This window comes from Desulfovibrio oxyclinae DSM 11498 (assembly GCF_000375485.1).
GTDB lineage: Bacteria > Desulfobacterota > Desulfovibrionia > Desulfovibrionales > Desulfovibrionaceae > Pseudodesulfovibrio > Pseudodesulfovibrio oxyclinae.
In genome coordinates, this window is record NZ_AQXE01000012.1 from 57,672 (window position 1) to 104,109 (window position 46,438).

44 protein-coding genes (1 of these 44 running past the window's edge) are annotated in these 46,438 nt (G+C 58.9%); 18 read left to right on the forward strand and 26 right to left on the reverse strand.

Annotation, left to right across the window (positions count from 1 at the left end):
- The 18 genes from B149_RS0113220 to B149_RS0113305 form a co-directional block, all read right to left on the reverse strand.
- Positions 1–644 carry the start of a chemotaxis protein CheA gene (locus B149_RS0113220; RefSeq protein WP_018125645.1) on the reverse strand. Its footprint begins 1,615 nt before the window's first position, so the window shows 644 of its 2,259 coding nt (coding positions 1–644); it begins with the start codon at positions 642–644; its stop codon lies off the left edge, out of view.
- Between the two features lie 84 nt (positions 645–728).
- A complete protein-coding gene (locus B149_RS0113225) occupies positions 729–2,831 on the reverse strand; it encodes a methyl-accepting chemotaxis protein (protein WP_018125646.1) in 2,103 nt (700 codons plus the stop codon).
- A 205-nt stretch (positions 2,832–3,036) separates the two neighbouring features.
- The gene (locus B149_RS0113230) at positions 3,037–3,558 is read right to left on the reverse strand and encodes a DUF2062 domain-containing protein (protein ID WP_018125647.1); all 522 of its coding nucleotides are present in this window, start codon (positions 3,556–3,558) and stop codon (positions 3,037–3,039) included.
- Positions 3,559–3,565: 7 nt separating this feature from the next.
- Complete coding sequence (gene fusA / locus B149_RS0113235; protein ID WP_018125648.1) at positions 3,566–5,614, reverse strand: elongation factor G; 2,049 nt, start codon at positions 5,612–5,614, stop codon at positions 3,566–3,568.
- Entirely contained in the window at positions 5,611–6,405 is a 795-nt protein-coding gene (locus tag B149_RS18055) for a hypothetical protein (protein WP_018125649.1), read from the reverse strand. Before B149_RS18055 ends, fusA begins: the two co-directional genes overlap by 4 nt.
- A 30-nt stretch (positions 6,406–6,435) precedes the next feature.
- On the reverse strand, positions 6,436–7,170 hold the full coding sequence (locus B149_RS0113245) for an outer membrane protein assembly factor BamD (RefSeq protein WP_018125650.1): 735 nt from the start codon (positions 7,168–7,170) through the stop codon (positions 6,436–6,438).
- Positions 7,171–7,173: 3 nt separating this feature from the next.
- Positions 7,174–8,094, reverse strand: a complete 921-nt coding sequence (gene trxB, locus B149_RS0113250) for a thioredoxin-disulfide reductase (RefSeq protein WP_018125651.1) — start codon at positions 8,092–8,094, stop codon at positions 7,174–7,176.
- 4 nt (positions 8,095–8,098) lie between these two features.
- Positions 8,099–8,419, reverse strand: coding sequence for a thioredoxin (gene trxA / locus B149_RS0113255; protein WP_018125652.1), 321 nt, complete (start codon positions 8,417–8,419; stop codon positions 8,099–8,101).
- A gap of 143 nt (positions 8,420–8,562) precedes the next feature.
- The gene (gene tsaD / locus B149_RS0113260; RefSeq protein ID WP_018125653.1) at positions 8,563–9,630 is read right to left on the reverse strand and encodes a tRNA (adenosine(37)-N6)-threonylcarbamoyltransferase complex transferase subunit TsaD; all 1,068 of its coding nucleotides are present in this window, start codon (positions 9,628–9,630) and stop codon (positions 8,563–8,565) included.
- A 3-nt stretch (positions 9,631–9,633) separates the two neighbouring features.
- Positions 9,634–10,656, reverse strand: coding sequence for a class 1 fructose-bisphosphatase (gene fbp / locus B149_RS0113265; protein ID WP_018125654.1), 1,023 nt, complete (start codon positions 10,654–10,656; stop codon positions 9,634–9,636).
- 19 nt (positions 10,657–10,675) lie between these two features.
- Positions 10,676–11,470, reverse strand: a complete 795-nt coding sequence (locus B149_RS0113270; protein ID WP_245533219.1) for a hypothetical protein — start codon at positions 11,468–11,470, stop codon at positions 10,676–10,678.
- A 2-nt stretch (positions 11,471–11,472) separates the two neighbouring features.
- Complete coding sequence (locus B149_RS0113275) at positions 11,473–12,288, reverse strand: tetratricopeptide repeat protein (protein WP_018125656.1); 816 nt, start codon at positions 12,286–12,288, stop codon at positions 11,473–11,475.
- Positions 12,272–12,601: an FtsB family cell division protein gene (locus B149_RS0113280; protein ID WP_018125657.1), complete on the reverse strand. Its 330-nt coding sequence runs from the start codon at positions 12,599–12,601 to the stop codon at positions 12,272–12,274. The genes B149_RS0113275 and B149_RS0113280 overlap by 17 nt, the downstream gene beginning before the upstream one ends.
- Entirely contained in the window at positions 12,598–12,870 is a 273-nt protein-coding gene (locus B149_RS0113285; protein ID WP_018125658.1) for a hypothetical protein, read from the reverse strand. Before B149_RS0113285 ends, B149_RS0113280 begins: the two co-directional genes overlap by 4 nt.
- 17 nt (positions 12,871–12,887) lie before the next feature.
- Complete coding sequence (gene pgsA, locus B149_RS0113290) at positions 12,888–13,472, reverse strand: CDP-diacylglycerol--glycerol-3-phosphate 3-phosphatidyltransferase (protein ID WP_018125659.1); 585 nt, start codon at positions 13,470–13,472, stop codon at positions 12,888–12,890.
- Positions 13,473–13,481: 9 nt separating this feature from the next.
- The gene (locus B149_RS0113295) at positions 13,482–14,357 is read right to left on the reverse strand and encodes an Mrp/NBP35 family ATP-binding protein (RefSeq protein WP_018125660.1); all 876 of its coding nucleotides are present in this window, start codon (positions 14,355–14,357) and stop codon (positions 13,482–13,484) included.
- Positions 14,358–14,386: 29 nt separating this feature from the next.
- The gene (locus B149_RS0113300) at positions 14,387–15,376 is read right to left on the reverse strand and encodes a DUF368 domain-containing protein (RefSeq protein ID WP_018125661.1); all 990 of its coding nucleotides are present in this window, start codon (positions 15,374–15,376) and stop codon (positions 14,387–14,389) included.
- Between the two features lie 22 nt (positions 15,377–15,398).
- The gene (locus B149_RS0113305) at positions 15,399–16,040 is read right to left on the reverse strand and encodes a protein-L-isoaspartate(D-aspartate) O-methyltransferase (protein ID WP_018125662.1); all 642 of its coding nucleotides are present in this window, start codon (positions 16,038–16,040) and stop codon (positions 15,399–15,401) included.
- Between the two features lie 158 nt (positions 16,041–16,198).
- On the opposite strand from B149_RS0113305, the gene B149_RS0113310 reads away from it, so the two are divergent.
- Together B149_RS0113310 and B149_RS0113315 are read left to right on the forward strand one after the other, a co-directional pair.
- A complete protein-coding gene (locus tag B149_RS0113310; protein WP_018125663.1) occupies positions 16,199–16,624 on the forward strand; it encodes a CBS domain-containing protein in 426 nt (141 codons plus the stop codon).
- 122 nt (positions 16,625–16,746) lie between these two features.
- Positions 16,747–18,078 carry a M23 family metallopeptidase gene (locus B149_RS0113315; RefSeq protein ID WP_018125664.1) on the forward strand — a complete coding sequence of 444 codons (1,332 nt, stop codon included), beginning with the start codon at positions 16,747–16,749 and terminating at the stop codon, positions 18,076–18,078.
- Positions 18,079–18,159: 81 nt separating this feature from the next.
- Here B149_RS0113315 and queF read toward each other — a convergent pair whose 3' ends face one another.
- The gene (queF, locus tag B149_RS0113320; protein ID WP_018125665.1) at positions 18,160–18,660 is read right to left on the reverse strand and encodes a preQ(1) synthase; all 501 of its coding nucleotides are present in this window, start codon (positions 18,658–18,660) and stop codon (positions 18,160–18,162) included.
- A gap of 165 nt (positions 18,661–18,825) precedes the next feature.
- On the opposite strand from queF, the gene B149_RS17255 reads away from it, so the two are divergent.
- From B149_RS17255 to B149_RS0113390, 14 genes are all read left to right on the forward strand, one after another.
- Positions 18,826–19,467: a queuosine precursor transporter gene (locus tag B149_RS17255; RefSeq protein WP_018125666.1), complete on the forward strand. Its 642-nt coding sequence runs from the start codon at positions 18,826–18,828 to the stop codon at positions 19,465–19,467.
- Positions 19,468–19,705: 238 nt separating this feature from the next.
- Entirely contained in the window at positions 19,706–20,293 is a 588-nt protein-coding gene (locus B149_RS0113330; protein ID WP_018125667.1) for a TetR/AcrR family transcriptional regulator, read from the forward strand.
- Between the two features lie 484 nt (positions 20,294–20,777).
- Positions 20,778–21,083, forward strand: a complete 306-nt coding sequence (locus B149_RS0113335) for a phage regulatory CII family protein (protein WP_018125668.1) — start codon at positions 20,778–20,780, stop codon at positions 21,081–21,083.
- 48 nt (positions 21,084–21,131) lie between these two features.
- Positions 21,132–22,178 carry a PDC sensor domain-containing protein gene (locus B149_RS0113340; protein WP_018125669.1) on the forward strand — a complete coding sequence of 349 codons (1,047 nt, stop codon included), beginning with the start codon at positions 21,132–21,134 and terminating at the stop codon, positions 22,176–22,178.
- Positions 22,175–24,238 (forward strand): hybrid sensor histidine kinase/response regulator, encoded by a 2,064-nt coding sequence (locus B149_RS18060; protein WP_051069577.1) that lies wholly within the window; start codon positions 22,175–22,177, stop codon positions 24,236–24,238. The genes B149_RS0113340 and B149_RS18060 overlap by 4 nt, the downstream gene beginning before the upstream one ends.
- 102 nt (positions 24,239–24,340) lie before the next feature.
- On the forward strand, positions 24,341–24,649 hold the full coding sequence (locus B149_RS0113350; protein WP_018125670.1) for an Hpt domain-containing protein: 309 nt from the start codon (positions 24,341–24,343) through the stop codon (positions 24,647–24,649).
- Between the two features lie 19 nt (positions 24,650–24,668).
- Complete coding sequence (locus B149_RS18065) at positions 24,669–27,080, forward strand: hybrid sensor histidine kinase/response regulator (protein ID WP_018125671.1); 2,412 nt, start codon at positions 24,669–24,671, stop codon at positions 27,078–27,080.
- Positions 27,077–28,294, forward strand: coding sequence for a response regulator (locus B149_RS0113360; protein ID WP_018125672.1), 1,218 nt, complete (start codon positions 27,077–27,079; stop codon positions 28,292–28,294). Before B149_RS18065 ends, B149_RS0113360 begins: the two co-directional genes overlap by 4 nt.
- Positions 28,284–29,438 (forward strand): HD domain-containing phosphohydrolase, encoded by a 1,155-nt coding sequence (locus B149_RS17270; protein ID WP_018125673.1) that lies wholly within the window; start codon positions 28,284–28,286, stop codon positions 29,436–29,438. The genes B149_RS0113360 and B149_RS17270 overlap by 11 nt, the downstream gene beginning before the upstream one ends.
- Positions 29,439–29,529: 91 nt before the next feature.
- Positions 29,530–31,863, forward strand: coding sequence for an ATP-binding protein (locus tag B149_RS17275; RefSeq protein ID WP_018125674.1), 2,334 nt, complete (start codon positions 29,530–29,532; stop codon positions 31,861–31,863).
- Positions 31,860–32,369, forward strand: coding sequence for an alpha/beta hydrolase (locus B149_RS0113375; RefSeq protein WP_018125675.1), 510 nt, complete (start codon positions 31,860–31,862; stop codon positions 32,367–32,369). Before B149_RS17275 ends, B149_RS0113375 begins: the two co-directional genes overlap by 4 nt.
- Before the next feature lie 75 nt (positions 32,370–32,444).
- On the forward strand, positions 32,445–35,195 hold the full coding sequence (locus B149_RS18070; RefSeq protein WP_018125676.1) for a hybrid sensor histidine kinase/response regulator: 2,751 nt from the start codon (positions 32,445–32,447) through the stop codon (positions 35,193–35,195).
- 148 nt (positions 35,196–35,343) lie between these two features.
- Complete coding sequence (locus B149_RS0113385; RefSeq protein WP_018125677.1) at positions 35,344–35,640, forward strand: phage regulatory CII family protein; 297 nt, start codon at positions 35,344–35,346, stop codon at positions 35,638–35,640.
- A gap of 120 nt (positions 35,641–35,760) precedes the next feature.
- A complete protein-coding gene (locus B149_RS0113390) occupies positions 35,761–37,026 on the forward strand; it encodes a class II fructose-bisphosphate aldolase (RefSeq protein ID WP_018125678.1) in 1,266 nt (421 codons plus the stop codon).
- Positions 37,027–37,106: 80 nt separating this feature from the next.
- On the opposite strand, the gene B149_RS0113395 is transcribed toward B149_RS0113390, so the two are convergent.
- From B149_RS0113395 to B149_RS0113410, 4 genes are all read right to left on the reverse strand, one after another.
- Complete coding sequence (locus tag B149_RS0113395) at positions 37,107–38,066, reverse strand: ABC transporter substrate-binding protein (RefSeq protein ID WP_018125679.1); 960 nt, start codon at positions 38,064–38,066, stop codon at positions 37,107–37,109.
- Between the two features lie 104 nt (positions 38,067–38,170).
- On the reverse strand, positions 38,171–39,646 hold the full coding sequence (gene betB / locus B149_RS0113400) for a betaine-aldehyde dehydrogenase (protein WP_018125680.1): 1,476 nt from the start codon (positions 39,644–39,646) through the stop codon (positions 38,171–38,173).
- A gap of 18 nt (positions 39,647–39,664) precedes the next feature.
- A complete protein-coding gene (betA, locus tag B149_RS0113405) occupies positions 39,665–41,305 on the reverse strand; it encodes a choline dehydrogenase (RefSeq protein WP_018125681.1) in 1,641 nt (546 codons plus the stop codon).
- A gap of 19 nt (positions 41,306–41,324) precedes the next feature.
- Positions 41,325–42,107, reverse strand: coding sequence for a FadR/GntR family transcriptional regulator (locus B149_RS0113410; protein ID WP_018125682.1), 783 nt, complete (start codon positions 42,105–42,107; stop codon positions 41,325–41,327).
- Between the two features lie 364 nt (positions 42,108–42,471).
- Here B149_RS0113410 and B149_RS0113415 point away from each other — a divergent pair, with 364 nt between their 5' ends.
- Positions 42,472–44,388, forward strand: a complete 1,917-nt coding sequence (locus B149_RS0113415; protein WP_018125683.1) for a methyl-accepting chemotaxis protein — start codon at positions 42,472–42,474, stop codon at positions 44,386–44,388.
- Positions 44,389–44,463: 75 nt separating this feature from the next.
- On the opposite strand, the gene B149_RS0113420 is transcribed toward B149_RS0113415, so the two are convergent.
- The 3 genes from B149_RS0113420 to B149_RS0113430 all read right to left on the reverse strand — a co-directional run bounded on the left by B149_RS0113420 (position 44,464) and on the right by B149_RS0113430 (position 46,097).
- Positions 44,464–45,288, reverse strand: coding sequence for a nidogen-like domain-containing protein (locus B149_RS0113420; protein ID WP_245533220.1), 825 nt, complete (start codon positions 45,286–45,288; stop codon positions 44,464–44,466).
- Between the two features lie 12 nt (positions 45,289–45,300).
- On the reverse strand, positions 45,301–45,627 hold the full coding sequence (locus B149_RS0113425) for a hypothetical protein (protein ID WP_018125685.1): 327 nt from the start codon (positions 45,625–45,627) through the stop codon (positions 45,301–45,303).
- Between the two features lie 215 nt (positions 45,628–45,842).
- Positions 45,843–46,097, reverse strand: a complete 255-nt coding sequence (locus B149_RS0113430) for a hypothetical protein (protein WP_018125686.1) — start codon at positions 46,095–46,097, stop codon at positions 45,843–45,845.
- A 133-nt stretch (positions 46,098–46,230) separates the two neighbouring features.
- Here B149_RS0113430 and B149_RS18375 point away from each other — a divergent pair.
- Positions 46,231–46,438 (forward strand): hypothetical protein (locus B149_RS18375; protein ID WP_018125687.1); only part of this gene is annotated, 208 nt, incomplete at its 3' end.

A 46,438-nucleotide genomic window follows, 5' to 3' on the forward strand; every position in this document is an offset into this window, starting at 1 on the left:
GGCGTATCCAGCCGGATTTCCCACCCCTGAACGCCGGGGACGTCACCGGGACCGGTGCGGACGGACAGTTCACCGAGCCGTTCCAATTCCGAGAGAACCGGCTCCAAGGTCTCCCTGTCCGCAGCGCCTTCCGAACGCGGGGCGATCCGCAGGATGAAATAATTGGGCGCACTCTGCGCTTCGGGTTCCGGGATTTCTTCGCCAGCCTGCTCTTCGGGAGCAGCTTCTGCAGGCGCTTCGGGGGCGGCATCCTCAACCGGCTCGTTGGCGACCAGTCGTTTCAGACCAGCGAGGATGGACTCCATTTCCTCCGGGGCGATCTCCACGTCCGAGCCGGCATTGTCGAGCATCTTCTGGATCTGGTCCCGCGCACGGAACACGAGGCTGATCAGGTCTGTACTGACGTTCAGTTCTTCGGAACGCACGAGATCCAGCACCGTTTCCACTTCGTGGGTAAATTCGGCGATGTCGTCGAATCCGAACATGGAGCCGGAGCCCTTGATGGTATGCAACGTTCTGAAGACCCGGTTGACGAGGTCCATATCCTCCGGGCTTTCCTCAAGTTCCAGCAGCGCGCCCTCCAGTTCCCCCAGAAGGTCATAGGCTTCCTCTTTGAATATCTGCCGGTTCAGATCGTCGGACATCGGGACAGGCTCCTTGAAACGAAACGTGGGACTTTTGATTCTGACAAACTACCGTAGCGCATGAATCTGGCCGGTGCCAGTGCGTTATTTTTTACCAAGGAAGCGGATTTCCGCACGTGCGGTCTCACTGTCGAACGGCGTGACCTTCACGGAAATCTTTTCGCCCTTGAAGTCTGCGGCTCCCTGCAGGATGCCCTCGAAGTAATCGAAAAGGCCGCGACCGGAGCGGTAGTTCATGAACAGCGAGTCGCCCTTGTCCTCGTAGGTGAACTTGGGCGGCTTGATGCCGGGCACATCCTTGGTGAGCTGGGCGTGCAGCTCGTTCATGCGCAGGAAGAATTCCTTGAGTGACTCGTCCTTGAAGTGACGCTTGTACATCTTGTAGAACTGGCCGACGGTGAAACGGCCCAGCTGGAGGAAAAATTCTCTGGGCGTACCGCCGACCTTCGCGGCTACGGTTTCCGCCATCTGATTCAAGACCGTGTCAGGATAGCTGCCCGTGGGCAGGAAAACGGGGTTGCCCAGCTCCTGCTGCATATGGTCGTACACGGCCTGACCGAACTTTTCCTTGACGAAATTCTGCGTGATCTTGGGCAGGATCCCCTTCATGACGCCGTCGGACTGTCGCAGCTTGGACTGGTCGCTGTCGCCGCTGAAGTCCATGGACACCGTGAGCAGTTCCTGCGCAAGCTCCGCCAGATCTCTTGTGGCACTCGCCGCCTGTCCGGCTCCTTCGTCTGCCTCCCGCGCGACAAGCGCAATGTCTTCAATGCTCTGGCCGATCTCTTCGGCTGCCGCGGACTGTTCCTCGGCAGCGGTGGCGATCTGGGAAACACGGCTCACCATGTCCTCGATGCGGCCCATGATCTGCTGCAGGGATTCCCCTGCGCGGTTCGAAAGGTCGGTGCTTTCCTGCACTTCCTTTTCGGTCTGGGTCATGCTCGTCATGGCGTGATTGGACCGCTCCTGAATGGTGTGGATGGCTTCTTCAACTTCCTTGGTGGCGGTCATCGTCTTCTCGGCCAGCTTGCGCACTTCGTCGGCGACCACCGCAAAGCCGCGCCCGGCCTCGCCCGCCCGGGCCGCTTCGATGGCGGCGTTCAGGGCCAGCAGGTTGGTCTGGTCCGCGATGTCGTTGATGACGCCGATGATACGGCCGATTTCCTCGGCCTGTGAATCGAGCTGCCCCACCACTTGAGAAAGCTTCCCGGACGATTCCGAGACCTTATTGATGGACGTCACCGCCTGAGTGACCATGGAGACCCCTTCCTCGGCGGAAACGCGCGCTTCGTCGGCAGCCTTGGAAGTGGCCGAGGCGTTCTGCGCGACCTCCAGCACCGTGGCGGTCATTTCTTCCATGGCGGTTGCGACGGTGTCCGTCTGCCCGCTCTGCTTCTGGGCTCCGCGGGCCTGCTCGTCGGCAGAGGCCGAAAGCTCTTCGGAGGCCGACGCCACCCGCTCGGCAAGGTTGCTGATGTCTCTGCCCACGGCAAGAATGCGTTCCTGCTGTTCTTCAAGGCGCTTCTGCCCTTCCATGACGTCATGCAGATCAACGAACGAAGTAACCGCTCCTCTGATCGCCCCGTGATCATCATAGATGGGAGCCACAAAAACCTTGAGCCGATGCACGTTGCCGTTCCAGAAAGTGATGTCGGAAACGGTCTCTATCTCCTTGCCCGCCTCCAGAGCCTTGTCGGTCACGGCCTGACCTTCCCTGTTGTAGAAGGCCTTGCTCACGGTGAATCCGATCACCTGTTCACGCGGTTTTCCGAGCAGCTCGAAGACTGACTTGGTGGCAATGACGATGCGCCCCTTGCGGTCGCAGACGAGAACGGGATTGCCCATCACCTGAAGAGCATTATAGTAAAAATGATGCTCATCGAGCATTTCGAGGCGCTTGTCCTCAAGAACATCCATCAGCCCCTGAAGCTCGGTCCCGCGGGCGGCTTCCTGCAGCTTGCTCAAATCCTCGTCCTTGGAAAGATCGGCGGCCATGGCCGTCAGCTTCGGAGCCGCAGAACGGGTGAAAAACAATGTCAGTGCGGCCAGCAGCGCGGCAGCTCCGGCGCAGCCGTAAATCAGGGCGCTCGAATCCATCGCGGCCCCACCCACGGCCCCCAGAGAAAGCAAAACAGTCATCATCGGCAGAAGAATTCCGGCCATACCTTTCCAGCCACCTGCAATCATTATTATTCCTCCGTAGCAAGAGCACTGCGACAATGCCGCAAGAGAACGTGAACGTTCATGGGATACTGTTCATTTCTGTACTTTCAATCATGTGGAATTGCAACGCGAGAAGGGAAAAAAAGGGTGAAAATAACCCCTTAGACACACAATGTTTGCGCAAAAGAAAAGGCCCCCGGGTTGCCGGGAGCCTGTAGTGACTCGGGAGTTATTGACGCGTTCGCTTCCTGAGCATTCGCAGCGCCTTTTGCTTGCGATATTTCCTCACTGCATAGAGGGTGACGAAATAGACCAGCAGCGCAGCCGGTATCCCCACCAGCAGGCCGCCCGCCAGCATGACGCTGAACATGCCCCAGCCCGTCTCGATGAGTTGTTCCATTTCCAGCTTGCCCGGGTCGAACACGATCCCTTCCACGGGCAGCACGGTCTTGCCGACCATGAACAGGAAATAGTAGAACGGCACCATGGTGAAAATATTGGAATAGCAGGTGGCAAGCCATGCGGTGAGCTTGTTGACCCGCATGACAAAGGCCAGCGCGATTACCGTGACGCTCTGAAACGGCAGAATGGGCAGCGCGCCGATAAACACGCCAAGCGCCATGGCCATTGCCAGATTTCGTGCTGACGACTTCTGACGCAGAACCCGCAGATACCAGTAGCGCGAAAGCCGTTTCAAATCGATCCAGAGCCGCTTTACGCGCCCTGCGTCCAGATATCTGCGTCTGCTCATTGATAGTCTAATCCAAAACGTCGAACCGGTCGAACTTCATGACGAACCCGGCCCTGCCCTGCGTGGCCGAGCGCAGATCCGTCGAAAAACCGAAAAGCGATGCCAGCGGTGCGTCGCCGGTAACCAGCTTCTGTCCCGCGCGATCCACCATGTTGCCGACACGGGCGCCCTTGCTGCCCATGAGGCTGATGACTTCGCCAACAAACTCTTCAGGCACGGAGATTTCCACTCCCATGATGGGTTCGAGCATCTTCGGCCCGGAGTCGCGCAACGCGCTGCGAACCGCCATGGATGCCGCCATGCGGTATCCTGCGGGGGAAGAATCGCCTTCCTTCTTGCGCAGGCCCAGCACCCGCACACGCACATCCTGTACGGGATAGCCCTTGACCACGCCGCTCTGGAGCGCGTCGTCCACGCCTTCTGACACGGCTGCGAGCCATGCGTCCGACCAGAGATCCGGGTCCACTTCAAAGCTGACTTCGCGCCCTTTGCCGCGTTCCAGCGGCTCCACGGAAAGCCGGACGCAACCGTAATGCACGACCTCGCCCAGTTCGCGGTCGAATTCCTCCTCGGCCTCGGCCTTGGCGCCGGGGGTTTCGAGATAGACCACCTGCGGTTTCCCGGTACGGGGCTCAAGGGAATACTCGCGACGCAACCGCTCCAGCACCACTTCAAGATGCAACTCGCCCATCCCGGAAAGGATGACCTGACCGGTCTCCTCTTCCTCCTCAACCACGAGGGTGGGATCCTCGAGCAGGAACTTCTGGAGCACTTCCTCCAGCTTGTCCCCCTCTTCCGAATTGCGCGGCTCAATGGCCACGGAGATGACCGGTTTGTATTCGTCGATGCGTTCCAGCAATGCGGGGGATTCTTCAAGGCTGAGGGTATCCCCGGTGCGCGCGAACTTCATTCCCGCTGCGGCGACGATGTCCCCGGCAAAGGCGGTTTCGAGCTTTTCCTTTCGCCCGGCGTGCAGGTGGAACAGGCGAGCTACCCGCTCCTGCTTGCCCTGCGTGGCGTTGTAAACCGTATCTCCGGCGTCGATGCTACCGGAATAGACGCGGATGAAGGCCAGTTTGCGACCGGAATCCATGGCGACCTTGAAGACGAGTCCGGCAAGCGGCCCCTTGGTGTCGCATTCGTAGGAAACCGTATTGTGCGTTTCCTCGTCGGTGGCCAGCGCCGGCGGCGTTTCCAGCGGACTGGGAAGATAGTAGCCCACCCCGTCCACAACGGGCTGCACGCCGCAATTCTTGAGCGCGGATCCGGCAAAAACCGGCACTATCTCCCGCCTGAGCGTGAGTTCCCGCAGGGCCTTGCGGATGCGGTCGGCCGGGACTTCCTCGCCGCCGAGGTACAGATCAAGCAGTTCCTCGTCCACCTCGGACGCGGTCTCCACAAGCCGCTCGCGCCATTCGGAAAATCGCCCGACTTCTTCGTCGGTCAGGTCGTATTTCTCCACCACCGAACCCTGCTCACCGGTAAATTCCAGCCGCTTGAGTTCAATGAGGTCGAAAACGCCCCGAAAATCCTGTCCTTCCCCATCGGGTACGGTCACCGGAACAGGATTGGCCTTGAGTTTGTTCACCATGGAGTCCAGAACGGCGGTGAAATCCGCGCCGAGCCGGTCCATCTTGTTCACGAAGGCGATCTTGGGCACGCGATAGCGCTCAGACTGCCTCCAGACCGTTTCGGACTGCGGCTCCACGCCGCTTACGGCACAGAAAACGCCCACCGCGCCGTCGAGGACGCGCAGGGAACGTTCCACCTCGATGGTGAAGTCCACGTGTCCCGGCGTGTCGATGATATTGACCGTGCTGTCCTTCCAGAGGCAGGTGGTCACGGCCGAGGTGATGGTGATGCCCCGTTCCTGCTCTTCGGGCATGTAGTCCATGGTGGCGGTGCCTTCATGAACCTCGCCGATGCGATGAATTTTGCCCGAATAGTAGAGAATACGCTCCGTCAGCGTAGTCTTGCCGGCGTCGATGTGGGCAATGACGCCGATGTTGCGGAGCTTTTCCAGAAACTTGCGAGTCGGTCCCTTCGCTTTGCTCACGATAGTCCTCCGAGTGTCCAGCGGGTGCGGTTCGTCAGAAAGAGATCACGAGACATGGTAGTATGGACCCAGCAGGCTTCCATGCCCGGCCCGGCGAGGAAATCGGCCTCGAAGACCAGGTCACTGAAAACCGCCTTGAGGGGTGCGCCCTTCATGCCTTCCAGTTCCTCGGGCGAGTCCACGCGGACCACGCCTTCGGGATGCATGAAGTCGAGTGCGTCCATGTCCGGCCCGCCCCCGACGACGCACGCGGGGGTTCCGGGATCCCGCCAGACGGTCAGCCCCGGATGTCCGCCAAAGTCGGTAATCGCGTCGCCGAGACACAGGACGACGCCGCGCGCCCCTGTATCGGAAAAATTCTTGAGAAGAGAAAGCAGTTCGCCTTCCGACAGCTCGGCCGCGTCTTCCTGACCGGCCAGTTCGAGGGCGGTAAGCTGGCTCTGCGTCCAGCCGCTGCCGGTGTGCACTGCCAACACGCCGGAAACGCCAGAGGCCAGCGCCGGAACGAGTGCAGAGAGCAGACGCGCGGGCGAAGGAGCCGCATCGTCCGTCACGAGCACGCAGTAATCCGCCGGAGCCTCTACTGTCTCCACGGAGAAACCGGCACGGTACTCATGCGAACAGGCCCGGGAACGATGGGGTTCGGGTCCCCACCATTCCCAGGCCCGGGCTATGCATGTCTTGAGAAGCGCACGCCTGTGCGGCGGCGTCGCTTCATAGGCATCGGCAAAACGGTCGTCCTCGGGTGCCCGCTCCGCCAGCCATTCGGGAAACGTAAAACCATGATTCATGTTCGTTCCCTTCGGCCCGTGGGGCCCGGGTTAAAGCCATTCTCGAAGCCAGAGGAACCAGCTGTCCTGAATCTGTAACCGTTCCTCTTCGGACAACGTCTTCTGGTATTCGAAATAGGCCTGTTTCGCCCGCTTGCCTGCGTAGTCACGAAGGTCCGGGATGTCCGAGAAGTTCTCCACCACATACTGATATCGGTGCCATGCCGGCCCAAATTCGCTGCGGGTGAAGAAGAAGTCGGCCACGAACAGTTCGTGCTCCGCGAGAATGCGGCGGCAGCGCTTGATGTATTTCCGCGCTTTCTTGCCGTATTCGGTCTCGGGGTAGGCCTGTTCCACCCTGTAGAAGTATTCCAGGCCTTCCTTGATGTTATCCTGACGGCGGTCGATGGATTCGAACTGGTTGAGGTTGGCCATGCCGATCTGGAACAGAACATAGGGCATCTGTTCGCTTCCGGGATGCATAGCCTCGAATTCCTTGTAGTTATCGACGGCCTGAATGTATTTTTCGTCCATGTAAAAGGCATCCGCCAGCCCCAGTTCGCCTTTGACGGCATAGGGGCTGAAGGGGAACCTGTCCTTCAGCTTGGCGAAGTAGTCCTGCGCGGCTTCATAATGCTCTTCCTGCATTGCATCGAGCCCCGCCTCATACAGTTCAAAGGCGGTGTCCTCGGGCGGCGGCAGGAAGTAGTAGTCTATGAGACTGCACCCCGACGCCAGCAGAACAAGCATGATGCAGCACGCCCTGAAGGCGGCGACAGCGCGCATACGCTAGTCCTCAAGCTGCTCGAGATAGCTGAACGCGGAAGTGGCGGCGGTGGCTCCGTCGCCCACTGCGGTGGCTACCTGTCGGCAGAGTTTGGAACGAATGTCTCCCGCGGCGAAGATGCCCGGAATGTTGGTGAGCATTTCGTTATCGGTGAGAATGCCGTTCTGGTCGCGCTCGACCTCTTCCGGGACGAAGTCCATGATGGGCTCGAATCCCACGAAGATGAACACGCCGTCCACTTCGAGCGTGGAGGTTTCCCCGGTCTGGACGTTGCGCATGGCCACGCCCTTGACCTCGGTATCGCCGACGATCTCGTCCACGACGGTGCTGCGCACCACCTCGATCTTCTCGTTGGTGAAGCATTTGTCCTGATAACAGACCGCGGCGCGGAAATCCTCGCGGCGGTGAATCAGATAGAGCTTGCGCACCAGACGGGCGAGATACAGGGACTCCTCAAGTGCGGAGTTGCCGCCGCCGATGACGGCCACGGTCCGGTCGCGATAGAAGTTGCCGTCGCACAGGGCGCAGTAGGATACGCCCCGGCCGATCATTTCCTGTTCGCCGGGGATACCCAGCTTGCGGTAACGGGCGCCGGTGGCGAGAATGATGGACTTGGTACGCACAACCTCGTCGCCCACAGTCATCTCGTGGAACGGCTTGCCGACCTTGATGGACCGCACCTCGTCGTTGAGCATGTCATGAGGATACAGATCAAGCTGCTTGGAGAAATAATCCGCCAGCTGCCACCCTTCGAGCCCGTCTGGGAACCCGGGGTAGTTCTCGATCTTCTCGGTCATGAGCACCTGCCCACCGGGGGAGAGCTTCTCGACCATCGCGGTTTTCACGCCCGCGCGCAAAAGATAAAGGGCTGCCGTCATGCCTGCCGGCCCGCCCCCTATGACAACGGCGTCGTATTCACGCATGGAATTACAGGGCCTTTTTAGTGATCATTTCCTTGATGCTGCTCTTGGAGACAGCGCCGGTGCTCTGGTCCACCACTTCTCCGTCCTTGAACAGAATCAGGGTGGGGATGGCGCGAATGCCGTACTTGCCCGGGGTTCCGGAGTTTTCGTCCACGTTCATCTTGAGCACTTTGACCTGACCTTCGTATTCGGTGGCCAGTTCGTCGATGACCGGACCCATTGCGCGGCACGGACCGCACCAGGGAGCCCAGAAATCGATCAGCACGGGAACGTCGCTCTTGAGTACTTCCTGTTCGAAGTTGGCGTCGGTGAGTTGTTCAGCCATGAAATAGCTCCTTTCATTTTGTCCGGCGGCGCCGGTGTACTGTCTTTTTGTTCCTGCAAAAGAGCAGGTGAACCGAGTCAATAGAAATAGTGTCCCCTATGCGCCCTGTCAAGCAGGAACGGGGAAACACCCGCCTCTTCGGACTATTTTACAATCCAGTCGTGCGGCACGGTACGCCCGCGCGGCACGGCTTCGAGGGAAAGATCGTGATACATGCCGCGCCGTGCGAGCATGTCCCCGGCCGCTGCGATCATGGCGGCGTTGTCGGTACACAGGGAAAAGCCCGGCAGCACCAGTTCCACTCCCCTCTCCCGTGCCAGATCCGACATGAAACCGCGGATCATTGAGTTCGCGGCCACGCCGCCCGCCACCACCAGCGCTTTTGCGTCGGGCACCTGGTCCAGAGCTCGCTCCACTTTGATACGAAGCGTCTCGGCCACGCTCCAGTTGAAGGACGCGCACACGCCAGCAAGCGTTTCGCGATGCCCGGCATCCAGTTTGTCCAACGCCGAGGTCTCCATTCGCTCCAGCACCAGTTCAGGGTGTTTGCCGACATAATTCGCCACCGCTGTTTTCAAACCGCTGAAGCTGAAGTCCAGACTGTTGTTGTCCACATAGGCTTTCGGGAAAAGAGCGGTGTCCGGTTCGGCCTCCTTGCCAAGATCATCCAGTTTTTTGCCGCCGGGATAGGGAAAATTCAGAAGTTTTGCTACCTTGTCGAAGGCCTCCCCCGCCGCGTCATCAAGGGTTCTGCCGAGCAGTTCGAACTCCACGGGCGAATCCACGCGATATGTATGCGTATGACCGCCGGAAACCAGCAGGCCAACTGCCGGAAAGACGAGTTCGCGCTCAAGCGACGGTGCAAGCAGGTGCGCCCAGAGGTGGTTGACGCCCGTGAGCCGCGCGCCGGTGGAAAGCGAAAGGGTCTTGGCAAAGCTGACGCCTACCAGAAGCGCCCCGAGCAGTCCCGGTCCACGCGCCACCGCGATGGTGTCCAGCTCCTCCGGCCTCTTTCCGGTACGCTCCATGAGCGTGCGGAACAGCACCGGGAGCACGCGCAGATGCTCACGCGAGGCGATCTCTGGAACCACGCCGCCGAACACGGCATGGACGTCCACCTGCGAGGCCAGTTCCTGCGCCACAAGCCGACCGTCCTCGACGAGCGCAACGGCGGTTTCGTCGCAGGAGGTCTCGATCCCGAGCGTGAGCATCAGCTAACCCTTGGCATCATGCTCGCGGTAAATCTCACGCACTTTTAGCACATCCTCGCGGGAGCCTATGAACAACGGCGTGCGCTGGTGCAGATTCTCCACTTCCAGTTCGAGGATGCGGTTGCGCCCGTCCACGGCCATACCGCCGGCCTGTTCCACGATAAAGGCCATGGGGTTGGCCTCACAGGTCAGGCGCAGCTTGCCTTCGGGCTTCTTGGGGTCCCGGTTGTCCGCAGGATACATGAAGATTCCACCGTAGATCAGGTTGCGGTGGAAATCCGCCACGAGCGAACCGATATAACGCCCGCTGTAGGGCTTGCGCCGGTTGTTGTCCGTGGACTTGAAGTATTCGAGAATTTCCTTGGTCGGTTCGTCCCAGTAGCTGGAGTAGCCCTCGTTGACCGAATACACGCGCCCCTGTTCCGGGATGCGGATATTTGGATGCGAAAGCAGGAACTCTCCGACGCCGGGGTCGAGCGTGAATCCGTGAACTCCGTCGCCCGTAGTGAAGACGAGCATGGTGGACGTGCCATACAGCACGTATCCGGCGGCCACCTGATGCAGTCCGGCCTGCAGCACGTCCGTGGAGAGCAGATGGCTGTCTTCGGGGCTGACGCGCTTGAAGATGGAGAAGATGGTTCCGATGTTGACGTTCACGTCGATGTTGGAGGAACCGTCGAGGGGATCGAAGATGCATACGTAGTCGCCAAGGGGCAACCCGTGCGGAACTTCGATGATGTCCGCATTTTCTTCCGAGGCCATGGCGCAGAGCACGCCGGACCGGGCCAGACGATGGATGAGGATACGGTTTGCGTATTCATCCAGCTTCTTGACTTCCTCGCCCTGAACGTTTGTCTTGCCGGTGAAGCCGAGCACATCCACGAGCCCCGCCTTGTTCACCTCCCGGTTGATGATCTTGGCCGAGAGCACGATCTCGTTGAAAAGTCGGGTGAACTGTCCTGTGGCACCGGGGATGCGTTTCTGGTGCAGAAGAAGATGTTCGGTGACGGTTACCTGCTGAGGCACGCTGACTCCTTCGTCGTCTTTAGAACCACCAGATTTCGCCGTCCGCTTCGGGATCGACGCTCTCCGTGGCGTAGATATAGCAATCCTGCCCGAGATACCGGGCAAGCCAAGTATAATATGTATCGCCCACCTTGACCTGTCCCTGGACATTCTCCTCAAGAATCTCGTCCCACGGGACTTCCAGCAGGCCTTTCTTGTCCACGTCTTCCGAGTTGACCGCCCAGACCCCGCCTTCGGGATGGATGACCAGCAGCTCGGAAGGTTCCGGACTCAGGCGAATCAGGCTGCGCGGGTCGAATCCGGCGATGATCAGCCCCTTGAAGCTCACGTCCTCGAAGTAGGGCGTGCCGATGTACAGCTCGGGACCGAGGTCCGGATAATCGGCAACGGTCTTGATGAAAGTCTGCCGCCACTCGGCTTCGAACACCAGCGGCTCACTGAAGCGCTTGAAGGGGATTTCCGGACGCTGCTCAATGATCTTCCCGTCCACGTCAGTGACGATGAGGCGGTTGACCCACGGAAAACGCACGAACATGAGGTCCTGCCATTCCTGATCCGGCATGGTGTCCTTGTCCTCAAGGAACCGGGTCATGGACGCCAGCGGACCGTCCACCGGCGTGAAGAGTTTGGCGAGCTTTTCCTGGTTCGGGTTTTCGAACTCGTAAGCGTCGGTCTCGATCTCCGGCTTGACGTCAACCCAGCCCTTGGCCTCTTCGAAAGAGCCCTTCATGTACTTCTTGGTGTCGTACCAGGCTTTGCAGCCGGAGGTCGCCAGCACGGCGGCAACCAGCATGAAAGCTATCAGTCGTTTCATATTCATTCCCGGGGGCGCCCCCGCTCGGCGGCACGCGCCTCGAAGCGCGCGGCGAGCAGTTCAAGCGTGCTCAGAAGGCGACTCTTGGAGTGCGTGCTGAACGGGTCTTCCCCTGCTTGGTTCGTTTGTCCGCCGACCTGCGTCTGCAGTTCGGCAATTCGTTCCTCGATGGCCGGGCGCGATTCAGCCGGCGCGGACGAGAGCAGATACTTGTAAATTTCCAGCGCGCCGCGATTGTCGCCCTGCGACGCCAGCAGCTCCGCCATGGTCCTTGTGCGCAGGCTTCCGCTGTCGGGGCGGACCACGTCCTCTTCGTCAATGTGTCCGTCGATCTCCTCGACTTCAGGCATACTCGGCATGACGGGTTCGGAAGCGGCCTCCGCAGAGGGCGCGGGAAGCGGTTCCCCGACCAACCGGCGCGAAAGAGAGCCGATACCCTCGAAAACCACGTCGGTCCAGTTGATTTTTTCTCCGGAGAGGTTGGCGGAGACCAACATCAGAAAAACCGCCAGATCGCGGTTTTCCTTCGTGAGGCTCCTGGCCCAGTTGCGCCAGAAAGACTGGTTTTCCCGCAGCGGGGACACGGCGCGGTCAAGGTGCGAGTGCACCTCCTCCTCGCGTCCGAGCTCGGTAAGCACATGGATCAGCAGCAGGCGCGCCTCGAAAAAGTCCGGATGCCTGTCCAGCCCTTTCCGCAGCGTCACTGCCGCGTCATCAAGATTGCCAAGCTCGACGAAGAGCTTTGCCAGCGGAAAGAAGACCTTGGAACCGGGTTCCAGGGAAAGGACTTCCTGATACCATTCAATTTTCGCTTTCATCGTTCGCCTCTGGGCCTTTATTCCCCTTTTCGGGGAACACGTACAGTATTTCGCCCTCTCGCACGAAGTTCAGCCGTTCCCTGACTATCTTTTCCTGATATTTCTCGTCATCCTTGAGGCGTTTGATCTCCCGGGTCAGCTCGATATTGCGCTCCTCGGCCTGCTCCAGCCGTCGGGTCAATTCCTCGTGCCGGCCCTTGAGGTCCGCATACGCGAAAATGCTCTGATCACTCCACAGGAGTCTGAACAGAAGCAGCAGGTTGACGGCGACAAGCACCGCCAGAACCAGATTCCGGGCGACATTTCGCATCATTGCAGCCTAGAGTCGTCCTTCGGGGCGGTTTCGGCCACGGCTCCCTCAAGCTCCTTGAGAAAGTTCTCGGTAGCCTTCTCAATGCGCCGGACGTCTTCCTCCCCGACCCCTTCCACGTCAATCTTGCCGAGGAAGGATTTCAGCACCTCGAATTCCTCAAGCAGGGCGTCGCCCAGCTCAAGCTGCTCCAACTGCGGCTCCAGCTCCAGAATGGTGCGGAGGCAGTTGGTGATGCGAACAAGATGGTTGGTCAGGTCGTTTCCGGCCATTTCCGCCTCGATTGCGATCAGTTCTCCTCAGATACTAACCATGTTTTGTAAAAACTGTACAGATAGTTCGCTCCGGAAATAACCGTGAGCGCCACGGCGGCCCAGAACAGGATCTGTCCGGGGATGCGCACGTCGTACCCCATGAATGGGTAGTGCCAGAGCAGCGGCACCATGGCGGCTATCTGCAATACGGTCTTGAGCTTGCCGAACTTGTCCGCGGCGATGACCTTGCCCATGTCCGATGCCACCGCGCGCATGCCGGTAACGGCCACCTCGCGGCCCACGATGATGATCACGGCCCAGGCCGGGACCCGCCACTCGGGTCCGAGACGCACCAGCATGATCAGGATGGAACAGATCAGCAGCTTGTCCGCCAGCGGATCAAGAAACTTGCCGAGGTTGGTGATGGTATTCTGCTGACGGGCTATCATGCCGTCGAACAGGTCCGTCGCCGAAGCGATCATGAAGAGCACGCAGGAAGCGTAGGCCCAAAATCTGGCGCCGGTCCACAGTTCCAGATACAGAAGACCCACGATGACCGGTGCGGCCACGATGCGCGTCAGCGAGAGGCAGTTGGGCAGGTTGAGTACCTTGTTGGCCATTTTATCCGCCTAATCGGGAGTGGAGGCGGCTGCCTCCAGACTGTTTTCCGCGGCCTGCGCCACGTTGTCGGCCAATTCGAGAAACGCCTTCTTGGCGAAGGACTCCTCTTCAAGCAGGACCACCGGCACGCCCCGGTCGCCCGCGACCACGGTGGCCGGGTCGAGCGGAATGCCGCCGAGAAAGTCCAGTCCGTACCGTTCCGCCAGTTCGCGGCCACCGCCCTTCTTGAACAGGTCGATGCTCTGATGACAGTGCGGGCAGACCATGCCGCTCATGTTCTCCACCACACCAAGGATGCTTGCCTTGGCGTACTGAAGGAAATTGATGGATTTACGCACGTCCGAAAGCGAAACTTCCTGCGGCGTGGTGACCACGATGGAAAGCGCTTCGGGGACGGTCTTCATGACAGTCATGGGCTCATCGCCGGTGCCCGGAGGCGAGTCGATGACGAGAAAGTCCAGCTCGCCCCACTGCACGTCGGAGATGAACTGGCGGATGGCCGAGGTTTTCATGGGTCCGCGCCAGAGGACGGCCTGATCCGGGTCCTCCAGCAGAGACTCCATGGAAACCACGGAGAGATTGTCATTGTATTTCTTGGGCATCACGAGCGACCCGCGCTCAATGTCGAGGGTACCGGAAATGCCAAGCAGGGTCGGAACGCTGGGACCATGGACATCCACGTCCAGAATGCCGACCTTGTACCCCTTGGCCGCGAGTGCGGCGGCGATATTCACCGTCACAGAACTTTTGCCCACACCACCCTTGCCGCTCATGACGAACAGCTTGTGCCTGATGTTCTTCAGGGTCGAGCGGATAAGCTGGTTCTGAATCTCGTGCTTGGCGTTGGCGTCGCCACCTGAGCAGGATTTGCAGTTCTCACTCACTGTATCTCACCTTTTGCTTGTCGGACATTTCAACCTGCCGCCCGTTCCTCGCGGCATTCCCTGTCGGAAAGCCTGTCGAGCATAAACACGACGACCGCCCCGGCCAAAGCGAGCAATACGGCCAGCCAAAAAGCGCCGTCCACCGCCGGGGGCAGAATATTCTGTTCGCTCAGCACATGTACCTTGCCGCGAATAACGGTGCTCTCAAGCACTTCCTTCCACGGCCAGACCTTGCGCAGCGCACCTATCATGAACCCGGTCAGCACGCTGACCGTCGCAGCGTGCCACCTACCCAGAAGATAGTGCAGGATGCGCGAAAACACAACAATGCCGCAGGCCGCTCCAACAGCGAATATGCCGATGGTCGCAAGACTGCCCGGATCGAACGGATTGCGAAGCGCTCCGGTGACATAGGCATACTTCCCGAGCAGCAGCAGAATGAACGCCCCGCTGATGCCCGGAAGAATCATGGCACATATGGCGAGGGAACCGCAAAGGAATATGAACCACGGCGTCTCCGGCGTGGTGACGGGGATCATCCCCACCAGCCAGAAACTGAAGACCGCTCCGGCTGTCAGGCAGATCGCGTTGGCTGCGTTAAAGCCTCCCGCGCGACGCCCCACCACAACCACGGAGGCGGCGATGAGGCCGAAAAAAAGCGCCCAGACGTGCACCGGATGATTGACGAGCAGATGATGGATGACCCGCGCCATGCCGACCACGGCGACCCCGATGCCCAGAAGCAGGCTCAGGAGAAATCGCAGGTGGACACCGGCAAGCGCTCCGGCGAAGTCGAGCCGCAGCAGCTTTTTGAGAAATTCGAGATCAAAGGACCGGATGGCCTCCACGAGATCATCATAGATGCCGGTTATGAAAGCGATGGTGCCGCCGGAAACGCCGGGAATGATATCAGCCGCGCCCATGCACAGCCCCTTGAGGGCGAGCAGCAGCGCAGCCGGAAACGACCGCGGACCGGGGGAAGCCATGAAGGCGGTTTTCAGGGGGGATTGTTCGTTCACGAGCCCTTTCGGTTGTTTGGGTCTACCAGCCATGTGAACCGACCAGGTCCACGAAGGCCACGTCGCCGAGGTCCTGCTCCTCGACCTTGCCGTCCTGCTTGGTGACGAGTACCAGCCGCTGTCTGCGCCGGGAGTCGCCGACCGGGATCACCAGCCGTCCGGGATCGGCAAGCTGGTCCAACAGCGGCTGCGGCACCTGCGGCCCGCCGGCCGTGACGATAATGCGATCGTAAGGCGACTCTTCGGGCCAGCCGAGGGTGCCGTCGTCCAGCTTGGGCCGTATGGAAAAAAGCCGCATGTCCGCAAAGCGTTTACGCGCGGTGAAAAACAGCTTCCTGATACGCTCTACCGTATGCACTTCTGCACCCATATGCGCAAGTATTGCGGCCTGATACCCCGAGCCGGTGCCGATTTCCAGCACTTTCATGCCCGGACGCACCTGAAGGACCTCGCTCATGAGGGCCACGATGTAGGGCTGCGAGATTGTCTGCCCCTCACCGATGGGCATGGGTGAATCGGAATACGCCTTGGCCGCCAGAGCTGATTCCACGAACTTGTGCCGCGGCACTGCACGCATGGCTTCGAGCACGGCAGGATCGCTCACCCCGCGTGCCTCTATCTGGTCTTTCACCATACGTTCGCGCGACCTGCGCGGATCAATCATTTCCCCCTCCTGAGGCCTTGAGGCCGTAACGTGCTGCGGATGCTTACCCCATTTTGGCATCAAGTCAACATTTCACGCATTTCCTCGGGACGGTTATCCTTGACAGCCCCATGGCGTTACGGAATGCTCTCAACTGAGACAAACCCACGGAGGTAGCCATGTTCACGATCTGCAACTGGATGTCGAGCCCCGTCTTTTCGCTCTACGAGACGGACACGCTGCATCATGCAAAATCCCTGATGAACCTCCAGCGGATACGCCACATCCCCATTGTCGATGCCGAAGGCCGCTTTGTCGGGCTGATCACTCATCGCGACATTCTCTCGGCCACCATATCCAAGCTGGCGGACCTTGATGAAGACACCCAGCGCGAGATCGACTCCGGCATCCCCATCCGGGAGATCATGCGCGTGGACGTGCACACCTGCACGCCGGATACGCCGCTCAAAGAGGCCGCAGAAACACTTTTGAACCATAAATACGGTTGCCTGCCGGTTCTTGAGGAAGGCAAGCTTCAGGGCATCCTGACCGAAGCGGATTTTCTCAAACTCGCCATAGACCTCATGGACGCTCTGGACCGCTGACGTGCAGCCCGCATCCCCCTCGGGTGCGGGTTCCGTCAAAGTCCGCTTGTCTTCCCGGCCCGCCATGTGTAGACATATTCTAGATTATTACGCAACGGAAAACACCGGGAGACCATACAACCATGAGCCATGATAAGAAATCCAACATCACGGGCTACCTTTTTACATTGCTTTCCGTGGCCGTGCTGGCCGCAGGCAGCTGGTTCGTTTTTCGAGACACCCAGCCGCCCGCGCTGAGCATCGGTCCGGAAGCCGCCGACATAAACCGCGAGGCCAAAGTAACCATCAAGGCGTCCGATCCGGGCAGCGGCCTGAAATGGGTCGAAGCCAAAGCCGTCCAGGACGGCAAGGAGTACGCCCTTTTCCGCAAGGAACTGCCGCAGGGGACGGGTAGCTTCACCCAGACCGTCATCTTCGACAAGGAGCGCATCAAGGAAGGCGAATTCACGCTCCGCGTCACGGCGCGCGACGGCTCTTTCTATCCTTTTGGAGAAGCGGGCATGTCCTCGGCCTCCAGGGATTTCAACCTCGATGACACCGCTCCGCGCATCTATGTGAAAACCCACACCACCAACCTGAATCAGGGTGGCGCGGGCGTCGTGGAATTTGCCCTGTCCGAACCGGCCCGGAAAGTCGGTATCAAGGTGGGCGAACGTTTCTTCCCGGCCTACGAGCGCGATGGGACGCAGGACCGCAGCTACTTCTGCATGTTCACCCTGCCCTGGGACACTTCGCCCTCCGACTTCTCCCCGATCATCACCGCCGAGGACAAGGCCGGGAACACCGCAGGACGTTCCTTCAACTACTATGCGAATGCGCGCAATTTCCGCAAAGACCGCATCGGCCTGTCCGACGGATTCATGGAGCGCGTGCTTCCGCAGTTCACCGACTTTGTCAGCGACGTGCAAGGCGGACTGCTCGAACAGTACGTCAAGGTCAACAACGAGCTGCGCAGGCAGAACGCCGAAAAGATTCGTGAAATCGGTCGCGACACCGCATCGGAACCGCTTTGGGAAGGTGAATTCAAGCGCTTGCCCAATGCCGCCAACCGGGCTCGCTTCGCCGATTACCGGGACTACATCTACAAGGGCAAGGTAGTGGACAACCAGACCCACCTCGGCCTCGACCTCGCCAGCATCCGCCACGCACCGATCCCGGCCGCCAACACCGGCAGGATCGTCTTCGCAGCCTTCTTCGGCATCTACGGCAACTGTGTCATCATCGACCATGGCCTTGGCCTGCAGACGCTCTATTCGCACATGAGCCAGATCGACGTGCAGCCGGGACAGGCCGTGAGCAAGGGCGACATCATCGGTCGCACCGGTGCCACCGGACTGGCCGGAGGCGATCATCTGCACTTCGGTGTCTATGTTTCCGGAACGCCCGTTCAGCCGCTGGAATGGTTCGACGGCCACTGGATAAAGAACAATATCAGCGGAAAGCTCGGCAACTAGGCCGGGAGTTCATACGCACGTAAAAAAGGCCGCCCCGAATTCGGGGCGGCCTTTTTTACATCAGTCTTCAAGCGACGGCGATCAACCTTCGTGCCGCCCGCTCTCTCTTTTCCAACTTTCAACGTAGTCCCGCACCTCTGCGATCATCTCGGAGTCTTCCTTGAAGCGTTCGGCAAACACGTGCAGGCGAGTCCCCCCGCGCGGAGCGAAGAGACCCTTCACACGGCACCAGTGCGGTTGCAGGACACTGAAGAAATCGTCCAGCATGGTATTGGTGATGGTCTCCATGAATGACTGGTGATTGCGGAAGGCGAACATATAGAGCTTGAAGCTCTTGGATTCCACTATGCGCTGATCCGGAACGTATTCCACTATGATGGTGGCAAAGTCCGGCTGGCCGGTCACCGGACATAGCGACGTGTATTCCGGGAACTCGATGGAGACCATATATGGACGGTCGGGATGATTGTTGGGGAAGGCTTCGAGGATATCCGCCGAAGGCCCCTCAAGTCTGTACCCTGTCTCTCCGCCCTGGCCCAAGGTTTTCAGATGAACAGTCTGATCCTTGCTCTTGGTGGTCATGAAAAACTCCTTTGAAGTGAATTTGAAGGGTCCTTTTTGACTTTTCGGGGGCGTACTGGCAAGTCTTCGTACAGGTTAATGTACCGCCGGGGACTGTCTTCCCCCAAGCGGGCCGGAGCACCCCGCTCCATCCTTCACGGAATGTTCATCCATCAAGGAGTCGTCATGGAACCTGTTTCCCGCAGGGGCTTTACCCTGCTCGTGAGCCTGTTCATTGGCTCGCTCGTGGCTGCGGCCTTCATATCGAGCAAAATCGTCACCATTTTCGGACTCGCCGTCCCTGCAGGAGTGCTGGCTTATTCCGTCACCTTCGCGGCCTCGGACATCATAGGCGAGGTATGGGGACGCGAAAGCGCCTCCGAAGTGGTGCACGCGGGACTGGCGGCCATGGTGGTCGCCACAATTCTGGCGCATCTCGCCGTCGAATGGCAGGGCGCGGCCTTCTGGACCGGACAGGAGGCCTTCGCGTCCGTCATCGGCAGCACGCCCCGGATCGTGGCAGCATCGCTTTGCGCCTACTTTGTCAGCCAACGCAACGACGTCTGGCTGTTCCACGTGCTCAGGCGGCTGACGAACGGACGTCACCTCTGGCTTCGCAACAATCTCTCCACAATGGTTTCACAGCTTCTGGATTCGACCATTTTCGTAACGGTCGCTTTTTGGGGGGTACTGCCCGTGGGTGAGATAATCCTTGGCCAATGGGCGGCCAAGATGCTCATAGCAGCCCTTGATACGCCCGTGGTTTACGCCGGAGTTGCTGCACTGCGCAGTCTCGGCACCAAGGCCGAAGCACAGCCCGCGACATGATGTATTCGCCCCGCTCTCCACGAGCGGGGCGAGAAAAATCGGCAGTGGAGACGAGGGCAAAATTCAGCATTTTCATATTGTTATATTCTTCACAACCCCTGAGAGCCCCCGTGCTCTCTAGGTTTTTTAAAAAAGTTGCCCTCCCCCTATTGACATTGATTGATCGATCAATATATCACTGACTCCAGGTTGATTGACGAATCAATCAAAAAACCGTCCGGACACAAAGGCTCGTACTATGACAAAGAAGGAATCCATCCTCACGGCTGCCCAGGAAGCCTTCGGGCAGAATGGGTACTCCAGAACGACGATGAAGGACGTCTCCACACGTGCAAACGTCTCGTTCGGGTTGGTTTCCCACTATTACGGGAATAAGCAAGACCTGTTCATCGCCGCAGGCTCGGCCATGGTCGACAGTGTGATCGAGCACCTGCGCGAAGCGACCGGAAACGCGAAGAACGGACTGGACGCGATTCATAACTACATGACCGCGTATTTCGACTTCACGAACGCACACAGAATGACGTTCCCGGTTCTGTTGCGCTGCTCGCCCTTCTCCCACATCGAGCCGGGGGTGGATGCAAGCAGGGTTGCTGAAAAGTTTCAGGTCATTATCGACACCATACGGGAGTGCGTGTCGATGGGAATCACAGATGGTAGCATCAGGGAGATGCCGGTCGAAGAAGCTTCCCTGATCATCTACGGCAATATTGTCGGTGCCGTAAGGACCAAGCTCCTCACCCCTTACGGCACCGACAATATATACGACGAGACGACGAAGTTCACACTGCGCAGTCTCAAACCGCAATCCGCCGACTGCGGATAAGGGTGAAAAAAGATTTTTCGGACACTACGTCAACCGAATTGCCTGGGGCTTCAAATTTAGGAGCGGCTCGATGCGGGTCCCGCAGTCTCGCATCGAACACCCAAGCGAATTAGCCATCATCGGACACCTCCGAACGGCGACAGAACCGGACCGCAACCCAATTCTGTACCGACCCCCCTGTCTGATTTGGCCATCAACCGGGCCACCCTCCCGGGAACGGGGCGACTCCCAACAGAGTCGTCCCGTTTTTTATTGTCGCATGTCGCAACACCTGCAACACCATGCTACACTTTGCGACACTTGCGACATCCAATGCAACACTCTCTCCACATCCGCTTTTTTCATTGAGGTCTATAGACTTTTTTTAAGCTGTTATAATCAAAGGCATCCCTGCGGATTCATCGTCTGTTGACAGCCTTGGCACACACATTGCTTTTACCAATCACCGCCTGCCTGAAGCAGGCAAAAAAGCAATGGAGGAACCATGCTTAGCAAGAGCGTCACCAAGGTTGTTCAGGACTGCATTCTCGACAGCGGTATTCAGGCGAAAGACGTCGCCGAAAGAATCGGAAAGCCCTACTCCACTCTCATGAGGGAAATCAATCCGTTCGACTCCAGCGCGAAGCTTGGAGCGGAGACCTTGCTCGACATCGTCCGTGTCACCAAGGACACACGCCCGCTCCGGTTCATGGCCGCAGAAATGGGATTCGCACTGGAACCCGCTTCGCGCGATGAATCTTCCTATAATAATTACGCAGGGGATGTTTACGAAACCGCGGAAGCGGGCTAGATTTCCCGCAGGGTGCGATCCAGTACCCGAAAAAGCAGCGGGAGAACCATGCCCAGCGTTCCGGTTTCGTCCATGCGGACCGCGCTCATCACGATTCTGACGTCCCTGCTTCTGTTCGCATGTACTGGCGAACAGCAGGAAGAGCGGACGTTCACTGCGGAGCGCAGACAACTCGGCCATACCGCCGATCGCATTGAAACCAACCTCGACGCCATACGGCGCGAGGCCAGCCAACTCGCCGAGGCTGTTCTGCAAGCCAAGAAGAATTGGCAAGGACCGCCCGATGCCGAGACCGTATCCAGATACCGCCTGGACGAAAGCGGTGTCTTTTACAAGCACGTCAAGAACGGCAACTCTTCACTCTGGGTTTCGGGCCATGCGCCTCTGAACGACAGAGTGAAGAACGCCGTTTTCTGGAGCGAAGGGGCGGAGGATGCGCTTCAGGAGGCCTGTCGCAGCCATCGGGCCGTGGTTCAGGCCTATTTCAACAGCGCCGATTCGCTCAATCGCATCTACCCGCCATTCGACAGTCTCGCCCTGTTCCCCGCCGGCGTGGACATCACCACATTCAATTTCTATTACCTCGCCGACAGGCAACACAATCCGGAGCGCAATGCCGTCTGGGTTCCCAAGCCCTATGTCGATCCTGCGGGACGCGGCTGGATGATTTCCGCCATCGCTCCCGTCTATGAAAACGACACCCTGCTTGGCGTCGTCGGTCTCGACGTGACCATCAGGACGCTTGCGGAGCGCTTCCTTACCGGAGCGGATCTCGACACGATTCTCGTGGACCACAATGGGGTTGTCATTGCCGGACGTGAGGAACTGCTCTCCCTGCTCTGCCTGCCGCCGCTGCAGGACTTCAAATATTTCGATTCAGTACGGCAGGACACGTTCCGCACCGAGGACTACAACCTGCGCAAAAGCCGGTGCAGAAACATCCGCTCCGCGACGCTCCCGCTCCTTGAGGGCACTTCCCGAATGGAATCCACCCGCACCAAGGGACGCAAGACGATTTTCCTGTCAGAACAGATCGAAGGGCTCGACTGGACGCTGATACGAGTGATCCAGCCTGACGGCAGGGAGGTTTCGTGACCCCGCGCACCTATGGCTCCCGCTTTATTCTTGCGAGTTTTTTTGCCGTAATCATTCTGCTTTATGCCGGTGCGGTGGGCGTAACCATTTTCGTGGTCTCCGATACGCTGGAGATGCAGGAAAAAAATCTTCTGGAGAATGCGCGGCACACCGGCCGCCATCTGGAACTGCGCCAGCGACATTTCGTGGAAGACCTCAAGAGCTTCACCGCGCTGGGATTCTTCGAGGGCTTCATCGACAGCGAAGACAGCATGGATCAGGCGACGGCCCGGCTCAAGCGATTCTACGCGCGCCATCAGAACCAGATTCGCCGGATAACGGTTCAGGACACCAATGGCCGCTGGGCCAGCATCCTCAGGACGCAGGACAATTATTATCTCATTTCCCGCGACCAGGAGTACGGCCCGCTGCTCTACCGCAACAAGACGTTCAAGACCTTCAGGCAGGGCGAAGAGGCCAGCCACGTCATTCCCGTCATGAACGAAAAAGGCCGGGTGGACTACCGCGTCATCGTCACCACAAGCCTTCCGGACATGTTCCGGTCCGAACTCGGACACATCTACCTGACACCGAACAGCAGACTCTGGGTCACGGACTGCTCCGGCAGCATCATCTATTCCAGCGATCAAGAGTCAGGAAGGACTTTCAGCGGTCTCATTCCCGAGGCCGTTGCCGACGACATCGCCTCGGAAATATGCATGGGCTATGAAGGGCGCAGGCAGCACGCGGTGGACGGCGACGACAGCACCTTCCTCACCTCGTTTTATCCGATCCGCACCGCCAGCGACACTTTCGGGCTGGCGTTTTCCATGAACCGCAGCTCGCTGTACGGAAACATCCTCGACGAAGCGCTCGCACTGGCAGGACTCTTTTCCATAGCGCTCGTCGTTTCCGTCATTTTTTTCCGTACGCTGCTGCGACAACGCGAGGAGGCTGCAAAACAGGCCGGCATCGCCAGCAAGGCCAAGAGCCGATTCCTCGCCAACGTCAGCCACGAAATTCGCACGCCCATGAACGCCATCTCGGGGATGGCCCAGCTTCTGGACCGCGACACGACGCTGAACGAATCCCAGCGGGAAAACGTGCGCATGATTCTTACTGCCACCGACAACATGATGGAAATCATCAACGACGTGCTGGACATTTCGCGCATTGAGGAAGGCAGGCTGGACCTCGCACCGGTCCCCGCCGACCTGCGCCGGATGGTTTCGGAGCTGGTAGAGATGCATGCGGTGACGGCGCAACAGAAAGGCGTACAGGTGGAAAAGGTTTTCAAGGACACCCCGCGATGGGTGCGCGTCGATCCCCTGCGCCTGCGTCAGGTCCTCATCAATCTCATCGGAAACGCCGTGAAGTACACCGACGTTGGCACGGTTACCGTGACCGTGGCGGACGAAGGAGCCGGACACAAGGTGGGCACTCGCAAGGTCCGCTTCACAGTGAGCGACAGCGGCGTAGGCATCTCCGACGAGGACATGGAACGCATCTTCACCCCCTTTACGCAGGGCAGCGACGAGACGAGACGTTACGGCGGTTCGGGCCTCGGCCTTGCCATCTCCAATCGGCTGCTGCGCCTCATGGGCAGTCACATCGAAGCCACCAGCGCGCCCGGTCGCGGCAGCACTTTCGAATTCACTCTTGAGCTTTCACCGGCCGAGCCCGCCACGACAAAGGCTGCTGCCGCCGAGAAGGAGCATTCATCCATGGACGAGACCCGCGTTCTCATAGCCGAAGACATGCCCATGAACCGCCTGCTGCTTGAAAAAAGCCTCGGCTCCATGGGCATCCGCAACGTCGAATGCGTCGGCAACGGCGAAGAAGCGGTGGAAAAGGCCCTGAGCGGTCAGTACGACTATATCCTGATGGACGTCCGAATGCCGGTCATGGATGGTCTCGAAGCGTCCCGGCGCATCCGGTCCGCAGGCATCGAGACGCCCATCATCGCACTCACGGCACAGGCGATGGAAGAAGACCGTAAAGCCTGTCTGGACGCAGGGATGAACGCTTATCTGCCCAAGCCGTACAAACTGGATGACCTTCGCGAAATATTTGAGAAGTAACCCGATACGCACGGCGCGAAAATCATGTTGCCCCAGCGGCAATTGCGATACCTTCAGCCCCGGCAGTCGCGCCTCAACCATTCAACGGATGACGGAGCATGCATGTTACGCAAGATCACTCAGGAATATTACATCCGTGAATTCCAGCTGGGCCCCGAGGATGTGGATGATTTGATTCAGGCGGCGGAGAGCACCCTGCGTGACAGCGTCGCGGCACTGTCAAAGTGCATTGCGGAGGACGCATCGGAACAGTCGGTTCGCGAAGCGGCTCACGCGCTCAAGGGGAACCTGATGAACATGGGCCTTGAACCGCAGGCCGAACAGGCACGGCTCATTGAAGCCGCTTCCGGCGACCTGGACGAAGCTGCGCCGCTTTTCGAGAAGCTCCGGCAGGAACTGGGCACATTTTGAAGCTGCGGGAGACACCCTGATGAACCATCGACCGAATGTACTGCTCGTTGACGACCAGAAGCTCACCCACGCGCTGATAGGCAAAGCGCTTGCCGAAATGGACCTCTCGCTCATGAGTGCCACCTCGGGACGCGAGGCGCTCGGCATCATCCGCGAAACCGATGTCTCGCTGGTGCTGATGGACCTCATGATGCCCGGCATGGACGGCATTGAGACCGCAAAGCGCATCCGCGAAGCCATGGCCCCGCGCCTTGTGCCGGTCATTTTCATCACCGCCGCCTCCCCCAACGAGGATTCGGTGCGGCGCGCTTACGAGATGGGAGCCGTGGACTTTCTTTACAAGCCGGTCTCCCCTTCCGTGCTCAAGGCAAAGGTGGGAGTGTTCACAGAACTGCACCGCCAGCGCATGGAGCTTGAACAGCGTCAGGAAGAATACCGCGACATCATCGAGGCGGTGGCAACGGGTATGCTGACCGTTGACATGCAGTGGCGCGTGGCCGAGGCCAACGGCTCGGCATGTGCGCAGTTCCAGATCCCTCGGGACGAGTTCATCGGCACTCCGGTGGAAGATATTCTCGGCTGCGAAGGACAGGAACTCACCGAGGAGGTTTCCGGCCTGCTGGACAACAACGTGGCCTTCGCCATGGAGACCCTCGGCCATCGCAGCGACGGAAGCCACTTCAACGCCGACCTGCGCGGAACCGCCATTATGGCACACGGGGAGCCCTGCATCCTGATGTGCGTCAATGATGTTTCAGCCTACAAGCGACAGGAAACCACCTGCGCCTCGGATCCCGCCGAGGGCCTTGTCCGTCCGGGAGACAGACATCCCGGCCCGGATTCGCTGCACGAATGCACCCCCTCGCTGGATCATCCCGCCATCCTCGAAGCGGTCCCTATCCCAATTTATTTCAAGGACATTCAAGGCGTTATCGTGGGCTGCAATCGGGCGTTCCTCGAAGTTTTCGAGCGAGGCCGAGACGAACTCGTTGGCAAGACAGTCCACGAACTCCTGCCTGAGCAGACCGCACAGAGCTTCGAGCTTGCCGATCAGGGCCTGCTTTCCGGGCACGCCAAACTGCAAAGCGTCCACGCAGAGGTGACAAACAGCCACGGTACGCCGTTGCGAATGGTTTTCCAGAAGACCGTTTACAGCACGGATGAGGCCTCGCCAGCAGGCATCGTGGGCATCATCACCGAGGTAACCAAGAAGGACGAAAGCGCCAGCCCGGTTCAGGACAGAGATCACCTCTTCGAGGCTGTCCTTTCCGGCATGAAGGCGGCGCTGTTGCTGTACGATCAGGAGACCGGAATCGTCGAGGAAGTCAACAACGTTGCCGAGGAACTGCTGGAGACGCCACGAAACGAAATGATTGGTCACCCGTTCACGGATATCACGTGTCCTCGGCTGACATGCCGAGACTGCGACATGTGTCGCAGTACGCAGGAGCCTTTGCTGCTCAACGAAATGGATACACGCCTGAGGCGCCGCGACGGCATTACAGTGCCTATCCACCGCTCAGTATTCCGAATCTCCATGGGCGGCCGGGACAAATCCGTGGTGATCATGTTCGACAACTCCCGCCGCAAGCTGCTGGAACAACGGCTCACCCGAGCCCAGAAGCTTGAATCCCTCGGCACCCTTGCCAGTGGCATAGCCCATGAGATCAACACACCCATTCAGTATGTGGGCGACAACCTGCGTTTTCTCGAAGAGGCGGCCGGAGACCTTTTTGCCATGCTCGATACCGTGGAAAAGCGACGCGCGGGCCTGAGCAATGACTATCCCGACATTCTGGAGGCCATCGACCGCAGGGACTACCCCTTCTTCAAGCAGGACGTTCCGGAATCCATTGGACAGTCGCTGGACGGCATCAACAAGGTTTCCTCGGTGGTCAAAAGCATGATGCAGTTTTCGCAACCGGGCAGCGGACGACGTTGCCGACATGACCTGAACACGGCCGTGCAGGACACCATCAACGTCACCAGAAGCGCATGGACGAGTTGCGCACGTGTCGTCACCGACCTTGACGACTCACTTCCCAACATCCTGTGCGACCCCAGCGAAATCAATCAGGTCATCCTCAACCTGCTCATGAACGCGACGCACGCCATGGCGGACAGGTATGGCGAACAATGCGATGAACGCGGTGTCATCACCATATCCACGCGCCACGCGGGCGACGCGGCGGAGCTGACAGTGGAAGACACCGGCATAGGCATCCCCGACGAAATCATGGACAAGATCTTCGACCCGTTCTTCACAACCAAGTCGGTCGGGAGGGGAACCGGGCAGGGCCTCAGCATCGTCCACACGGCAGTGGTCGAGAGACACTCGGGCAGCATAGACATCATCTCCACTCCCGGTGAAGGAACGCAGGTTCGTATTTTGCTGCCGTTCTCGCAGGAAAAGGAGGGAAGCAGCCAATGAAGCACGTATTGTTCGTCGATGACGACAAGAACGTTCTCAGCGGCCTGCGGCGAATGCTCAGGGGCATCCGCAAGGAATGGGACATGGACTTCGCGCCCGGCGGCGCGGAAGCTCTGGATATGCTGGAAGAGAAGGAATACGACCTCGTCATCAGCGACATGCGCATGCCGGGGATGGACGGCGCACAACTTCTGCAAAAGGTTCAGGAGCGTTCGCCCGAGACCGTAAGGATCATCCTTTCGGGACACTCCGAGCCCACCGTGGTCATGCGTTCGGTCCGGACCGCGCACCAGTTCCTGAGCAAGCCCTGCTCTTCCGAGCAGCTTCTGAAAACACTTGAAGATTCCTACCGTCTCCGGCAGCTGCTCAGCAATCCGCGCATCAAGGCCGCCATTTCCGGCGTGGAAACATTGCCCAGCATCCCGGACCTGTATGACAGGATACTTAGGGAGATCGAGCGGCCGGGGTCCTCGCTGGACGAAGTGGGGGAGATCATCGCGGAAGACGTGGGTATGACGGCCATGATCCTCAAAATGGTCAACTCCTCGTTTTTCGGGTTCTTCCGGGAGATCACTACCCCCGGACAGGCTGTGAGCCTGCTCGGCGTGGAGGTGGTCAAGGCGCTGGTCCTGAGCGCCCATCTCTTTTCATCCTTCGACGCCAAGAAAGCGGCGCCTTCGTTTTCCATGGCGAAATTTCGTTCCCACAGCCTCATGGTATCCAAGCTCAGTGAGGCCATCGCGGAGCATGAAGGACGAAACAAACAGGAACGCGAGCAATGCTCTGTGGCGGGCATGCTGCACGACATGGGCAAGCTGCTCCTGAGCACCCAGACGCCGACACAGTACGAGGAGATTCTATCGGCGGCCGGAGCCGCAGACATGCCGGAGCACGAAGCCGAGCAGCGACTGCTTCAGACCACCCACGGCGAGGTCGGGGCTTACCTGCTCGGTCTTTGGGGTGTTCACGGTGAAATACTGGAAAGTGTCGCCTTCCACCATGTGCCGGAAACCTGCCCCTCCCAAGCATTCACTCCACTCGCCGCAGTTCACGCAGCCGACTATTTCGAACACAAGCATCTGGACATTCAAGGAGAGACCGCCTGCGAGCTGAATATGCAGTTCCTTGAGCAGTGCGGGCTCGCCCACCGGGTTCCGCAGTGGGATTCCCTGTGCTCACGAATCATCGAAGAGGTGAAGGCAAATGACGAATAACACCGTTTTGTTCGTGGATGACGAACCGAACATTCTCGCCAGTTTTCGGCGCAGCCTCGGCAGGAAGTTTTCCATAGATCTGGCGCAAGGCCCGGAAGAGGCACTGGAAAAAATCCAGAAAAACGACCCTTACGCCGTGGTCGTCAGCGACCTCAAGATGCCCAAGATGAACGGCATCGACCTGCTGACGCGGGTCAAGAGCATCTCTCCGGATACCGTGCGCGTCATTCTGACCGGCCACGCCAACCTCGATTCGGCCATCTCCGCCGTGAACGAAGGAAGCGTCTTCCGGTTTCTGACCAAACCCTGCGACACCGACATCCTCGTCAAGACAGTAAATGCGTCAATCAAGCAGTACCGACTGGTCACTGCGGAAAAGGAATTGCTCAGGGGCACGCTTCGGGGCAGCGTCAAGCTTCTTACCGATATACTTGCGCTGGTCACGCCGGAGGCATTCGGGCGCACTGAACGCATCAAGCAGATAGTCCTCGGGACCGCCACCGAAGCCAAGCTGGACAACCCGTGGCGCTACGAGCTGGCCGCCATGCTCTCCATGATCGGCTATATTTCCGTGGACCCCGAGATTCTCGACAAGAAATTCAACAACGAAGAACTTACCCCCGAAGAAGAACAAATGCTCACCATGCACAGCGCGGTTGCCACCGGACTTCTGGCCAATATCCCGCGTATGCAGGAAGTCATCGACGCCATTGCCTCACAGGATGACCGGTTCGATGAAAACCCGGACCAACCGGTCGGTGGTCGCCTTCTGCGGCTGGCGGGGGACTTCGAAAGCCTTGAACGTTCCGGTCTGGACAAGGATGAAGCCATGGACCACATGCGCTCCGACGAGGACCGGTACGACCCCATGCTGCTCCGGGCGCTTGAGCGCATGATCTTCGCCGAGGAGGGCCTTGTCCCCATGAGCCTCACCTTCAAGGAGCTCAGGGTAGGTATGCTGCTTACGGCGAACGTTACTACCGAGGACGGAGTGCTGCTCATGGCCAAGGGGCAGGAACTCAACGAAGTGGGTCTGCTCAGGCTTCAAAACTTTGCCCGCAACAACAGTATAAAAGAACCCATCGAGGTACGGGTGTCGCTTGACCGGGTAAAGCAATCGGGGAAGGCCCAGCCCCCCTCCTGAGGTCAATTTTTGATAGATTGACACCCCTTACAGGTGTGCTACCGTTCAACCAGTTCCGATTATTCGTTCATCGAATTTCCCCGGAGGTACCTTGTCCGCGTTCAAAAAGCGCAGCGGCACGAACATGCCGAACACCATGGGAGTGCTGAGCAGGCGCTTTTACAAGACCCAGATACTCAGCGTCGGCATCATCCTGCTGATCTTCACGCTGTTGTATATCGCGGTAAACGGTTACCGACTGCGTACGCAGATCGACAACCGCATCGAAGGCATCAGCGGTCTTGCTTCCACCAGCCTCACCTCCGCGGTCTGGCAGGTGGACCACGCCTCCATTCGAGACTTCGTGGATGCCCTCTTCCTCGACAAGAACGTTGTCTACGTCAGCGTCATCACCGACGAACGAAACGTCATCAAGCGCGTGCGCACCCCGTACCGCGGCATGGATTTTACGGATTTCGCACAGGACTCCGGCTTTTTGACCCGCAGCGTGGAGATCAAGAAGTATTCGGAATGGATCGGCACCTTCCGGGTCGTCGTCACGCTTGAGAGCATCTGGTTCGAGGTGGCGGTCAACGCCGGAATCTCGTTGATTCTTGCGGTCGTACTGGTCTCGGTAATTTCCCTGACCAGCATCATGTTCACCCGGCGGAAGATTTTCCTGCGACTCACGACCCTCGCCACCACCGCACGATCCATTGCCGACGGCAACACCGACTCGCCCATCGAAGACACGGCCAACGACGAGATCGGCGAACTTGCCGGGGCACTGGAAGATATGCGCCATTCCCTGAGTTCGCTCATCCTCAGCCTGCGCGAAGCCAACGTCAAGCTGCGCAACCAGTCCGCCACGCTCGAAGCCGAGGTCAAGGAACGCACGCTCGAACTGGAGAAGAAGAACGAGTCGCTGAACACGGCCCTGCGCGATGCGAGCGAGGCGCGCCTTCAGGCGGAACAGGCCAGCCGAGCCAAAAGTGAATTTCTCGCGGGCATGAGCCATGAAATCCGCACGCCCATGAACGCCATCATCGGCATGGCCGAGAGCCTGACCGAAACGGGCCTCGACGAAACGCAACTCGAATACGTGGATGTCCTCAAACACGCGGGCACGTCCCTGCTCACCCTCATTGACGACATCCTCGACCTTTCCCGCGTGGAATCCGGCAGGATGGATCTGGAAAATATCGATTTCCGCCTCAAGGCGGTGGTCGAACGCTCCGTGGCCCAGGTCCGCCCCAAAGCCGCCCACAAGGGGCTCTCCCTGCAAAGCGAAATCTCCCACGATCTGCCCGAAACCCTCATTGGCGACCCGACGCGACTGGGGCAAGTGCTCATCAACCTTCTGGACAACGCGATCAAGTTCACTCCGGAAGGCGAGGTGCGGATCAGCATGCACCCATCGGGCGAACACGGTGACATGCTCCTCGCAACAGTCTCCGACACCGGCATCGGCATTCCCGCCGACAAGCTGGAGTCGATCTTCGAGTCCTTCACGCAGGCAGACGGCTCCACTACGCGCCAGTTCGGCGGCACAGGACTTGGTCTTTCCATCTGCCGCAAGCTCGTCAAGCTCATGGGCGGCCGCATCTGGGCCGAAAGCGAACAGGGCAAGGGGACCAGCTTTTTCTTCACCATACCGCTTCGCAAAAGCGCGGCACCGCCACTGCGCGAAGAGGCTCAGTCCATCGAACAGCCGAATCTTCAACCCTGCCGGATCCTGCTGGTGGAAGACTCGCATTACAACACCTTCGTGGTGCAGACTTATCTCAAGGATACGCCCTGCACGGTGACCGAGGCCAGCAATGGTCAGGAAGGCGTCGAAGCGTTCGAACGCGACGACTTCGACCTCATCATCATGGACATGCAGATGCCGGTCATGGACGGCTTTACGGCAATGGGCACCATTCGGGAGCTTGAACGGCAAAACGACCTGCCAAGGATTCCAATTCTTGCCATGACCGCCCACGCCCTTGCCTACGAAGCGGAGCGGTGCATCACCGCGGGTGCCGACATGCACCTGCCAAAGCCGGTTCTCAAACATCAGCTCATCCGCGCCATCCACGAACTCTGCCACAGAAAACAAAAGCCCGAGGACAACCGGGCCGCGGAGAAACTGCCGGCAAATGACACTCCTCCGGAAATTCAGGCTCTGGCCCCCCGCTTCCTCGAAAGCATGCTCATGGAGCTTGGCAAATGCAGCCCAAAGGCGTTTTCCGGAGACACGGAAGACCTGCGACGCTTCCTGCACAAGCTTGAAGGCGAAGCCGGAGCGTTCGGTTTTCCCGACCTCGACAAGCGCGCCAAGCGGTTGCACCGTGCCGCAAGGGCCGATGATATCGAGACCATCACCGCCCTGCTCCCGCAACTCAAAGTGGAAATGGAACAACTGCTCGAATCCGTCCGGAAGCAGCAGGAAACCTCTTCATGAGCGGACTCGTCATCTGGTCACACGGTGCTGAAGCTCCGCCGTGGGGAACCAAAAGCATCCGCCTCGCCGCAATAGCTAACGAGATGGGGTTCGAGTTTCAGGCACCGGATTTCACCGACCTGTCTAGTCCCGACGACAGAACCGAGCGCCTGGCGGCGCTGATCGACGATCGACAACCGGACGTTCTGGCCGGTTCGAGCATGGGTGGGTACGCCAGTCTCGCAGCCGGATCGAACAAAGTCATCCCGGGATTGTTCCTGCTGGCTCCGGCCCTGTACATGCCGGGGTATGCCATCACAGAGTTCAGCCCCAAGGCGAGCGCCATTACAGTAATACACGGTTGGCGTGACGAAGTGGTGCCGGTGGAAAACTCCATCCATTTTGCGAGCAAGCACTTGACCAACTTGCATATTATAGATGCAGACCATCGCCTCGCCGGGCGAACCAACGACATCGCCGAGCTGTTCAGACTGTTCCTCGCCTCCCTCCCGTCCCATCAGTCATAATTCGACGGGGATGACGGAACACCTCGACTAGTGTAGTGTTAATCCAGTCGAATTTCCTAACAGCCGGGACCGGACATGCCGAGATTCAGGGGCTTCAGATCCATATCCTCCCAACTGACGTACGGGTTCATCATCCTTGCGGTGATATGCGTCTTCACGTCGGGCGGCCTGCTCCTCACCATCGCTCACAAATATACCTCGCAGGACAGGCAACGCCTCCTTTCACTGGAAGGCAGACTCGCGGCGGAACGGATCAGCGGCTATTCCGAAAGCCTCTTCAACCGACTCAACTATCTGGCCAACATCCCGGACCTCATGGCACTGCCGCAGGACTCGGTGCGCAGCCTGCTGGAAGGACTCAAACGGCTCAACAGCGCCTATACCGCCCTGTGCGTGGCCGACCTTGAAGGCAACCCGGTAGCCAAGGCCGGACGAGACGTTCCCCCGCGACTGCCGCGAAACGAAGTCTTTGCCATGGCGGCCAGGTCGCGTTTCAACGCCATCGGCCCTCTTGAAGTGCTACAGGATGAAGACGTGCCGGCCATTGAGGTCGCCGTGCCCATTCGCGACAATGCGGGAGTGACCAACGGCATCTTCTGGGCCCGGATCAACCTCAAATACCTTATGCTGGTGCTCGGGGACCTGCCCATCGGAAGAACCGGTTACGGCTATATTCTCGATGATCGCAACTTCGGCATCGCGCTGGACGTGCGCGGCGAACCGGTCCTCAAGAAACTCGAAAACGACCGGCTTGAAGAGCGGCTTTCCCGCGGACTTGGATACGGTGCGAGGGGTGAGCCATACACTGGACTGCGAGGAGAGAAAGTCCTTGGCACCATGTCCCCGGTGACCAGCCTCGGGCTCAGGCTCGTGGTGGAAATGCCTCAGGCCGAAGTCAACAGACCCCAGCGCATCATGATCAACGCCATGGTCGCCACGCTTCTCGTGCTCGGAGTCCTCGGGGGCATTTCGGCATATCTTTACTCCCGACGAGTCGTCACTCCCCTGAACACGCTGACTCGCGCCGTAGAGCAGGTGGGCAGGGGCGATCTCAGCACCTCCATAGGGTACGACAGCAGCAACGAGCTGGGCATCCTCGCGCGCAACTTCAACACCATGACTTCCCGGCTTCGGGAACTATTACAAAGCCTGAACGAGGAGATCCGAGAACGCAGGCAGGCCGAACAGGCGCTCAGGCTGGCCGAACAACGCTACCGCAGCATCTTCGAGCGGGCACAGGAAGGCATTGTGCAGGCCGATCCCGAAGGCGGCTTCATCATGGCCAACCCGGCAGCAGCCAGAATCTTCAATTTCGACACACCGGAAGAGCTGGTCGAATACAGCAAACGACATCCCGAGAATTTCTATGTGGATCCGTCGCAGCGCACAAAGTTCATCGAAACTCTCAAAATGGGACTCTCGGTCGAGGGTAGTGAAATCGAGATGATCCGCCGGAATGGAGAGCACATCTGGGTCTACATTCTCGCACAGCCAACCCTCAACGATGACGGACAACTGCAACGCATTGACGCGACCTTCCAGGACGTGACTGAACGCCACAAGGCCGAGGACGCGCTGGCGGAGCTCAATGCGAACCTTGAAAGGACGGTTGAACAGCGCACGCAGGACCTGTTCCTCAAGGCGCAGGAACTGGAAGAGGCCAATCACAGGCTGCGACAGCTGGACAAGATGAAGTCCGCGTTTCTTTCTTCGGTTTCGCACGAGCTGCGGACTCCGCTGACGTCCATACTTGGTTTTGCCAAGCTCATCCGCAAGGAGTTCCAACGCACTTTCTCCAAGACGTGCAAGGAGGACGGAGATCTCGAACGCAAGGCATATCGCATCGTCAAGAACCTTCAGGTGGTGGAAAAGGAAGGAGACCGCCTCACGAGGCTTGTCAACGAAGTGCTGGACCTCAACAAAATCGAGTCCGGTAAGGTAGACTGGCATTACGAGGAAGTGGACGTCGAGGAGCTGATCGGTCACGCCGCGTCGCTGGTACGCGGCCAGTTCTCCGGCAAACCCGGCGTGGAGCTTCACGCACATGCCTCCCCCGGCCTGCCCCTTCTGCAGGTGGACCGCGACAGGATGACGCAGGTGCTCATCAACCTGCTCAGCAACGCGGAAAAATTCACCGACTCGGGCATGGTCACCATCCGGGCCACAGGGTCCGGATCCAATTTCATCAGAATCGAAGTGACGGACACGGGCCGCGGCATCCCCGAAGAGGAACTTGAGGCCATTTTCGATAAATTCCAGCAGGTACGACAGGGCGATACCCTGCGCTCCAGCCAGCAGGGAACCGGCCTCGGTCTGGCGATCAGCAGAAACATCGTGGAACACCACGGTGGTCGCATCTGGGCCGAATCCCGCGTGGACGAAGGCAGCACGTTCATCATCGAACTTCCGCTGACCTATGTTCCGGAAGAGCGACTCCCAGACATGCTCATGCCGGATGCTTCAGCCCCCCTCGTTTTGATCGTTGATGACGACGCCGGGCAACGCCACTATCTTTCCGGAATACTCATCCGGGCCGGCTTCCGCGTCGAAACCGCCGGGGACGGCGGCACCGCATTGAGGATGGCGCGCCGGATGCGTCCGGACATCATCACCATGGACATCATGATGCCGGGCATGGACGGAATCGAAACCGTCGAATGGCTCCGCAAAGACCCCGAGCTGGCGGATATCCCTGTCATCGCCCTCACCATCGTGCAGGACAAAAGCCGCAACATCGGTCAGGCCAGCCTGAGCAAACCCGTGGCCCCCCAGCCTCTCATCGACACCATAAACGATCTCCTAAGTAACCGAGACAAAAAACAATAGCCTTACGTCCTCCACACCTGCAACGTCACAACATGTTATAATAAGGGGTCTAACACAGGTTTTTCGCCCACTCGGTTTGACCAATTTTCTCACCCTGTGATACGTTCGCACTAAGCTTCAATAATCCAAGCAGTGGAGGGTGGAGACAATGTTTGAAAAGAATCTTACGAAGAAAATGCAGGATGTGGTTCTTGACGGTCAGATCGCGGCCAAGGAGGTGTGTCGCAAGATCAACAAGCCATACTCCACCCTGCTTCGGGAGCTCAATCCCTTCGATACCCACGCCAAACTGGGCGCGGAAACCATGTTCGACATCATCCGCGTCACCAGAAATGTGGCAGTGCTTGAATTCATGGCCCGTGAGCTCGGCTACTCGCTCAAGCCGACCGGCGAAGAGCAGAAGAACAAGAAGAGCAAGAGCGACGGCGCGGCGATCATGATGTAAATATAACGGTTTTCATGCAGAGCCGTCTTAGAAATCCCGGGACACTCTTTGACTTTTCCCGGGGTTTCGTATTTATTTGTCCCTTTGTACGGAGAATATACCACGAGGAGGATACAGGGCATGTCCCAAACCAAATTCGAACAGGCGCTGGCCTTTGGCCGTCCGCCGAACATTCAGGAACTTTTTCCCAACTCGCAGGCCCTGATCGTCAGCGGGAAAGTCATTGACCGCGCCTGCCTGAAAAAAGGCAAATGCATGACCATCGCGGCCAACGGCCGCAACATCTTCGTCATCGAAGGTGCCCTCAAGGCGGCCCAGCGCGCCAACGCCGCGCTGATTCTGGAAATCGCCCGCAGTGAATCGACTTACTGCCCCACCAACATGTGGAACCTCGCCCGCCGGGTGGACGCGCTGTGCAACCAGTACGGCATCACCATCCCCGTGGCGATCCACGCCGACCATTACGTCATCAAGAAATGGGACGACGTGGCGGTGGCCGAGAGGGAGATTCCAACGCTTTTCGACGCCGGCATCACTTCCATCGCCGTGGACGCATCTCACCTCCCCGACGATCAGAACCTGCTGGCAAACATTGAGCTGAACCCGGTCATTCCCGACTGGGCCGGCTACGAAACCGAAGTGGGCGAAATCAAGGGCAAGCACGGCCTCTCCACACCGGTGGAGGCCAAGTACCTCATCGAGGGCCTGAACGCGCACGACATTTGCCCCGACTGGATCGCCATGAACAACGGCACCACGCACGGCATCGAAGACACCGGCGGCGGCATCCAGGTGGAGCTGACCGCTGAAATTCACGAGGCCATCAAGCCGTTCGGCACTTCCGGCGCACAGCACGGCACCTCGGGCAACCACACCGACCGCCTCCAGCGTGTTGCGGAGGAGACCCGCACCACCAAGGCCAACGTGGCAACCGCCCTGCAGATGATCGGCTTCGGCGTGAAGGTCAACGAGTACGGCAACGCCATCATGACCGACGGCGAGTTCGAGAAGGTCGAAGGCCGCGGCATGAGCGAAGAGCTCTGGCAGGAGATCAGCGAGTACGCCAAGGCCAACAACCTCAAGGGTGGCGACTACAAGAAACTGAACCTGCCCTTCGAGCGCAGGCTGCTTGGCGAGCCCCGCGAAATCCGCGAGCGCATGGTCAAGGCCATTGAGGACTTCGTCTACGATCTGCTGGTCAACGTCTTCAACGCCGGAGACACCGCCGATCTGGCCTACGACCTGCTCATTGAAGCCGGTTCTCACGATCTGGGTCCCAAGATGGGACGCGTGGCCGACCCCGCGGAATGGACCGAAGAGAAAATCCGCGAAAAAGCTGCCGCCATCGACACCGACAAGGGCCCGGAAGGCGACTACGACGACTAGGGCGCCCCGACATCCCGACTAAAATAACAAGCCCCCGCTTCCGAAGAAGCGGGGGCTTTTCGTTTTCCGCGAGAGTGTGTCTATTCAGCCTTTTCGAGGTAGGCTTCAAAAGCCGGAACAGCGGGTTCGCCGTCGGCGGTGGTCACGCCTTCGAGCCAGCGCTTGTAGGTCTCGGGATTGTTTTCAACCCACTGCAGACCGGCTTCGCGCGGGCTGAGGGAGCCGTTTTCGTTCAGGGTGGTCATGATCTGGTTCATCATGGAGATGGGGAAGGTCAGGTTCTTGAGCAGCTTCGCGGCATTGGGATTCTCTTCCTGGAATCCTGCGCGAATGTTGGTCCAGACGGTTGCGGTGCCGTCGTTGCCGCCAAAGGTTTCAGCGGTGCTGCCCTTGAGATAGGTCATGTCGATACGTTCGTTCATGCTGTGAGGTGCCCAGCCGAGGAACACAGCCCACTTTTCGTCCTTGGTGTAGGACTGCACCTGAGCGAGCATACCGGCTTCACTGGAGGGAACCAGCTTAAATTTGCCGAGACCGAACATGTCTTTGTCGATCATGTCCTGAATGATCTGGTTGCCGTCGTTGCCTGCTTCGATGCCGAAAATCGTCCATTCGAGCTTGTCCCCGAACTTGGCGATGTCCTTGAAGTGAGTCAGGCCAGCCTCGGCGCAATATGTGGGCACGGCCAGCGTGTATTTTGCGCCGTGCATGTTCGCAACCCAGTTCAGCACGCTGCCTTCCTCAATGTAGGGCTTCACCATGGAAGCCTGAGACGGCATCCAGTTACCCATGAAGGCTTCTGCATCTCCAGTAGCCATGGCCTTGAAGGCGATGGGAACGGAAACCATGAGGTTTTCGGCATTGTAGCCGAGGCTGTCCAGAATGGAGACGGCCAGCTCAGTCTTGATGGTCACCCCGGTCCAGCCAACGCTTGCAATCTTGATCTTGTCTTTCGCTGCAAACGCGCCGGTTGCGGTGAAGGTGAATACTGCTGCGACGAGAACGACAGCGGCGAGAATTCGCCTGAAGGGGTCCAACATCATAACTCCTCTGTTACGGTTAACAGGGGCGGAGCCGTCTCTGGACGGCTCGACGCTACCCGGTATGAAAAAAAGACGCCTTGCGCATTACGGTTTCCGTCCGCCTATGCGCCGAACCAGTTGAGCGCCTTGGTCGCATGGTTGCGATAGACATGCTTGACCTCGGTGTACTCCTCCAGTCCCATGCGACCCAGCTCGCGGCCGAGGCCGGACTGCTTGTAGCCGCCCCACGGGGCCTGAACGAAGTAGACGTTGAAGTCATTGATCCAGACCGTGCCGAAGCGAAGCGCCTTGGAGACACGCTCGATGCGGTTGGGATCGTTGGTCCAGAAACCGGCGGAGAGACCGTAGACGGTGCTGTTGGCACGCGTGACCGCCTCTTCCTCGGTGCTGAACTTTTCTATGGTGATGATGGGACCGAAGGTCTCCTCCTGCACGATGCGCATGTCGTTCTCGCAGTCGGAGAACAGGGTCGGCATGTAGAAGTAGCCGTCCTTCAGCGCTTCGTCATCCGGGCGGCATCCGCCCAGCAGGAGCTTTGCGCCTTCCTTCTTGCCGATCTCACCGTAGGCTTCCACCTTGGCGAGGTGTTCGGCAGAGGTCAGGGGGCCCATCTGCGTATCGTCGTCAAAGCCGTTGCCCAGCTTGATGCGCTCCATGCGCTTGCGGAGTTCCTCCACGAAGCGATCGTGGATACCTTCCTGCACGAGTATGCGTGCACCGGCTGAGCAGATCTGTCCGGCGTGGAAGAAGACGCCATTGAGGGCATAGTCCACGGCCAGATCGAAATCGGCGTCATCGAAGATGATGTTCGGGTTCTTGCCGCCGAGTTCCAGCGCGACCTTCTTCACGTTGCCGGTGGCGGCGCGCATGATGGTCTTGCCCGTCTCGATGCCACCGGTGAAGGAGATGAGGTCCACGTCGTGACTCTCGGACAGTTCGGCGCCCACTTCGGCGCCGGGGCCGAGCACGGTGTTGACCACACCTTTGGGGAATCCGGCCTCTTCGGCCAGTTCGGTGACCTTGATGGTGGTCAGCGGCGTGATCTCGCTGGGCTTCATGACCACGGTGCAGCCCGCCGCCAGTGCGGGTGCCATCTTCCACGAGGCCTGAAGCAGCGGATAGTTCCATGGGGAGATCTGACCGCACACGCCCACCGGCTCGCGCATCACGTAGCTGGTGGTGTCGGGAACCGGAGACTCGATGACTTCGCCGCCGTCCTTGTCGGCCAGTCCGGCGAAGTAGCGGAAGATGCCCGCGATGTCGTCCATGTCCCAGCGGCTCTCTTCCACCGTCTTGCCGGTGTCGAGGCTTTCCAGCCGGGCCAGTTCCTCGTGGTCACGCTCAATCAGTTCCGCCAGCTTGAAGACCAGCCGGGCACGCTCTGCGGCCGGGGTCTGGGGCCAGCCGCCCTCGTCGAACGCGCGACGAGCGGCGGCAATTGCCCGGCGGGTCTCGCCGCGTCCCGCTTCGGGGACGCTGGCGATGACCGAGGAGTCGAACGGGTTCAGGATTTCGCGCTCCTTGCCGGAGTCCGCGGCCACCCATTCACCGTCTATGTACATTTTCTTGCGAATCATGGGATGCTCCCGTGAGTCTTAGGCTTCGTCGTGCTTGTAGTAAGGCACGTTTTCCGGAGCCAGCGGGGTGTTGCCCAGAATCATGTCGGCGGCCTTTTCCGCGATCATCATGACCGGGGCGTAGATATTGCCGTTGGTGATGTAAGGCATGACCGAGGCATCCACCACGCGCAGTCCGTCCACGCCGTGCACGCGCATTTCGGGGTCGGTGACGGCCATGTCATGCGTACCCATAGCACAGGTGCAGCTCGGATGATATGCGGACTCGCCTTCACGGGCGACGAAGTCGAGGATCTCCTCGTCGGTCTGGGCCTGGTCGCCCGGGGCCAGTTCGCGACCGCGCAGTTCGTCGAATGCGGGCTGGGTCATGATCTCGCGGGTCTTGCGGATCGCTTCCACCCACTCGCGACGCTCCTGCTCGGTGGAGAGGTAGTTGAACAGGATGCTCGGGTAGTCGGCCGGGTTGTCGGACTTGATCTTCACATGTCCGCGAACGTCGGTATTCATGGGGCCGACGTGGACCTGATAACCGTGCCCTTCGTTCGGAGCCGAACCGTCGTAGCGGATGGCGATAGGCAGGAAGTGGTACTGCAGGTTCGGGTATTCCACCTGATCGTTGCTGCGGATGAATCCGCCAGCCTCGAAGTGGTTGGTCGCGGCTTCGCCGGTGTGTCCGAAGAGCCACTTCAGGCCGATCCACGGCTGGTTGTACCACTGCAGCGCCGGGAACATGGAGACCGGCTTCTTGCAGGCGTACTGCACATAGAGTTCGAGGTGGTCCTGCAGGTTCTCACCCACGCCGGGGAGGTTCTGCACCACGTCGATACCGAGCGAGGACAGTTCCGCGCCGTTACCGATGCCGGAGAGCTGGAGCAGTTGCGGGGAGTTGATGGCGCCGCCGCAGGAAATGATCTCGCCGCCGTAGGCCTGCATGGTGCGGCGACCCTTGGTGTACTCGACACCCACGGCGCGCTTGCCCTGGAACAGAATGCGGTTAGTGTGGGCCTTGCACTTGATGGTCAGGTTGCGGCGGTTTTTCACCGTATGGACATAGGCGCGAGCGGCGTTATGGCGACGGCCCTGATAGGTATTGCGGTCGAACTTGCCGAAGCCTTCCTGCTGGTAGCCGTTTACGTCCTTGGTGAGCGGGTATCCGGCCTGTTGCACGGCGTTGAAGAACGCATTGAACAGCGGATTGTCGCACTCGGGAGTGGTCAGGTACAGCGGACCCACGGCGCCCTGATATTCGTCGGCGCCGGCGGTGCGGCATTCGAAGCGGCGGAAGTACGGCAGGCAGTGCGCGTAGGACCAGTTCTCCATGCCGTCATCCTTGGACCACTTCTCGTAATCCATGGCGTTACCGCGAATGTAGATCATGCCGTTGATGCAGCTGGATCCGCCGAGAACCTTGCCGCGCGGCTGGTAGATGCGGCGATTGTTCATCCACGGTTCCGGCTCGGACTCATACCACCAGTTGTAGGTCTTGCCTGCCAGCGGATAGGTCAGCGCGGCGGGCATGTGGATGCGGAAGTCCAGACGATGGTCGGGCCGACCGGCCTCCAGCACCAGAACCTTGGTCTTGGGGTCCGCGCTGAGGCGGTTGGCGAGCACCGAGCCCGCGGAACCGCCGCCGATGATTATGTAATCGTAATGTTTCATGATCGCACTCCGTTTGTGGCTATTCACTGATTTCGTTGAGGAAGGGCATCTCGTTTTCCTGCCGTGTCCCGTTCCTCTCCTCGACGCATTGGCGCAGCAGGACATAATGATGTCCAATGAACGAGAGGGCGCGCATCGGTTCACCCGCTGCAATGGCCCGTGCCGTATCGCTCCAGTTGGCGGCCGCCTTTTCACGATACACCGGATCTTCATACAGCGCGTAATCGTGGGAACTGAATCCCATCTGCAGGGCATGCATCACCCACTCGAAGAGCGGATTCCTCGCCATGCGCGCCAGCATTATGTTCAGCTTGCGGTCCAGCTCCCCCGCCTCGTTGAGATCGGGAGCGGACTCGCGAAGCATTGCCTCCAGTTTCTTGGCACCCTGGTAAAGCTCCTTCTTTTCGGAGTCCTCCGCGCGGGCGATGGCCAGCTCGGTGATGGAGCGGTCCATGCTCTCGCGAAACTCGATGAGCTTTTCGGGGTCGAAGGGATGTTGTTTCAGGAAGAGCGTCAGCGACTCGGAGACGTTGTCCACGCCGATTTCACGCACGTAGGCTCCGCCCTTGGCGCCTTTCTTCACTTCCAGCAGCCCTTTCTGCTTGAGTATCTTGATCGCCTCGCGAACAACGCCCCTGCCAGTCCCGAATTGGGCCTGCATGTCACGCTCGCTCGGCAGCCGCTCGCCCGGGGCCAGCCTGCCGTCCATGATGGCCGCCTCCACCTGAAGGGCGATCTCCTCGGTGGCGCGACCCATCCTCACGGGCATGAACAAAGTCTGGGCATCAATCGCTGCACTCATTGGTATTACCTTAAATTGGATTTTTCGACAAAAAGAACCATTTTGTGGGGAAAAACCACTTCGCTCCGCTCAAATGGTACGACCATTAACTGCCACCCTCCTGCCGGGTTGTCAAGCCCGCCCTGTCAGGAAGGTAACGAAAACACATACTACCGATAGACAAGACTCTAATCTCGTTACATTTTTCTGTTTTTCCCATTTCAAGGCGTTATAATCGTTATAACCCCTTCACAGTCGTGAGCGCATGGTTTACTCCACTTTTTTGAGACGGAGCTGGAAGCCTTCCGGATCGGGCGGGCCTGCATGTCAACCAACCAATGATTTCAGGCTGTTTCCGGTGCTTCAAAAACAAATGGGGAAAACAATGTTCACTTGGCTTAATGGAAGTTTGGCTCGCGCCATCCTCTTCCCGCTGATTACGATTGTCGTTATCAGCGTATCGGCGTTGGTATACTACGTAAACAAATCATCCTACGAGCTGGTGCTCGAAAGCGAAACGCGAGCGGCCGGAAGTCAGGCGGATGCCATCCGCTCCGCGCTCGGCCTGTTCATTGCTGACAGCACGGCCACGGCCAAATCACTTGCCTCCCGCGATGATGTCATAGCTTCTTTCAAAGACAAGACCGACGGCAACACCAGAATCCTCGCAAAACTTGCCAAGAGCAATCCCAACCTCTGGGGGGGCATAGCGTTTGACACATCCGGCATGGCGATTGCCGGCTCGACCAGGGACGGCGCAACCCTGACAGGGCTCGACATCAGCGGAAGGGAGTATGTGCGCGCCGTGCTCGAAGGGAAAAGCGAATTCGTTTCCGAGGTGTTCCGGGCAAAATCCGGACAGGACCTCATCTTCGCCATAAGCGTTCCCGTCTATGACGAACAGCGCAACCTGCTTGGTGGCGTCGCCCTGCTCGGCGGCTGGGAAGGCTTTACCAAAGAGTTCATCGATCCCGTGGTCATCGGCCATGAAGGCTACGCGTTCATTCTGGACTCGGATGGCCGACTCATCCATCACCCAAAGGATGAATCGCTCATCCTGAAAAACCAGCGCAATACGGTTTTCGCTCAGGAAGCTCTCCGTCGGCAGAACGGTGTCGTCTTCTACGACTGGCAGGGCGACAGCAAGGTCATGGTATTCCNCACCGACCCGCACACCGGATGGGTCATCTGCATGAGCGCCTACGAGGAAGACCTCGCAGCCGGTGCCGTGCGTCAAGGCTACACGCTGGCCGGTGTGGGCGCGGTCAGCGTGCTTATCATCATCGCGCTTATCGTGATGCTCCTGCGCAGGCTCGTGGTCGCTCCCGTGACGATGGGAATGGACGTATCCGCCAAGATGGCCGAAGGCGACCTGCGCAGCCGGACGGAATCCGACTCCGCCAACGAACTGGGCCGCCTGATGCGCTCCCTTGGTCGTATGACCCGCTCGCTCAAGGACATCGTCGCCCGCGTCAAGGGCGCGGCCGAGCTGGTGGCGGCCGGAAGCGAGGAACTCGCCGCAGCCGCGGAGCAGATGTCCGAGGGCAGCACCGAGCAGGCAGCGTCCGTGGAGCAGATCGCCGCTTCCATGGAAGAGATGACCGCCAATATCACCCAGAACACGCACCGCGTGAAGCAGACTGAGGACCTTGCCGTCCAGACCGCGCAGAACGCCACGGAAGGCGGCGAAGCCGTCCGGCAAACCGTGGAGGCCATGCGCAACATTGCGGATCGGACTTCCATTATCGAGGAAATCGCAAGGCAGACCAACCTGCTGGCGCTGAACGCAGCCATCGAAGCGGCCCGCGCGGGTGAACACGGCAAGGGATTCGCCGTGGTCGCGGCAGAGGTACGAAAACTGGCCGAACGCAGCGGCGTTGCCGCCAGCGAGATCAGCGAACTCACCGGCAACAGCCTGCACATCGCGGAAAAGGCCGGTCAGATGCTGGAGACCATGGTCACCGACATCGACCGCAACAAGGAGTTGGTGCAGGAAGTGAACGTGGCCAGCCAACAGCAGAATGACGCCGCACAGCAGATATCCGAATCCATCCAGCATCTGGATACGGTGGTGCAGAAGAACGCATCCCTCTCCGAAGAAGTCTCTGCCACGTCACAGGAGCTCTCCGGGCAGGCCGTGCAATTGCAGGAGACCATGGAGTTCTTCAAGCTGGACGTTGACCACTCCCCCGGAAGCAACGGCAGAAAACAGATTAAGGCGGAAACGAAAAAGTCTCCGAAGGCCGAACCCAAGGCTCTGCCCTACCGCGAAGTGAACGAAGAGGAATTCGAACGCTTCTAGGCCTCGGCACCGACAATGAAAAGGCGGCATCTCCGGGGAGATGCCGCCTTATTTCTTCCATTCTTCACACATGAATCACCTGCGAAGGTAGCGGCGCCCAAAGAGCATGACGCCCAGCAGGCCTGCGGCGAAAAGACCGATCGTTGCCGGTTCGGGAACCGGATCGGGCGTGACGACCTGACCGTTGCGAATCTCGAACAGATAGCGTCCCGCGACATTGACGTTGGTCCCCGCAACAAGCGAGTTGGGGCCGCCGTCGAGGAATGCTCCGTTGACCCGCGAACCGGGGAACTCGTAGTAGGTGCCCGCACCATTGGAGTATCCCACCGCCGCGGAAGTCCCACCGAGGCCGCCGCTGCCGCCGGAGGCATCGCCGGTTTCCCACTGGATCTGACCATAGTTGAATTCCATGTCGAAGTCGCCCGGCGCTATGTCTCCGCGCTCACGCAATACCAGTTGGAACGTATTCAACAGGTCCGTATGCTGTGAGTAGTACCCCACCTCGAACCAGTTCACACCGAACGCGCTTCGTCCGTTCAGAGAATCCTGTCCATAGGTAAGGACATTGCCCGAGCGGGTATCCACGTCCGCAAAGAACGGGGCTATGAGCGGTGTTGTCGTGGTCTGGATGCCAAACGGCGTATAGGTGCTCATGGCCGAATTAAAGGTGATGTTGCCGTTGTTGTTCACGTACGTCTGGCTATAGTTGATTCCCGAAAAGTTGATGGTGAAACCGAGGTTCACGGCCCCGGTCGAACCGTCGTCATTGCCGGCAAGCGAGGAACCGTCGAACAATCCGGTCCGGATGGCCGAAGCCTCGGACACGTTCGCACTTCCCGCCACTGCCAGAAATGACAACAGCAACACTGTGGAAACGAAGCAAAGCAACCGCGTACTCACTGGGCACCTCCTTTAGTCGATCGGTGCTTTCAGGGCCGCCCCTTCCTTCAGGGACTTTTCTTGATTCGAAGCAAGAAACATTCCCCGAGAAGAGGTACGCAATTCCGGGATATTACCCCAGAGCGCTACCGAAAAGCAGTAAATTTTCCCGACAGCACCGTAAACGAAGCCGACGCGGCCTCCTTGCAGGAGCGCTGTTTCAAGCGCGTCAAGCAGGAGTGAGAGCAGGAAGGCGGAGGGGGACAATTGCTTCAAAAAGAAATGGCATGGGCGGTAACGCTCTTGCAAACGGACAAAGACAAACAAGTCGAGCGCATGGACTGGAGGAGCGGAGAGCACAAAAAAGCTCCGATCATTTGATCGGAGCTTTTTGCTAGCTGCATTGTGCCGAAGACAAAGACTCGGACCTTCTCAGATTTCGTCACAGTACGTTTATTGGGCTAAGCTTTTTGCGACTTTGCTTTGCCAGAAGAATCAGCGATCACTTTGACTCATCTGGAGCAAGCTGGAGATCCTTGCCCGAAGATACTCCTAAAGCATCTGCAATTAGGGGACTAATCATTTGTAATGACTTTATACCTTACCCCGAGGTCGTCGCACAAATTTTTCACGCCCTGAAGAACAAGTTGTTCGGATTCTTCATGTGACCGGTCATCATCTGTCCCAGTTGCTATAATCTGGCTGACATCTTTGCTGACTGGAATGACGACGAATTTTGCTTCCCATTCAGTTTCAGTCCCTTCTACTTCAATCAAATAATTATCTTCATCAATATCGACAACAGTGAAGGCGATTCCAGATTCTGACATCCCGCTGTCTACTCGTTTTTTGGCTGCGGCAAAAACTTCAGGAGCGCTTTTGGGAATTTCAACTGTGTGGATTGCCCTAGGGTTTTCTTGGACACCGAATTGGGCGTAACAAACGTCCAGGAGGTGACCGACAATGGGAAAGAATTCGAAGGCCGGTTCCGGCTCTCCGGCGGAGGGAGGCCGTAGGCCGAACGGAGCCGGAGAGCCGGAACCGGCGCGCAAGAAGAAACGTTTCTGGGCCCAGCACAAGGTCGAAGCCGTGCTTCGCCTGCTTCGGGGAGAAGACCTTGAGCTTCTCAGCCGAGAGTTGGGAGTGCCTGCTTCCGACCTGTCTGAATGGC

What these genes read in the sequence shown, in the direction of transcription:
- B149_RS0113225 (WP_018125646.1), bottom strand. Translation starts at nt 2,831, where the DNA reads ATGATTGCAGGTGGCTGGAAAGGTATGGCCGGAATTCTTCTGCCGATG.
- B149_RS0113230 (WP_018125647.1), bottom strand. Translation starts at nt 3,558, where the DNA reads ATGAGCAGACGCAGATATCTGGACGCAGGGCGCGTAAAGCGGCTCTGG.
- B149_RS18055 (WP_018125649.1), bottom strand. Translation starts at nt 6,405, where the DNA reads ATGAATCATGGTTTTACGTTTCCCGAATGGCTGGCGGAGCGGGCACCC.
- B149_RS0113245 (WP_018125650.1), bottom strand. Translation starts at nt 7,170, where the DNA reads ATGCGCGCTGTCGCCGCCTTCAGGGCGTGCTGCATCATGCTTGTTCTG.
- trxB (WP_018125651.1), bottom strand. Translation starts at nt 8,094, where the DNA reads ATGCGTGAATACGACGCCGTTGTCATAGGGGGCGGGCCGGCAGGCATG.
- trxA (WP_018125652.1), bottom strand. Translation starts at nt 8,419, where the DNA reads ATGGCTGAACAACTCACCGACGCCAACTTCGAACAGGAAGTACTCAAG.
- tsaD (WP_018125653.1), bottom strand. Translation starts at nt 9,630, where the DNA reads ATGCTCACGCTCGGGATCGAGACCTCCTGCGACGAAACCGCCGTTGCG.
- B149_RS0113270 (WP_245533219.1), bottom strand. Translation starts at nt 11,470, where the DNA reads ATGAAACGACTGATAGCTTTCATGCTGGTTGCCGCCGTGCTGGCGACC.
- B149_RS0113275 (WP_018125656.1), bottom strand. Translation starts at nt 12,288, where the DNA reads ATGAAAGCGAAAATTGAATGGTATCAGGAAGTCCTTTCCCTGGAACCC.
- B149_RS0113280 (WP_018125657.1), bottom strand. Translation starts at nt 12,601, where the DNA reads ATGATGCGAAATGTCGCCCGGAATCTGGTTCTGGCGGTGCTTGTCGCC.
- B149_RS0113285 (WP_018125658.1), bottom strand. Translation starts at nt 12,870, where the DNA reads ATGGCCGGAAACGACCTGACCAACCATCTTGTTCGCATCACCAACTGC.
- pgsA (WP_018125659.1), bottom strand. Translation starts at nt 13,472, where the DNA reads ATGGCCAACAAGGTACTCAACCTGCCCAACTGCCTCTCGCTGACGCGC.
- B149_RS0113305 (WP_018125662.1), bottom strand. Translation starts at nt 16,040, where the DNA reads ATGATTGATCCGCGCAGGTCGCGCGAACGTATGGTGAAAGACCAGATA.
- B149_RS0113310 (WP_018125663.1), top strand. Translation starts at nt 16,199, where the DNA reads ATGTTCACGATCTGCAACTGGATGTCGAGCCCCGTCTTTTCGCTCTAC.
- B149_RS0113315 (WP_018125664.1), top strand. Translation starts at nt 16,747, where the DNA reads ATGAGCCATGATAAGAAATCCAACATCACGGGCTACCTTTTTACATTG.
- queF (WP_018125665.1), bottom strand. Translation starts at nt 18,660, where the DNA reads ATGACCACCAAGAGCAAGGATCAGACTGTTCATCTGAAAACCTTGGGC.
- B149_RS17255 (WP_018125666.1), top strand. Translation starts at nt 18,826, where the DNA reads ATGGAACCTGTTTCCCGCAGGGGCTTTACCCTGCTCGTGAGCCTGTTC.
- B149_RS0113330 (WP_018125667.1), top strand. Translation starts at nt 19,706, where the DNA reads ATGACAAAGAAGGAATCCATCCTCACGGCTGCCCAGGAAGCCTTCGGG.
- B149_RS0113335 (WP_018125668.1), top strand. Translation starts at nt 20,778, where the DNA reads ATGCTTAGCAAGAGCGTCACCAAGGTTGTTCAGGACTGCATTCTCGAC.
- B149_RS0113340 (WP_018125669.1), top strand. Translation starts at nt 21,132, where the DNA reads ATGCCCAGCGTTCCGGTTTCGTCCATGCGGACCGCGCTCATCACGATT.
- B149_RS0113350 (WP_018125670.1), top strand. Translation starts at nt 24,341, where the DNA reads ATGTTACGCAAGATCACTCAGGAATATTACATCCGTGAATTCCAGCTG.
- B149_RS18065 (WP_018125671.1), top strand. Translation starts at nt 24,669, where the DNA reads ATGAACCATCGACCGAATGTACTGCTCGTTGACGACCAGAAGCTCACC.
- B149_RS0113360 (WP_018125672.1), top strand. Translation starts at nt 27,077, where the DNA reads ATGAAGCACGTATTGTTCGTCGATGACGACAAGAACGTTCTCAGCGGC.
- B149_RS17270 (WP_018125673.1), top strand. Translation starts at nt 28,284, where the DNA reads ATGACGAATAACACCGTTTTGTTCGTGGATGACGAACCGAACATTCTC.
- B149_RS0113375 (WP_018125675.1), top strand. Translation starts at nt 31,860, where the DNA reads ATGAGCGGACTCGTCATCTGGTCACACGGTGCTGAAGCTCCGCCGTGG.
- B149_RS18070 (WP_018125676.1), top strand. Translation starts at nt 32,445, where the DNA reads ATGCCGAGATTCAGGGGCTTCAGATCCATATCCTCCCAACTGACGTAC.
- B149_RS0113385 (WP_018125677.1), top strand. Translation starts at nt 35,344, where the DNA reads ATGTTTGAAAAGAATCTTACGAAGAAAATGCAGGATGTGGTTCTTGAC.
- B149_RS0113390 (WP_018125678.1), top strand. Translation starts at nt 35,761, where the DNA reads ATGTCCCAAACCAAATTCGAACAGGCGCTGGCCTTTGGCCGTCCGCCG.
- B149_RS0113395 (WP_018125679.1), bottom strand. Translation starts at nt 38,066, where the DNA reads ATGTTGGACCCCTTCAGGCGAATTCTCGCCGCTGTCGTTCTCGTCGCA.
- betB (WP_018125680.1), bottom strand. Translation starts at nt 39,646, where the DNA reads ATGATTCGCAAGAAAATGTACATAGACGGTGAATGGGTGGCCGCGGAC.
- betA (WP_018125681.1), bottom strand. Translation starts at nt 41,305, where the DNA reads ATGAAACATTACGATTACATAATCATCGGCGGCGGTTCCGCGGGCTCG.
- B149_RS0113410 (WP_018125682.1), bottom strand. Translation starts at nt 42,107, where the DNA reads ATGAGTGCAGCGATTGATGCCCAGACTTTGTTCATGCCCGTGAGGATG.
- B149_RS0113430 (WP_018125686.1), bottom strand. Translation starts at nt 46,097, where the DNA reads ATGTCAGAATCTGGAATCGCCTTCACTGTTGTCGATATTGATGAAGAT.